Origin of the sequence: Actinomadura sp. NPDC049382, assembly GCF_040677125.1 — a bacterium.
Lineage (GTDB): Bacteria > Actinomycetota > Actinomycetes > Streptosporangiales > Streptosporangiaceae > Spirillospora > Spirillospora geliboluensis.
In genome coordinates this window covers 1-55,533 of record NZ_JBFARO010000031.1, presented here as the reverse complement: position 1 = coordinate 55,533, position 55,533 = coordinate 1, and the positions used below count along the sequence as shown (strand labels likewise).

The 55,533-nt window shown below is 71.3% G+C and carries 54 protein-coding genes and 2 tRNA genes (1 of these 56 only partly in view); 30 read left to right on the top strand and 26 right to left on the bottom strand.

Annotated features, from left to right (window positions below):
* The 4 genes in view from AB0K34_RS20490 to AB0K34_RS20475 are tightly spaced (at most 26 nt apart) and all read right to left on the bottom strand, a layout consistent with a single transcriptional unit that may run on beyond the window.
* Nucleotides 1-1,426, bottom strand: the 5' portion of a protein-coding gene (locus AB0K34_RS20490; protein WP_138636114.1) for a hydantoinase B/oxoprolinase family protein. The gene continues 470 nt to the left of window position 1, outside the view; only the first 1,426 of its 1,896 coding nucleotides appear in the window; it begins with the start codon at nucleotides 1,424-1,426; its stop codon lies beyond the left edge, outside the window.
* Nucleotides 1,426-3,486, bottom strand: a complete 2,061-nt coding sequence (locus tag AB0K34_RS20485; RefSeq protein WP_364550274.1) for a hydantoinase/oxoprolinase family protein — start codon at nucleotides 3,484-3,486, stop codon at nucleotides 1,426-1,428. The genes AB0K34_RS20490 and AB0K34_RS20485 overlap by 1 nt, the downstream gene beginning before the upstream one ends.
* A gap of 26 nt (nucleotides 3,487-3,512) precedes the next feature.
* Nucleotides 3,513-4,736, bottom strand: a complete 1,224-nt coding sequence (locus tag AB0K34_RS20480) for a CoA transferase (protein ID WP_138636116.1) — start codon at nucleotides 4,734-4,736, stop codon at nucleotides 3,513-3,515.
* Nucleotides 4,737-5,411, bottom strand: a complete 675-nt coding sequence (locus tag AB0K34_RS20475; RefSeq protein WP_301176319.1) for a GntR family transcriptional regulator — start codon at nucleotides 5,409-5,411, stop codon at nucleotides 4,737-4,739.
* A gap of 127 nt (nucleotides 5,412-5,538) precedes the next feature.
* On the opposite strand from AB0K34_RS20475, the gene AB0K34_RS20470 reads away from it, so the two are divergent.
* A complete protein-coding gene (locus AB0K34_RS20470; RefSeq protein ID WP_138636118.1) occupies nucleotides 5,539-6,435 on the top strand; it encodes a hydroxymethylglutaryl-CoA lyase in 897 nt (298 codons plus the stop codon).
* A 21-nt stretch (nucleotides 6,436-6,456) separates the two neighbouring features.
* Here the strand turns inward: AB0K34_RS20470 and AB0K34_RS20465 are convergent, their stop codons facing one another.
* A complete protein-coding gene (locus AB0K34_RS20465; RefSeq protein ID WP_138636119.1) occupies nucleotides 6,457-6,882 on the bottom strand; it encodes a VOC family protein in 426 nt (141 codons plus the stop codon).
* Between the two features lie 2 nt (nucleotides 6,883-6,884).
* Nucleotides 6,885-7,334 (bottom strand): ATP-binding protein, encoded by a 450-nt coding sequence (locus AB0K34_RS20460; RefSeq protein ID WP_138636120.1) that lies wholly within the window; start codon nucleotides 7,332-7,334, stop codon nucleotides 6,885-6,887.
* 283 nt (nucleotides 7,335-7,617) lie between these two features.
* Here AB0K34_RS20460 and AB0K34_RS20455 point away from each other — a divergent pair, with 283 nt between their 5' ends.
* Entirely contained in the window at nucleotides 7,618-8,787 is a 1,170-nt protein-coding gene (locus AB0K34_RS20455) for a class I tRNA ligase family protein (RefSeq protein WP_240807482.1), read from the top strand.
* Between the two features lie 9 nt (nucleotides 8,788-8,796).
* Here the strand turns inward: AB0K34_RS20455 and AB0K34_RS20450 are convergent, their stop codons facing one another.
* A complete protein-coding gene (locus AB0K34_RS20450) occupies nucleotides 8,797-9,630 on the bottom strand; it encodes a DeoR/GlpR family DNA-binding transcription regulator (RefSeq protein WP_338072543.1) in 834 nt (277 codons plus the stop codon).
* Between the two features lie 94 nt (nucleotides 9,631-9,724).
* Here AB0K34_RS20450 and nagA point away from each other — a divergent pair, with 94 nt between their 5' ends.
* From nagA to AB0K34_RS20430, 4 genes are all read left to right on the top strand, one after another.
* Nucleotides 9,725-10,840, top strand: coding sequence for an N-acetylglucosamine-6-phosphate deacetylase (nagA, locus tag AB0K34_RS20445; RefSeq protein ID WP_138636121.1), 1,116 nt, complete (start codon nucleotides 9,725-9,727; stop codon nucleotides 10,838-10,840).
* 74 nt (nucleotides 10,841-10,914) lie between these two features.
* Nucleotides 10,915-11,544 carry a GNAT family protein gene (locus AB0K34_RS20440; RefSeq protein ID WP_301176320.1) on the top strand — a complete coding sequence of 210 codons (630 nt, stop codon included), beginning with the start codon at nucleotides 10,915-10,917 and terminating at the stop codon, nucleotides 11,542-11,544.
* Between the two features lie 215 nt (nucleotides 11,545-11,759).
* The gene (locus AB0K34_RS20435; RefSeq protein ID WP_364550270.1) at nucleotides 11,760-12,281 is read left to right on the top strand and encodes a hypothetical protein; all 522 of its coding nucleotides are present in this window, start codon (nucleotides 11,760-11,762) and stop codon (nucleotides 12,279-12,281) included.
* A 47-nt stretch (nucleotides 12,282-12,328) separates the two neighbouring features.
* Nucleotides 12,329-12,405: transfer RNA gene (locus AB0K34_RS20430), tRNA-Ala, on the top strand.
* 710 nt (nucleotides 12,406-13,115) lie between these two features.
* Here the strand turns inward: AB0K34_RS20430 and AB0K34_RS20425 are convergent.
* Nucleotides 13,116-13,511, bottom strand: a complete 396-nt coding sequence (locus AB0K34_RS20425) for an ATP-binding protein (RefSeq protein WP_364550268.1) — start codon at nucleotides 13,509-13,511, stop codon at nucleotides 13,116-13,118.
* Between the two features lie 137 nt (nucleotides 13,512-13,648).
* On the opposite strand from AB0K34_RS20425, the gene AB0K34_RS20420 reads away from it, so the two are divergent.
* From AB0K34_RS20420 to AB0K34_RS20400, 5 genes are all read left to right on the top strand, one after another.
* Nucleotides 13,649-14,458 (top strand): helix-turn-helix transcriptional regulator, encoded by an 810-nt coding sequence (locus AB0K34_RS20420; RefSeq protein ID WP_138636125.1) that lies wholly within the window; start codon nucleotides 13,649-13,651, stop codon nucleotides 14,456-14,458.
* Nucleotides 14,449-14,640 carry a DUF397 domain-containing protein gene (locus tag AB0K34_RS20415; RefSeq protein ID WP_138636126.1) on the top strand — a complete coding sequence of 64 codons (192 nt, stop codon included), beginning with the start codon at nucleotides 14,449-14,451 and terminating at the stop codon, nucleotides 14,638-14,640. Before AB0K34_RS20420 ends, AB0K34_RS20415 begins: the two co-directional genes overlap by 10 nt.
* 208 nt (nucleotides 14,641-14,848) lie before the next feature.
* The gene (locus AB0K34_RS20410; RefSeq protein WP_138636127.1) at nucleotides 14,849-17,563 is read left to right on the top strand and encodes an ATP-dependent RecD-like DNA helicase; all 2,715 of its coding nucleotides are present in this window, start codon (nucleotides 14,849-14,851) and stop codon (nucleotides 17,561-17,563) included.
* Between the two features lie 502 nt (nucleotides 17,564-18,065).
* Complete coding sequence (locus AB0K34_RS20405; RefSeq protein ID WP_138636128.1) at nucleotides 18,066-18,845, top strand: hypothetical protein; 780 nt, start codon at nucleotides 18,066-18,068, stop codon at nucleotides 18,843-18,845.
* Nucleotides 18,842-19,207, top strand: a complete 366-nt coding sequence (locus tag AB0K34_RS20400) for a GntR family transcriptional regulator (RefSeq protein ID WP_138636129.1) — start codon at nucleotides 18,842-18,844, stop codon at nucleotides 19,205-19,207. The genes AB0K34_RS20405 and AB0K34_RS20400 overlap by 4 nt, the downstream gene beginning before the upstream one ends.
* Nucleotides 19,208-19,330: 123 nt before the next feature.
* Here AB0K34_RS20400 and AB0K34_RS20395 read toward each other — a convergent pair whose 3' ends face one another.
* Entirely contained in the window at nucleotides 19,331-19,459 is a 129-nt protein-coding gene (locus AB0K34_RS20395; protein WP_338072545.1) for a hypothetical protein, read from the bottom strand.
* A gap of 267 nt (nucleotides 19,460-19,726) precedes the next feature.
* On the opposite strand from AB0K34_RS20395, the gene AB0K34_RS20390 reads away from it, so the two are divergent.
* Complete coding sequence (locus AB0K34_RS20390) at nucleotides 19,727-20,923, top strand: MFS transporter (protein ID WP_364550265.1); 1,197 nt, start codon at nucleotides 19,727-19,729, stop codon at nucleotides 20,921-20,923.
* Here AB0K34_RS20390 and AB0K34_RS20385 read toward each other — a convergent pair.
* The 3 genes from AB0K34_RS20385 to AB0K34_RS20375 all read right to left on the bottom strand — a co-directional run bounded on the left by AB0K34_RS20385 (nucleotide 20,810) and on the right by AB0K34_RS20375 (nucleotide 22,587).
* Nucleotides 20,810-21,439 carry a helix-turn-helix transcriptional regulator gene (locus AB0K34_RS20385; RefSeq protein ID WP_364550263.1) on the bottom strand — a complete coding sequence of 210 codons (630 nt, stop codon included), beginning with the start codon at nucleotides 21,437-21,439 and terminating at the stop codon, nucleotides 20,810-20,812. The genes AB0K34_RS20390 and AB0K34_RS20385 overlap by 114 nt on opposite strands.
* A 549-nt stretch (nucleotides 21,440-21,988) precedes the next feature.
* Nucleotides 21,989-22,468 (bottom strand): hypothetical protein, encoded by a 480-nt coding sequence (locus tag AB0K34_RS20380; RefSeq protein ID WP_364550261.1) that lies wholly within the window; start codon nucleotides 22,466-22,468, stop codon nucleotides 21,989-21,991.
* Nucleotides 22,465-22,587, bottom strand: coding sequence for a hypothetical protein (locus AB0K34_RS20375; protein WP_364550259.1), 123 nt, complete (start codon nucleotides 22,585-22,587; stop codon nucleotides 22,465-22,467). Before AB0K34_RS20375 ends, AB0K34_RS20380 begins: the two co-directional genes overlap by 4 nt.
* A 270-nt stretch (nucleotides 22,588-22,857) precedes the next feature.
* On the opposite strand from AB0K34_RS20375, the gene AB0K34_RS20370 reads away from it, so the two are divergent.
* A complete protein-coding gene (locus AB0K34_RS20370) occupies nucleotides 22,858-23,355 on the top strand; it encodes a hypothetical protein (RefSeq protein WP_364550257.1) in 498 nt (165 codons plus the stop codon).
* On the opposite strand, the gene AB0K34_RS20365 is transcribed toward AB0K34_RS20370, so the two are convergent.
* Nucleotides 23,337-23,741 carry a hypothetical protein gene (locus tag AB0K34_RS20365; protein WP_364550255.1) on the bottom strand — a complete coding sequence of 135 codons (405 nt, stop codon included), beginning with the start codon at nucleotides 23,739-23,741 and terminating at the stop codon, nucleotides 23,337-23,339. The genes AB0K34_RS20370 and AB0K34_RS20365 overlap by 19 nt on opposite strands.
* 318 nt (nucleotides 23,742-24,059) lie before the next feature.
* Complete coding sequence (locus tag AB0K34_RS20360; protein ID WP_364550253.1) at nucleotides 24,060-24,404, bottom strand: hypothetical protein; 345 nt, start codon at nucleotides 24,402-24,404, stop codon at nucleotides 24,060-24,062.
* A gap of 278 nt (nucleotides 24,405-24,682) precedes the next feature.
* Between AB0K34_RS20360 and AB0K34_RS20355 the strand changes: the two genes are divergently transcribed.
* Nucleotides 24,683-25,213 carry a hypothetical protein gene (locus AB0K34_RS20355; protein ID WP_364550251.1) on the top strand — a complete coding sequence of 177 codons (531 nt, stop codon included), beginning with the start codon at nucleotides 24,683-24,685 and terminating at the stop codon, nucleotides 25,211-25,213.
* Nucleotides 25,214-25,243: 30 nt separating this feature from the next.
* Nucleotides 25,244-25,771: a DUF3592 domain-containing protein gene (locus AB0K34_RS20350; protein WP_356948775.1), complete on the top strand. Its 528-nt coding sequence runs from the start codon at nucleotides 25,244-25,246 to the stop codon at nucleotides 25,769-25,771.
* 194 nt (nucleotides 25,772-25,965) lie between these two features.
* Here the strand turns inward: AB0K34_RS20350 and AB0K34_RS20345 are convergent, their stop codons facing one another.
* Complete coding sequence (locus tag AB0K34_RS20345; protein WP_301176599.1) at nucleotides 25,966-26,361, bottom strand: RidA family protein; 396 nt, start codon at nucleotides 26,359-26,361, stop codon at nucleotides 25,966-25,968.
* A 109-nt stretch (nucleotides 26,362-26,470) separates the two neighbouring features.
* Here AB0K34_RS20345 and AB0K34_RS20340 point away from each other — a divergent pair, with 109 nt between their 5' ends.
* Nucleotides 26,471-27,457, top strand: coding sequence for a WYL domain-containing protein (locus tag AB0K34_RS20340; protein ID WP_301176582.1), 987 nt, complete (start codon nucleotides 26,471-26,473; stop codon nucleotides 27,455-27,457).
* Here AB0K34_RS20340 and AB0K34_RS20335 read toward each other — a convergent pair.
* From AB0K34_RS20335 to galU, 8 genes are all read right to left on the bottom strand, one after another.
* Nucleotides 27,441-28,052, bottom strand: a complete 612-nt coding sequence (locus tag AB0K34_RS20335; protein ID WP_301176583.1) for a dihydrofolate reductase family protein — start codon at nucleotides 28,050-28,052, stop codon at nucleotides 27,441-27,443. The two genes, AB0K34_RS20340 and AB0K34_RS20335, sit on opposite strands and share 17 nt — an antisense overlap.
* A 73-nt stretch (nucleotides 28,053-28,125) precedes the next feature.
* The gene (locus AB0K34_RS20330) at nucleotides 28,126-28,968 is read right to left on the bottom strand and encodes a DUF6597 domain-containing transcriptional factor (RefSeq protein WP_364550249.1); all 843 of its coding nucleotides are present in this window, start codon (nucleotides 28,966-28,968) and stop codon (nucleotides 28,126-28,128) included.
* A 24-nt stretch (nucleotides 28,969-28,992) separates the two neighbouring features.
* Nucleotides 28,993-29,520 (bottom strand): SMI1/KNR4 family protein, encoded by a 528-nt coding sequence (locus tag AB0K34_RS20325; RefSeq protein WP_301176585.1) that lies wholly within the window; start codon nucleotides 29,518-29,520, stop codon nucleotides 28,993-28,995.
* 180 nt (nucleotides 29,521-29,700) lie between these two features.
* On the bottom strand, nucleotides 29,701-31,509 hold the full coding sequence (locus AB0K34_RS20320) for an alkyl sulfatase dimerization domain-containing protein (protein ID WP_301176586.1): 1,809 nt from the start codon (nucleotides 31,507-31,509) through the stop codon (nucleotides 29,701-29,703).
* A gap of 70 nt (nucleotides 31,510-31,579) precedes the next feature.
* Nucleotides 31,580-32,047 (bottom strand): MogA/MoaB family molybdenum cofactor biosynthesis protein, encoded by a 468-nt coding sequence (locus AB0K34_RS20315; RefSeq protein ID WP_138640161.1) that lies wholly within the window; start codon nucleotides 32,045-32,047, stop codon nucleotides 31,580-31,582.
* Between the two features lie 8 nt (nucleotides 32,048-32,055).
* Complete coding sequence (gene moaC, locus AB0K34_RS20310) at nucleotides 32,056-32,481, bottom strand: cyclic pyranopterin monophosphate synthase MoaC (RefSeq protein ID WP_171069321.1); 426 nt, start codon at nucleotides 32,479-32,481, stop codon at nucleotides 32,056-32,058.
* Nucleotides 32,482-32,519: 38 nt separating this feature from the next.
* The gene (gene glp, locus AB0K34_RS20305; RefSeq protein ID WP_301176587.1) at nucleotides 32,520-33,722 is read right to left on the bottom strand and encodes a gephyrin-like molybdotransferase Glp; all 1,203 of its coding nucleotides are present in this window, start codon (nucleotides 33,720-33,722) and stop codon (nucleotides 32,520-32,522) included.
* 27 nt (nucleotides 33,723-33,749) lie between these two features.
* The gene (gene galU, locus AB0K34_RS20300; RefSeq protein WP_138640153.1) at nucleotides 33,750-34,685 is read right to left on the bottom strand and encodes a UTP--glucose-1-phosphate uridylyltransferase GalU; all 936 of its coding nucleotides are present in this window, start codon (nucleotides 34,683-34,685) and stop codon (nucleotides 33,750-33,752) included.
* Nucleotides 34,686-34,718: 33 nt separating this feature from the next.
* On the opposite strand from galU, the gene AB0K34_RS20295 reads away from it, so the two are divergent.
* From AB0K34_RS20295 to mscL, 7 genes are all read left to right on the top strand, one after another.
* A complete protein-coding gene (locus tag AB0K34_RS20295) occupies nucleotides 34,719-35,300 on the top strand; it encodes a 5-formyltetrahydrofolate cyclo-ligase (RefSeq protein WP_301176588.1) in 582 nt (193 codons plus the stop codon).
* Nucleotides 35,301-35,531: 231 nt separating this feature from the next.
* Nucleotides 35,532-37,016 carry a potassium/proton antiporter gene (locus AB0K34_RS20290; protein ID WP_301176589.1) on the top strand — a complete coding sequence of 495 codons (1,485 nt, stop codon included), beginning with the start codon at nucleotides 35,532-35,534 and terminating at the stop codon, nucleotides 37,014-37,016.
* 199 nt (nucleotides 37,017-37,215) lie between these two features.
* Nucleotides 37,216-37,587, top strand: a complete 372-nt coding sequence (locus tag AB0K34_RS20285) for an FmdB family zinc ribbon protein (RefSeq protein ID WP_138642062.1) — start codon at nucleotides 37,216-37,218, stop codon at nucleotides 37,585-37,587.
* 361 nt (nucleotides 37,588-37,948) lie between these two features.
* The gene (locus tag AB0K34_RS20280) at nucleotides 37,949-40,075 is read left to right on the top strand and encodes an MMPL family transporter (RefSeq protein ID WP_301176590.1); all 2,127 of its coding nucleotides are present in this window, start codon (nucleotides 37,949-37,951) and stop codon (nucleotides 40,073-40,075) included.
* A gap of 102 nt (nucleotides 40,076-40,177) precedes the next feature.
* On the top strand, nucleotides 40,178-40,999 hold the full coding sequence (locus tag AB0K34_RS20275) for an S-methyl-5'-thioadenosine phosphorylase (RefSeq protein ID WP_301176591.1): 822 nt from the start codon (nucleotides 40,178-40,180) through the stop codon (nucleotides 40,997-40,999).
* Nucleotides 40,996-41,610: an RcpC/CpaB family pilus assembly protein gene (locus AB0K34_RS20270; RefSeq protein WP_301176592.1), complete on the top strand. Its 615-nt coding sequence runs from the start codon at nucleotides 40,996-40,998 to the stop codon at nucleotides 41,608-41,610. Before AB0K34_RS20275 ends, AB0K34_RS20270 begins: the two co-directional genes overlap by 4 nt.
* A 341-nt stretch (nucleotides 41,611-41,951) precedes the next feature.
* Nucleotides 41,952-42,365 carry a large conductance mechanosensitive channel protein MscL gene (gene mscL, locus AB0K34_RS20265; RefSeq protein WP_301176593.1) on the top strand — a complete coding sequence of 138 codons (414 nt, stop codon included), beginning with the start codon at nucleotides 41,952-41,954 and terminating at the stop codon, nucleotides 42,363-42,365.
* A gap of 27 nt (nucleotides 42,366-42,392) precedes the next feature.
* On the opposite strand, the gene AB0K34_RS20260 is transcribed toward mscL, so the two are convergent.
* Both AB0K34_RS20260 and AB0K34_RS20255 read right to left on the bottom strand, forming a co-directional pair.
* The gene (locus AB0K34_RS20260; RefSeq protein ID WP_138642161.1) at nucleotides 42,393-43,427 is read right to left on the bottom strand and encodes a D-alanyl-D-alanine carboxypeptidase family protein; all 1,035 of its coding nucleotides are present in this window, start codon (nucleotides 43,425-43,427) and stop codon (nucleotides 42,393-42,395) included.
* 82 nt (nucleotides 43,428-43,509) lie between these two features.
* On the bottom strand, nucleotides 43,510-43,959 hold the full coding sequence (locus AB0K34_RS20255) for a hypothetical protein (RefSeq protein WP_301176594.1): 450 nt from the start codon (nucleotides 43,957-43,959) through the stop codon (nucleotides 43,510-43,512).
* A 133-nt stretch (nucleotides 43,960-44,092) separates the two neighbouring features.
* Here AB0K34_RS20255 and AB0K34_RS20250 point away from each other — a divergent pair.
* Nucleotides 44,093-44,165 (top strand) — tRNA-Arg (locus AB0K34_RS20250).
* Between the two features lie 15 nt (nucleotides 44,166-44,180).
* On the opposite strand, the gene AB0K34_RS20245 is transcribed toward AB0K34_RS20250, so the two are convergent.
* Nucleotides 44,181-44,507 carry a hypothetical protein gene (locus AB0K34_RS20245; RefSeq protein ID WP_301176595.1) on the bottom strand — a complete coding sequence of 109 codons (327 nt, stop codon included), beginning with the start codon at nucleotides 44,505-44,507 and terminating at the stop codon, nucleotides 44,181-44,183.
* 165 nt (nucleotides 44,508-44,672) lie between these two features.
* On the opposite strand from AB0K34_RS20245, the gene AB0K34_RS20240 reads away from it, so the two are divergent.
* The 6 genes from AB0K34_RS20240 to AB0K34_RS20215 all read left to right on the top strand — a co-directional run.
* Nucleotides 44,673-44,990 (top strand): helix-turn-helix transcriptional regulator, encoded by a 318-nt coding sequence (locus tag AB0K34_RS20240; protein ID WP_301176596.1) that lies wholly within the window; start codon nucleotides 44,673-44,675, stop codon nucleotides 44,988-44,990.
* 217 nt (nucleotides 44,991-45,207) lie between these two features.
* Entirely contained in the window at nucleotides 45,208-47,988 is a 2,781-nt protein-coding gene (locus AB0K34_RS20235) for a LuxR family transcriptional regulator (protein ID WP_301176597.1), read from the top strand.
* A 228-nt stretch (nucleotides 47,989-48,216) separates the two neighbouring features.
* Nucleotides 48,217-50,946 (top strand): AAA family ATPase, encoded by a 2,730-nt coding sequence (locus tag AB0K34_RS20230; protein ID WP_364550243.1) that lies wholly within the window; start codon nucleotides 48,217-48,219, stop codon nucleotides 50,944-50,946.
* A 155-nt stretch (nucleotides 50,947-51,101) separates the two neighbouring features.
* Nucleotides 51,102-53,861, top strand: coding sequence for a LuxR family transcriptional regulator (locus AB0K34_RS20225; protein ID WP_301178199.1), 2,760 nt, complete (start codon nucleotides 51,102-51,104; stop codon nucleotides 53,859-53,861).
* Between the two features lie 307 nt (nucleotides 53,862-54,168).
* Nucleotides 54,169-54,945, top strand: coding sequence for a sigma-70 family RNA polymerase sigma factor (locus tag AB0K34_RS20220; RefSeq protein WP_301178198.1), 777 nt, complete (start codon nucleotides 54,169-54,171; stop codon nucleotides 54,943-54,945).
* Between the two features lie 145 nt (nucleotides 54,946-55,090).
* On the top strand, nucleotides 55,091-55,533 hold a 443-nt coding region (locus AB0K34_RS20215), incomplete at its 3' end, for an amino acid permease (RefSeq protein WP_364550241.1).

The following is a 55,533-nucleotide window of genomic DNA, read 5'->3' as shown; positions in this document are numbered from 1 at the left end:
CGTGGATCGCGATCGTGCCGGGCTCCTCGAAGTGGTACGCGACGTCGACGCCGTTGCCGCCCCGGTGCAGGCCGGCGCCGCCGGAGTCGGCGATCGTCTCCCACCGCTCGATGCGCAGCGGGTAGTACGACTCCAGGTACTCGCAGGGGATGTTGACGAACGACGGCCACAGCGAGTGCCCGTCGGGGCCGTCCCCGACCGGGCGCCCCGGCACACCGCCGAACCCGATCGAGTACAGCTGGAACCACTCGCCCTCGCGCGGCCCGGACGTGTAGTGCCCCGAGTACATGAAGTGCGGCGAGGAGGAGAACCCCGCCGCGTTCAGGATCTCCGGGTTCGTCTGCCCGAGCAGCCCGCCGAACAGGTCGAACACGCGGCCGATGCCGTGGTTGCGGGCGTTCAGCGCGGCCGGGTGGCGCGGCTTCCAGAACGAGTCCTCGGGGATCGTCACGTCGATCAGCGGGTAGAAGCCGTCGTTCCACAGGATCTGCGGGTCCGCGACCGTGATCACGTAGATGCCGAAGAACATCCGGACGAGGTTCTCGTTGATGAAGTAGTTGATCGGCCCGACCGCCTGCGGCGCGGCGTGGCTGAAGTCCAGATGGATCTTCTCGCCGGTGCGGGTAAGCGAGATCTTCAGCTCGTAGGGGCCGTATCCGCAGCCGTCGTCGCAGATGTAGTCGGCGAACTCCAGCGTCTGCCCGTCCTCGAAGAGGGTCGCGAGCAGCACCTTCATCGCCTGGTAGTTGCGGTCGAGCAGGGCGTCCAGCGCGGACAGGTAGGTCTCGACGCCGAACCGGTCGCACAGCTCGGTCACCCGCCGCGCCGCCGTCGTGCAGGCCGCGACGAGGCCGTTCAGGTCGGCGCGGTTCCAGTCGGGCATCCGCACCTGATTGAGGATGATGCGCAGCGCCGCCTCGTTCAGCTCACCGCCCTCGTACAGCTTGAACGGCGGGACGACCACGCCCTCCTCGTAGATGGTGCGGGCGTCGGCGGGCATCGACGACGGCGTCTTGCCGCCGACGTCCGACATGTGGCCGAACATCGACGACCAGCCGACGAGCCGGCCCCCGTGGTAGATCGGCACGACCAGCAGCCAGTCGTTGGCGTGGCTGATCGCGGCGCCGCACGCGTACGGGTCGGACGTCATGAGGATGTCGCCCTCGCCGATCGTCCCGTCGAAGTTCTCCAGGAAGTCGGGCACCGACAGGCCGAACTGGCCGACGACCATCTTCCCGGACGGGTCCGCGATCAGCGGGAACTCATCGTGCTGCTCACGGATCCCCGGGGACAGCGCGGTGCGGAACAGCACCTCGTCCATCTCGTGCCGCGCGTTGCGCAGCGCGTTCTCGATGATGTCCAGGGTCACCGGGTCGACCTCCACCCGGCCGACCGGCTCCGTGGTGGTCTGCAGGATCTCGGCCATCAGCCCTCCTCAGTGGGACGGATCAGCAGGCTGCCGCTCGGGTGCACGGTCGCGGCGTGCCCGGACAGGACGAGGGTGGTGGAGTCCATCTCGACCACGACGGCCGGTCCGGGCACCACGTCCCCGGCGCGCAGCCGGGAACGGTCGAAGATGCGGGCGGGCACGGACGCGCCGTCCATCCACACCTCGGTCTCGCGGACCAGCGCCGCGGCCGGGTCGCCGTCGCCCTCCGGGAGGGTGCGCCAGGCGACCTCGGGGCGCGGGCCGCTCACGGTGACCCGCAGGTTGATCACTTCGCGCTCGTTGTCGAGCAGGAACGAGAACAGCCGCTTGTGCTCGGCGTCGAACGCGGCGCCGAGCTCGGCGAGCAGGTCGCCGTCCACGGTCGCGCGGTCGACCTCGACCGGGATCTCGAAGCCCTGCCCGTGGTAGCGCAGGTCGAACTGGTACGTCGCCGTCTGGCTGTCGCGCGGGACGCCCTCGGCCTCCAGCCGCCCGGCGGCGGCGTCGGCCAGTTCGGCGAGCGCGGCGCGCAGCTCGGCGTCGTCGAGGGTGGAGAAGCGGCGCACCATCGTGCGGGCGCTCTCGTCGCGGGCGCAGGTCGTCGCGTCCCCGTAGGCGCACAGCACGCCCGGCGACGGCGGCACGATCACCGGCCACGAGCCGGTCAGCCGGCCGAGCGCGTTGGCGTGCAGCGGGCCCGCGCCGCCGAACGACATCAGCGCGAACTCGCGCGGGTCGAAGCCCTGCTGGACGCTGATCAGCCGCAGCGCGCCCAGCATGTTCTCGTTGACGATGTCGATGATCCCCGCCGCGGCGGCCTCGACGCTCGGCAGGCCCATCGCCTCGGCGACGGTGCCGACCGCCTTGCGGGCGGCCTCGACGTCCAGCGAGATCTCCCCGCCGGCGAGCTCCGTCGGCAGGTAGCCGAGGACCACGTTGGCGTCGGTGACCGTCGGGTCGGTGCCGCCGGTGCCGTAGGCGGCCGGGCCGGGGTCGGCGCCCGCGGACTGCGGACCGACCCGCAGCGCCTTCGTCAGCTCGGGGACGTGCGCGATCGAGCCGCCGCCCGCGCCGACCGTGCGGACGTCCACGCTGGTCGCCCGGACGGTCAGGTCGCCGACGCTCGTCTCCCGGCCGATCCGGGGACGGCCGCCGAGCACGAGCGCGACGTCCGTGGACGTCCCGCCCATGTCGAAGGTGAGGAAGTCGGGGAACCCGGCCTGCTCGGCGAACCACACCGCGCCGGTCACCCCGCCCGCCGGGCCGGACAGCAGCAGCGACACCGGGTCCTCGGCCGCCTTGTCGGCCCGCGTGAGGCCGCCGTCGCTGCGCAGCACCGCGAGCGGCGCCGCGATCCCGCTGCCCGTCAGCGACCGGTCGAGGTTGCCGACGTAGCGGGCGACCTCCGGCTGGACGTAGCTGTTCGCCACGGTCGTGACGGTCCGCTCGTACTCCCGCATCTCCGGCAGCACGTGGCTGGACAGCGACACCGGCACGCCGGGCAGCTCCTCGGCCGCGAGCTCCGCGACCCGCCGCTCGTGCGCGTCGTTCGCGTACGAGTTGATCAGCGAGACGGTGAGCGCCTCGATCCCGGCCCCGGCCAGCCGGCGCAGCGCCGCGCGGGCGCGGTCCTCGTCCAGCGGGGTGACGACCTCGCCGTCCGCCGTGATCCGGCCGGGGATCTCCACGGTGTGCTCCAGCCGGGCCAGCGGCTCCGGCTTCGGCCAGATGATCCAGCCGGCCAGCCCGCCCGGCACGAACGACCGGCCGATCTGCAGCACCTGCCGGAACCCCTCGGTCGTGACCAGCCCGACCCGCGCTCCCCTGCCCTGCAGGATCGCGTTGGTCGCGACCGTGGTGCCGTGCAGCACGTGCGCGACCTCGGCCGGCTCGATCCCCGCGTCCCGGCACACCTTGCGGATGCCGTTGAGGACGCCCTCGGACTGGTCCGCCGGAGTGGACGCCGTTTTGGCGCGGTGGCTGACGCCGGTCTCCTCGTCCACCAGCAGCACGTCGGTGAACGTGCCTCCTACATCGACGCCTAGGCGATAACCCATGTCGGTCTCCCGATGCCGTACCTGCTCTAGATGGCTCCGCGCTCGGCCAGCGCGGCGATCTCTTCTTCTCCGAGGTCCAGGAGGCCGCCGTACACCTCCCGGTTGTGCTCGCCGAGCGCGGGACCGGCGTGCCGCACCGATCCCGGCGTCTCGCTGAGCTTGGGGAATGCGTTGTGCATCGGGAGCTCCCCGAAGTCCGGGTGGACGAGCCGCACGATGGCCTCGCGGGCCGCGAAGTGCGGGTCGTCGAACATGTCCTTGGCCGTGTAGATGCGGCCGGCGGGGACACCGCCCTCGTGCAGCGTCTCCAGCAGGGCCTCGGTGCCGAGCGTCGCCGACCAGGCGGAGATCAGCTCGTCCAGCTCGGCCATGTTGCGGCCCCGGTCGGCGTGCCCGGCGAACCGGGGGTCCTCGGCCAGCTCGGGGCGGCCCATCGTCTTCGCGAGGCGTCCGAACACGGTGTCCTGGTTGGCGGCGATCAGGATCATCTCGCCGGACGCGGTCGGGTAGACGTTGCTGGGCGACACGTTCGGCAGCACCGAGCCGGTGCGCTCGCGCTGGTAGCCGGCCACGGCCCACTCGGGCAGCAGCGACTCCATCATCGCCAGCACCGCCTCGTAGATCGCCGAGTCGACGATCTGCCCCCGGCCGGTGTTGCTCCGGTGGTGGACGGCGACGAGCGCGCCGATCGTGGCGAACACGGCGGCGAGCGAGTCGCCGAGCGAGATCCCCGCGCGGGACGGCGGGTTCTCCGGGTCGCCCGTGACGTACCGGATGCCGCCCATCGCCTCGCCGATCGACCCGTACCCGGCGCGCGGCGCGTACGGGCCGCTCTGCCCGAAACCGGACACGCGGACGAGGATCAGCCCCGGGTTCGCCTCGCGGAGCGCGTCGAAGTCCAGGCCCCAGCGCTCCAGCGTGCCGGGGCGGAAGTTCTCCACGACGATGTCGGCCCGCTCGATGATCCGCCGCGCCAGGTCCTGGCCCTCGGCGGTGCGCAGGTTGCAGGTCACCGACTTCTTGTTGCGCGCCACCACCGGCCACCACAGGGACTTGCCGTGCGGCTTCTCCCGTCCCCACTGGCGCATCGGGTCGCCCGCGCCCGGCGACTCCAGCTTGATCACCTCGGCGCCGAAGTCGCCGAGCAGCTGGCCGCAGAAGGGGCCGGCGAGCAACTGCCCCATCTCCACCACGCGCAGGTCGGCGAGCGGTCCCCGGGCGTCCTGAGCGGCGCCGTCGTGCGTTGACATCTAGCGGATCCTCGTTTCGGTGTCGTCGTCTGGGTCGTCTGCGGGGCGGCGGGAGGCGCGGAGGAGGACGGCCTTCGCGGCGAGCACGTGCGCCCGCATCACCGACTCGGCCCAGGTGCCGTCGCCCGCCCGCAGCGCGGCGGCCAGCTCCCGGTGGTGCGCCGAGCTGCGGGCCAGGTCGTCCGGCGAGTACCGGTGGAAGGTGCGCATCACCAGCGGCAGCTGGACGACGGCGTTGAGCATCGACACCAGCCGGGCGCTCGCCGCCGCGGCGCGGACGATGCCGTGGAACTCGGCGTTCAGCTCCGCGACGCGGTCGAGGTCCTGGCCGTCGCCGGGGCCCGCCGCCCGCTCCATGAGGCCGCACAGCTCGTCCATGCGGTCCACGTCCTTCGGCTCGATCCGGGTGGCGGCCCGCCGCGCGGCGGCGCCCTCCAGCAGCATCCGCAGGTCGTAGATCTCCTCCAGGTCCTCCGGCGTCCAGTCGGGGACGCGGGCGCCGCGGTGCGGCAGCACCTCGACCAGTCCCTCGACCTCCAGCCGGCGCAGCGCCTCCCGGACCGGCGTCCGGCTGGAGCCGGTCTGCTCGGCCAGCTCGGCCTCGCCGAGCCGTGCCCCGGGCGGGTGGACGCCGTCCAGGATGTCGGCGCGCAGCCGTGTGTACACACGGTCCACGGCACGGACCATCCGAACCTCCTCAGCGGTCGATTGCATGCAAGATAAGCATTCCGGTCGCTTGACACAAGGGTTCTGCCTGGCCGATTCTCGGCATGTCGTCAGATTGCATACAAGGGAAGGGCCCATGGCGGACGTCGAAGTCATCGAGGTGGGGCCCAGGGACGGGCTGCAGAACGAGGCCGCGATCCTGCCCACCGCCGACAAGGTGCGGCTCATCGAGCGGAGCATCGCCGCCGGGCTGCGGCGGATCGAGGCGGTCAGCTTCGTCAACCCCAAGCGCGTCCCGCAGATGGCCGACGCGGAGGCCGTGATGGAGCGCGTCCCCCGGCCGGACGGGGTGCGCTACGCGGGGCTCGTCCTCAACCCGCGCGGCCTCGACCGGGCGCTCGCCACCGGCGTGGACGAGGTCAACGTGGTGGTCGTGGCGACCGACGAGTTCAGCCGCCGCAACCAGGGCTGCTCGGTCGAGGAGGGGCTGGCCAACTGGGCGCGGATCGCCGCCGACGCGCGCGCCGCCGGGCTGTTCCGCAGCGTCACGATCGCGGCGTCCTTCGGCTGCCCGTTCGAGGGCGAGGTGCCGGCCGAGCGCGTCCTCGACCTGGTGCGGCGGATCGCCGAGAGCGAGCCCGACGAGATCGCGCTGGCCGACACCATCGGCGTCGGCGTCCCGACGCAGGTGCGCGCGCTGCTGACCGGCGCCGCCGAGATCGCGCCCGGCGTGCCGCTGCGCTGCCACTTCCACAACACGCGCAACACCGGCTACGCGAACGCGCTGACCGCGCTCGACCACGGGGTGAGCGCGCTGGACGCGAGCACCGGCGGGTTCGGCGGCTGCCCGTTCGCGCCCGCCGCGACCGGCAACATCGCGACCGAGGACCTGGTCTACGCGCTCGACCGGATGGGCGTCAGGACCGGCGTCCAGATGGCCCCGGTGACGGAGACGGCGGCCTGGCTGAGCGAACGGCTGGACAGCCCCGTGCAGGCGCTGCTCGGCCGCGCCGGGCCCTTCCCCGCGTCCTGACGGGCGCGGCCCGGCGGCCGGTCACCATTCGGGGCGCGTGCCGTCCCGCTGCAGGAACTCCAGCCGGTTGCCCAGGTTGTCGAAGGCGTAGAAACGGCGGTGGCCTGGGAAGGCGTCGTCCCAGGCCACCTCGGTGCCGTGCTGCGCCAGCCGTTCGGCGAGGGCGTCCAGGTCGTCGACGCGGATGCCGGGATGCGCCTTGCGGGCGGGGCGGAAGTCCTCCTCGACGCCGAGATGGATCTCCAGCGCGTCCGCGCGCACCCAGAGCCCGCCACGCGCGGCGAGCACCGGCGGTTTCGCGATCTCCCTCATGCCGAGGGCGTCCACATAGAAGGCGCGGCAGGCGTCCTCACTGCCGGGCGGGATCGCGATCTGCACATGGTGCACGGCGAAGGCGAACGGCGACGCGTGGTCCGGTCCGTAGCCCTGCGCTGAGATCTCTGTCATGATCACATCATCGCGCGGGTGAAGTAGGCCCGGATGACGGTTCTGCCGGGTTCTGTCCGGATGCGGACGAAGTCGGCGAGCTTATGGACGAGCAGCAGCCCCCGCCCGCCGATCGAGTCGGGCGGCACTGGGCGCCGGCCCGCCAGCGGGTCGGCGATATGGCCCGCGTCGCTGACCTCGATGACGAGGTGGGTGGCGTCGTGCCAGACCCACAGCACCCCGGCGCCGCCGCCGTGCTCTATCGAGTTGGCGGTCAGCTCGCTGGCGACGAGCTCGGCGTCCTGGATCCGGTCCTCGTCGAGCCCGGCCTCGGCCGCGCCCTCGACCACCAGCGCCCGCGCCGCCTTCAGCGCGGCGGCGTCGAAGGGCAGCCGCCGCGGGCGCGCGGCCCGCTCGGCGGGCGGCGCCTCCGTGTCCGGCGGATCGCCGACGCGCTCCCCGCTGCCGGTCATGGCGTCCTCCGAGCGCACTCGTTGCCCCAGGGCAAGCGTCCATGGTCCCCTTCGCGAGCGAACGGCGAGGCCCGCCCAACGGGGGTCTTCCCTGATCACCGGCACGTTAGACGGGACCTTTCAGGTTCGGCATGCCCCGCCGCGCCCCGCGCCCGGCGGCGAGGTCGCCAAGCGGAGGGACGCCGGGGGTACTGCCTTTACCGCATTTTTCGCACACTGGGAGGAAACCTCATCGAGTGCCAGGGCCCCCGGGCCTCCCGACCAGCGTGAGGAACGCGTTCCCGTGGATTCCACCGCACCCGCGAACGGCGGCGCCCCCGCGAGCGGCGGCGCGGGCGGCGCCGGCGCGCCCGACCGCACCCTCCGGCTCGGCGGCCGCCCGCTGCCCGTCGCCGGACCCGCCCGCATGTACGTCTGCGGGATCACCCCGTACGACGCGACCCACCTCGGCCACGCCCGCACCTTCGTCTGGGCGGACATCGCCGCCCGCGTCCTGCGGCACGCCGGCGGGACCGTGCGCGTCTGCCGCAACGTCACCGACGTCGACGACGTGCTCGACCAGGCCGCGCACCGCGCCGGCAGCCCCTACGACAGCTTCGCCGCCGTCCAGCAGTACTACTTCGAACGCGACCTCGACCTGCTCGGCGTCCACGCCGTCGACCACCAGCCGCGGGCCCACAACCACGTCCGGGAGGTCATCGCGCTCGCGCAGGGGCTCCTCACGTCCGGCCACGCCTACCTGCGGGACGGCGCGGTGCTCTTCCGCGGCGCCGACGTCCCCGGCCGCGTCGGGCTCGGCGAGGACGAGGCCCGCGCGCTGCTGGCCGAGTACGGCGACGACCCCGGCGACCCCGCCAAGGAGCACCCGTTCGACGTCGCCGTCTGGCGGCCGTCGCGCGCGGGCGAGCCCGCCTGGCCCAGCCCGTGGGGCCCCGGCCGCCCCGGCTGGCACGCCGAGTGCGCCGCGATGGCCATGACCATCTTCGGCCCCGCCGTCGACCTGCACGGCGGCGGCGCCGACCTGCGCTTCCCGCACCACGCCTACGAGGCCGCCATGGCCGAGGCGCTGACCGGCGTGCGGCCCTTCGCCCGCGCCTGGCTGCACGTGGGCGTCGTCCGCCGGGACGGCGAGAAGATGGCCAAGTCCACCGGGAACCTGGTGCTCGTCTCCGACCTCGTCCCCGACCACCCGGCCGTCGCCGTCCGGCTCATGCTCATCACCGCGCCCTGGCGGGAGCCCTGGGACTACACCCCGGAGGCCCTCGACGAGGCCGCGGCCGTCCTGGACCGGCTCCACACCGCCGCCGGGCGCCGCCCCTCCTCCGCCACCGCCGAGGAGGCCGTCACGCAGGCGCTTCTCGACGACCTCGACGTCCCCACCGCGCTGGCCATCGCCCAACAGGACGGCGCCGGGTCAGCACGGCTCGCCCTCCACCTGCTGGCACTCGCCTGACAGGGCTCGCTAGGCGCGGATCACCCGGACGCCGGCCTCGGTGAACGCCGCGACCTCCGCGTCCGGCACCGTCTCGTCGGTGACCAGGACGTCGATGGCGCCGACGGGACAGATCCGGGCGAACGCCCGGTGCCCGACCTTGGAGCCGTCCGCCACCACGACGACCTGCTCGGCGCGCTCGGCCATCAGCCGGTTCACGTCGGCCTCGCCCTCGTTGTGGCAGGTCGCGCCGTGCCGGGCGTCCACCCCGTTCACCCCGATGATCGCCACGTCCAGCGTCACCTGGTCGAAGATCCCGGTGGCCAGCGGGCCGGTCAGCTCGTAGGACTGCGGCCGCGGCACCCCGCCGGTCAGCACGATCTTCACATGCGGCCGGACGGCCAGCTCGTTGCCGATGTTCAGCGCGTTCGTCACGATCGTCAGCGCCGGCGTCGCGCCCTCGGCGTGCAGGTCGGCGCGTGTCGCGAGGACCCGGGCGACCTCCGAGGTCGTCGTCCCGCCGTTCAGCCCGATGATCGACCCGGGCACCGCCAGCTCGGCGGTCGCCGCCGCGATCCGCTGCTTCTCCGACGCGTGCCGCGCCGCCTTGTAGCGCAGCGGCAGGTCGTAGCTGACGCTCTGCGCCACGGCGCCGCCGCGGGTGCGGGCCAGCATCTGCTGCTGCGCGAGCTGGTCGAAGTCGCGGCGGATCGTCGCCGCCGACACCCCCATCCGCCGGGCCGCCTCCTCCACCGTCAGCCGGCCCGCGTCCGCGAGCAGTTCGAGCAGCGCGTTCCAGCGCTCGTGCCGGGACACACCGGCCCCCTTTCCGGCGTGCGGGGAACCGTCCGGGGCGAAGGTCATCCGAGGATTCTAGCCTGCGCGCCCCTGGCCTTACCTGCACGTTCCCGCGGTGGAACAATCAGCAATGATCAGCGGCGAGCAGCGAAGGAGTCCCATGTCGAAGCCGGCCCCCGGGCTGACCCTGACCAACGCCCGCATCGTCCTGCCGGACGGCGTCCGGCACGGGGACCTGCACATCGCCGACGGCAAGATCGCCACCGCCGCCGCGGGCGAGGAGATCGACCTCGCCGGGCGCCACGTCGTCCCCGGCTTCGTGGACATGCACGTCCACGGCGGCGCGGGCGTGTCGTACCAGCGTCCCGACGGGGCCGACCGCGCCGTGTCCTTCCACCTGGCCCACGGCACCACGACCACGATGGCGAGCCTGGTCACCGGCGACGCCCGCGAACTCGCCGACGCCGTCACCGGCCTCGCCGACCTCGCCGCGGACGGCCTGATCGCCGGGATCCACCTGGAGGGCCCCTACCTGTCCCACGACCGCTGCGGCGCCCACGACCCGGCGCTGCTGCGCGACCCCGACCCCGCCGAGTTCCAGCGGCTCGTCCGGCTCGGCCGCGGCCACCTGCGCATGATCACCGTCGCGCCGGAGCTGCCGGGCGGCCTCGACCTCGTCCGGGACGCCGCCGCCGCCGGCGTCATCGCCGCCGTCGGCCACACCGACGCCGACGGCGCCACCGTCCGCGCCGCCTTCGACGCCGGCGCCCGCGTCGCGACGCACCTGTTCAACGCCATGCGGCCGCTGCACCACCGCGAGGGCGGACCGATCGCCGCCGCGCTGAACGACCCCCGCGTCACCGTCGAACTGATCAACGACGGCGTCCACGTGGAGCCCGCCGTGGCGCGGCTGGCGTTCGCCGCCACCCCCCGCGTCGCGCTGATCACCGACGCCATGGCCGCCACCGGGATGGGCGACGGCGCCTACCGCCTCGGCGTCATGGACGTCGAGGTCCGCGACGGCCGCGCCGTCCTCGCCGGCGGGACCTCCATCGCCGGCAGCACGATCACCATGGCGGACGCGTTCCGCCTCGCCGTGACGAGCCTCGGCCTGCCGATCGAGGACGCCGCCCGCGCCGCGTCCCTCGTCCCCGCCCGCGCGCTGGGCCTGGACGACCGCACCGGCTCCCTCGAACCCGGCAAGGACGCCGATCTGGTCGTCCTCGACGACGACCTCCGCGTCGACTGGGTGATGAAGCGGGGACGCCGGGTGTGACGATCGTCCCGGGTGCCCGAATTCTCGGCGAGAATTGATGGCGTCCAGACGTCCGACAAGGGAATCATGGAACCGTGGAACGTCTACGGGGATGGCCGGTCACGCTGACCGAGGGTCCCGTCGGGCTGCGCCCGCTGCGGCACCGCGACGCCGCCGCCTGGCGCGAACTGCGCGTCCGCAACGCCGACTGGCTCCGCCCCTGGGAGCCCACCAACCCGGAGACGCCGCTGTTCCGCAGCGGCCTCGGGCCCTACGTCAGCATGGTGCACACCATGCGCCGCGAAGCCCGGCAGGGCCTCGCCCTGCCCTGGGTCGTCACCCACGACGACGAGTTCGCCGGCCAGCTCACCATCGGCGCGATCGTCTGGGGTTCCGCCCGCTCCGCGCAGATCGGCTACTGGGTCGACAAGCGAGTGGCCGGACGCGGCGTCATTCCCACCGCCGTCGCCCTCGCCGTCGACCACTGTTTCTTCACCGTCGGCCTGCACCGCCTCGAAGCGAATATCCGCCCGGAGAACACCGCCAGCCGCCGCGTCGTCGAAAAGCTCGGATTCCGCGAAGAGGGAATTCGGCGCCGCCACCTGCACATCGACGGCGCCTGGCGCGACCACATCTGCTACGCCCTCACCGTCGAGGACGTCCCCGGCGGCCTGCGCGCCCGCTGGCTCGCCGACCGCAAACAGGCATTTCCCCGAGGCGGCTGAGCCGCCCGTGACTTTCCGGCCGTAAGAATCCTGCGAACGAGAAGGCCGGGCAAACGGAGAGTAACGGCGAGATCGATCTCGCGACACACCGCCCCTTATGCTCGTCAACCTCTGACAGCCCCTCGTACCGTGCGGGGCGTGACCCTGCTCCCATTGCACGTTCGCGCGCCGAAAGTCGGCCCGCCTACTGAGCGTGCCCTGGGACGGTGGGGCCGGTGAGCAGCACCGTTCTGTACCTCGCCATCGTCGCCGTCTGGGCGGTCGTCCTCGTGCCCATGTGGCTGCGCCGCGACACCGAGGCGTCCGGGATCTCCCGCCTGCTCCACAAGCGCGACGACGAGGCCGAGGAGCCCGAGGAGACCGCGGCCCCCGAACCCCGCCGCCGCGTGACCCGCGCCACCGTCATCGCCCGGCGCCGCCGCCGCACGACGGGCCTGGCCGCCCTGCTCGTCACCGCCGGTGCCGTCGTCGCGTCCGGCGTCGCCCCCTGGTGGGTCACCCTGCCCCCGGCCGCCCTCCTGGCCGGCCACCTGGTCCTGCTCCGCGTGGCCGTGGGCATGGACGCCGCCCGCCGCCGCGCCGCCGCCGAGGCCGCCCGCGCCGCCGCCGCCCGCGCCCGGGCCCTCGAAGCCCGCCGCGCCGCCGAGGAGGCCGAACCGGCCGAGGTCATCGAACTCGTCACCCCCGACGAGGTCTTCGACCAGTACGCCGACGACCGCCGAGCCGTCGGCGAGTAACCGATGCGCGAGCACCCCCGGATGTTTGCTAACCTTACGGAGTCGTTGGGGCTGTAGCGCAGTCCGGTAGCGCACCTCGTTCGCATCGAGGGGGTCAGGGGTTCAAATCCCCTCAGCTCCACCAACGAATACGCAGGTCAAGGGCCTGATCGGAGCATAATCCGATCAGGCCCTTGATCGTTTGTCATCAAGACCAACCGGCACCAGATGACAAACCCCGGCGGGCTACGTCTCACCTCTCCGCCACTCGGCGACTCCCGTGGCTCCGGCGCAGCTCGGACTGCCCGTCCCCCGCTGGCATGTCGCACAACAAGTCAGCGTGCGATCCCAGCGGCGTTCTACGCCGACGGCGCAACTTCGATATCCACGCCGACGCATCGAAGGCATCGGCAGGAGAAGCGTCACGTTTTGCCTGGGCTCCCAGCCACGGGCTCAAACAAGGCTGCCCTTCCAGCTCCAGAGTGAGCCCGCTCAGCAACCCCGTCGTTGTGAAGCTCTAGTCCGTCCACACAAGGTGCTCTCCTGGTCAACCTGAATAGGGACCATGCAGGACGCCTCTCTGCCAGCATCAGACAGGTCGGGAGTTACCTCGGCATGGAACCTGCGGGCACCTCGCACGGCACCAGCCGATGCCGCTCGACGAGTCCACCGGTCGAGGGTCACGCACTCCTCGAGACTCCTGCCCGTAGGCACTCAGAAGTCGAACGATCGCCAATTCGCGCCGGTCGCAGCCTGAGCCGGGGGTCGCGGGCCGAGCGCCGTCGGCAGCGAGGTTAGGCGCCTCGGGGACGACGCCTAACCTCGCCGACGCCTCGGCCGCCATGCCGTGACGGTTCATGTCGCGTCGATGACGGCGAAGACGACCTTGCCAGCGTCCTCAGCAAGGGCGCGGATGCCCCAGCAGCGGGCGTACTGATCGACGATGAACAGCCCCCTGCCCGTCTCGCTGCCCGCGTCCGTCTCCAGCATGCGCGGCAGGTCGTTGGTCGCGTCTTGGACTTCCATCCACAGCGCGCCGTCCTCGGTGCGGTCCAGCCGCAGCGTCACGTCGCCGTCCTTCTCGGACGCGTAGCGGAGCGCGTTGGTGACCAGCTCGCTCGCCACCAGGCACGGAACGAAGTCATCCATGCCGTACTGACCGGTGAACAGACGTACGAACTCCCGGACCTCCGCGACGACCTGTAGATCCTGCTTCACTGCCATCTCGCTCGCGTATGCCGCATGGCCCATGACCTCTCCTCACTGTGTGTGTTGAACAACACACATTGAGCCACTATCCGGGCTACCGTTTGACTTGCCGCACTCAAGTGGCGTCGAGCGGTAAGCAGCACAAACAAGCAGCAAGTTGCCGAGAGGAGAAAAGGATCATGGCGCCGGTACGACGTCAGCGCCCCAGGGAGTCAGCTGCGCTCATCGCCTTCGGTCGGCAGATGCGCCGGCTACGGGAGGGCAAGGGCATCAAACAGGAGACGATCGCCCATCTCACAAAGGTCAGCCCCGCCCAGGTGAGCCGCATCGAGGCGGGGAAGAAGCGCGCCACGCGGCCCTTTGTCGAGATCATCGACGACCACCTGGAGGCAGGCGGAGCGCTGATCACTCTGTGGGAGGACCTGAACAAGGACGGTCACCCTGTGCCGGTCTGGTTCGACTGGCCGCAGATGGAGGGTGATTCGGTGATGCTGGTCTGCTGGGAGCACGGCGTGATCCCTGGACTGCTACAGACACCGGATTACATGTCGGTCCTGCTGAAGGGCAACCAGGAGGCGATGGACCTCCGCCTGCGACGTCAATCCATCCTCACCAGGGACGATGGAACTCCTCCCACGCTCTTTGTGCTGCTGCTCGACGAGCACGCCCTTTACCGGCAAGTCGGTACCGCCGAGACGATGAAGGACCAGCTGGAGCACCTGCTCACCATGGGCATGTTGCCGAACATCACGATCCAAGTAGTCTTGGCAAGCGGTGAGCACACCGGCAACTCGGGTGACTTCATGATTGCAACGATGGAGGACCGCAGCGAGGTTGCCTACGTCGAGACGGCCATCCGCGGCATCGCAACGGACAACCCGACGGACCTGGCCACTCTGGCACGAACTCTGATCGAGCTTCGTGCACGAGCACTCACGGAAGATGCGTCGCGCGAGGTCATTAGGAAGGCAATAGAAAAATGGACCTGAGCAACGTTACTTGGCGCCGGAGCAGCCGCAGCACCTCAAGCGGAGGCAACTGCGTCGAACTAGCGGACGTGACCAATGCGGTGGTGGCAGTACGAGACAGCAAGGACCCGGACGGCCCCGTCCTCCTCCTGACCCACACGGCCCTGCGCACAGCCGTCCAATCCGCCGCCAACACCCACTGACAATCCGCCCCCCACCCTGCCAGCGTGACGGCCCACGCGTCTGAACGTCCGGTATCGACGTCTGCGGCGCCTCCGCCGAGCACCGCAGGCACCACTGTCAGCGGCTTCCTACTCAAGTTGGCACACGTCTTCGAGGTGAGTCGAGCAGGCGTGATCTGCAGCAGATCAGCAGACACTCGACGGTGGCGAAGCAAAGAGGTGAAGATTTATGACTACGGTCGTGGAGCACATCCATAGCACGGATGCGGCGATCTGTCGGAACATCGACTCGCTGCCGGATCAGCGCGCTCTACTGTCACAGAACGTGCTTGCTCAGCTTCGGAACCTGGTCGAAGGCGTCGCCGTCCGTCTACACACGGGCACGGATGATGCTGAGTACAACTACGCGACAATCAATCCAGGACTCGATTTCGTCAAGGCTAAGGCCAGGCTGAACTTCCTCGGAAAGTTCCACAAGCTTATTCAGATCAGTGCGTCTCACTACACGCTGGACGGGGACGCCTCCGAGCGCTTGATGCTCAAGTATTACGAGTACCTCCTGCGTATCCGCGCCCTGCTAGGTGACAGCTGCGGGATTTCCGTGCTGGCAAACCTGGAGTCGTTCCCGGTCGATCTCGACCCGTCGCTGCGCGAGTACCATGAGAAGATCGCTGCCCGGATCGAGGCGCTGCGTTCGACGGGGTCGGGTAGTGGAACGCGGCATCGCTACTACATCCATAAGACGCGCCCGTTCTTCGTCGGCGGACGTATCTACTACGAGGTCACCTTTTACCGAGCCGTCAACCAGGTCAGCAAGTTCGACCGCATGATCGCATTCACCGACATCGACATGACCGATAAGTACTCGGCGATGCTGACGCTCCAGCGTGACTCGATCGAGGTCCTCGATCAGAGGATGCCGATCACGATCATTGGCGAGTGGGAGGTGTCGATCCGGCCGTGCGAGTTCAACAACTTCGCGCGCCTCCTGGGTATTACTACCAATGTTCGGACTAATTCCACCGAGTACGGTTACTTGATGCGGGGCCTTACTGTGGACTCGGGCAGTCTGCTCGACCTCATCGACATGCCCGACGACAAGTACACGGCGACCAAGGCCGAGGGCACCGTCGGTGTCAACAAGGCGCAAATCTTCCCGGTACTGGACGAAGCACGCCGCATCGTGCGGTCGGCCGCTCCGGGGCACAACGTCATCCGCTACCTCATGCTTCGGATGCACAACCAGGTGCTTAGGCTGCAGCACAACTGGGAGAGCTGCGGCCCTCTGTCCGGGCTGAACCTGCTCTACGGCTGCATCCCGTTCGACCAGATGCCCTTCTGTACCTCACTGCCGGGACACAACCCACGCTACTGGGACCTCGTTGAGAGCCTCGACATGACCGGTCGAAAGCACGAGTTGCTCGCCCGGCGAGTGCGAAACAACGTCGACCGTCACGGAATGCTCTACACCCCCGTCGCCGATCTTGAGGAGTTCGGAGACGTCGCCGAGTTGATCGCCACCTACAACGGCTCGCTCTACTACAAGCACACTGGACGTCAGCTGGTGCAGGACAAGGGCCAGGTTTTCCTCCGCGGGTACGAGGATGACACTGTCAGCATTGTCGAGAAGCTGCGGAAGTATGCCTCGTCAGGGGTCGATGGCTACACGGTAGCTATCGAGCGCTGGCTGGATGAGGCACCTCGCGGTATCGACGACGATGCCAAGAGGGACGCGCTCGCCCGTCTGTTCAGCCAGTCGAAGGTGGCCCTGGTCTACGGCGCGGCCGGCACGGGCAAGTCCACGATGGTCGATCACATCGCGAACTACTTCAACGACAAGGCCAAGCTCTTCCTGGCTCACACCAACCCGGCGATCGACAACCTTAAGCGCAGGGTCACTGCTCAGGGCTCGACCTTCCGGACGATTAGCAGCCAGATCTACCAGGCCGCCTCGGATCTGGAGTATGACCTTCTGGTCATCGACGAGTGCAGCACCGTCAGCAATGCTGACCTGCTCAAGGTACTGGAGAAGACGTCCTTCAAGTTGCTTGTCCTAGTCGGCGACGTCTTCCAGATCGAGTCGATCCAGTTCGGCAACTGGTTTAGCATCATCCGGTCGTTTATCCCCAGCGCTTCGGTGTTCGAACTGACGACTCCGTTCCGAACCACCAGCGAGTCGCTCCTGGGTTTCTGGGGCAAGGTACGCAATCTCGAGGACGACATCGCCGAGGCCATCGCCCGTAACGGCTACTCGACCGTGCTCGACAGGTCTCTGTTTAAGCCTCAGCGCCACGACGAGATCATCCTGTGCCTTAACTACGACGGGCTCTATGGCATCAACAACGTCAACCGTTTCCTTCAGAGCGGCAACCCGAACCCTGCGACGACCTGGCGTGTCTCCACCTACAAGGTCGGCGATCCTGTCCTGTTCCATGAGACCGAGCGGTTTCGGCCGGTGATCTACAACAACCTGAAGGGCCGGATCGTCCACATCGATGTTGCCCGAGGTCAGATTCAGTTCGATGTCGAACTGGACCGGCCGGTCACCAAAATCGACATCAGCGGTGGAGAACTGGAGTGGGTTGAGGGCTCGACGGTGCGCTTCTCCGTCTACGACTACGACATCAGCGACGAGGACGACGATTCGCTCAACACCTCCGTGCCGTTCCAAGTCGCCTACGCCGTCTCGATCCATAAGGCGCAGGGCCTCGAGTACGACTCGGTGAAGATCGTCATCACCGATGCCAACGAGGACGACATCACACACAGCATCTTCTACACGGCCGTCACTCGGGCACGGGAAAGCCTCAAGATCTTCTGGACGCCAGAGACCCAGCAGTCTGTGCTGAGGAGCCTTCGGCGGGGCACAAGCCCTAAGGACGTCGCAATTCTGTCGAAGCGCCGTGGACTCGCGCCCGTCGCTGGGTCCCGGCGTTCTCCGTGAGTGGAGGAGCACCCAGGCAGGGCACAGGTGGAAGGGGACGACCGGCGGCGTTCCCCAGTAGGAACATCTGCTCATGCCGCAGGGTGGGGGCGGATGATTCGGTACTGCCGATGTGCGGATGGCTCGCCTCCTCGAAGCACTCCCGCACCGCCATGCGTTCAAGAGACGTGGGGCGGTGAAATCGTCGAGCAGTTGCCGGGCAGCGTTGGCGTTGAGGGCAGGCCTACTGCCCTACCGAGGCCACCGACTCCCGCGTCCCGCGGATGCCGCCTGCGGCGGAGCGGGCGGCGTCAACGACCTGAAGCTGATCGCGGCGACCAGTCCGGGACACCGTGATCGCGCGGGCTGGCCCGCGGCCGACCGTTCCCGGCCAGGCGTGGTGTGCCGCACGCCGACCGGGTTCGGCCTGGCCAGGGTGACGGCGTCCGACACGAGATTGACATTGTCGCAACCTATGACTCATCCTGTTGGGACAAAGCTTGCGACATTCGGAGGTGGCGGCATGCGCCAGGCGGATCACACGGAGGCTGGGCGGTGGCTGATCCGGCACGGCCTGGCCGACGCCGAGCCGTCCCCGCTGCTCGTGGCGCGGCTGGCGGTGCGGCGGCGCGCCAAGATCGTCGACAGCCTCCTGCTGGCCGCGTTCCTGATCGGCGCGGCGCTCACGCACGCATTGGCGCTCCCCGTCCAGGTCACGTCCTCCTGGCGGCCGCTGCTGGTGCTGGCGGCGTTGGTGGCCGGGCTGCTGGTGGCGCAGTGGCTGCTCGGCTGGTGGGTTCGGCGCGTCGACCGGCGGGCCGGGGCGCAACTGTCCCGGCGGGTGGCCCATCCGGTCGAGCTCGGATGGCCGACGGTCCTGGGCCGGCCGTATGCCCTGTTCACGGCCGCCACCTTCACCGGCGCCCTGCTGCTCGCGGTGAGCGTGGTGCCAGTTTCGGACTCCGGCTTGCGGTCCGGGGCGATCGTCGTGCTGATCGGCCTCGCCGGCGCCGGCGCCGGCACCATCATGCAGCTGCGCCAAGTGCTGGCAAGCCCCGCCGTAGCGGAGGACGAGGCGTCGCTCACGGCCGATGTCATCATGCGGGTCGAGGACGCCCGCGCCCTCGTCACACCCGGCCTGGTGTGGTCAATGCCGGCCATCTTCCTGTACGGGGAATCGCTCGGCTGGTGGAACGCGGTCTCACTGGCGCTCGTGGTCGCGGGCGCCATCGCGCTCTGGCTGATCCAGCGCCGGACCACCGGTGTCGCGACGGCGGCACGACGGGCCATGATCAACCGATGATCGTCATCGACGCGGCCTCGCCGACGCCGCCGTATGAGCAACTCCGGGCCCAGCTCGCGAGGCAGATCCAGGACCGGTCGCTCGCCGTCGGCACGAGACTACCGACGATCCGCCGGCTCGCGGCCGACCTCGGCCTCGCCGTGAACACCGTCGGCCGGGCCTACCGGGAGCTGGAGGAGGCCGGGCTGATCGAGACGCGCGGACGGGCCGGCTCATTCGTCTCCGCCGCCGGAGAACCGGCCCGCGAGCAGGCCCGCCGCGCCGCCCGCGAATACGCGGCGGTCATCGCCAGCGTCGGCATCGATCCCACCGAGGCGATCCGGATCGTCGAGGCGGCACTGGGCCATGCTTCAAGCCCATAAGACCACCGGATACTCGTCCGGAACTGCTCAACGACCGACAACAAGAACACACTCTGCAGCCGCGAGTATGCGCTTGTTGCCAGTGGTCATGGATCGAAGGGGTTGGCTGGGCCGGAGTGTCCACTACAGGCGGGCCGGGTCAGGAAGGGCCGAGCAGGACCCAGCGGTTGCCCGCGATGTCGAGAACACTGTGATACGCCCATAGTTTCCGGTGCGCGGTGCGGTGACGAACTTGGACCCGGCTGCCGTCATGCGGGCGTAGGCGGCCTCGAAGTCGTCCACCCGGAGGAAGAACCCGACGCGTCCCGCAACTCGACCGCCGACATCGGCGGACTGCCGCTCACCGTTCGCACGCGTCAGCAGGATGCCGCCAGATCATGTCGTTCCTGGATCGCCACGCTCCGGACTGCGCCGACTCCCGACGACTGTCGATCGCGTGCGGCGCACACCGGTCAGACGATCAACTGTGCGCGTCACGCGATCAACTGCGGCCGCGCGGACGAGGCGAGGCTGGAAGGCATGTCAACGCCTCAGTCCTCGCCGCCGTCCGCCGACACTGCGCCGCCCGAGACCCCGGCACGGTCCGGCGGCTCGGCGAACTGGTCACCGATCGTCGCGCTCGCCGCCGGGATCGCGGTGCTCGTCGCAAGCGAGTTCCTCCCGGCAAGCGTGCTGCCCGCGATGGCCGCCGACCTCGGGCTCAGCGAGGGCACCGCCGGCCTGGCGGTCGCGGCGACCGCGGTCGCGGGCGCGGTCACCGCCCCCAGCATCGCGGTGCTGCTGCCGCGGACCGACCGACGCACGGTCCTGACCTGGCTGCTGGTCGCGGCGGCCGTCTCGAACCTGGCGGTGGCGGTCGCCCCCGGTTTCGCCGTCCTGCTCCTCGGCCGGCTCGTCCTCGGCGTCGCCATCGCCGGGTACTGGTCGTTCGCGTTCGGCGCCGGAACCCGCGCCTTGCCGGGACGCGACAGCGTGGTCTCAACGTCCATCGCGCTGGGCGTCACCCTCGCGACGATCGGCGGCGTCCCGTTGGCCTCCCTGCTCGGGGACGCGGTCGGCTGGCGGCTGGTGTTCGGCGTCGCGGCGGCCCTCGGCATCGTCGCCGCCCTGGCCGTGGCCCTGACGTTGCCGCCGGTGCCCCCGCACCCGGCCGCCGGACTGGCGATGCTGCGGGCGGCGCTCGCCAACCGCCGGCTGATGGCCGGGGTGCTGGGCGTGGTCCTGGTCGCGTTCGGCAACTTCGCCGCCTTCCCCTTCATCCGGGTCGCGATCGAGGACGTCGACGCGGGCGCCACGGTATGGCTGCTGCTGGCCTGGGGCGTGGGCGGGTTGGCGGGCAACCTCGCCGCCGGGCGGTTCGCGGGACGGCTGCGCGCGGTGGTCGCCGCGGCCCCGCTGCTGCTGGCCGGCGGCCTGCTGGTCACCGCGACCGCGCCGTCCCTGCCGATGCTGGCCGCGGGGGTCGTCCTGTGGGGCCTGGCCTTCAACATGGTCCCGGTCGCCACCCAGCTTTGGGTGACCCGCGTCGAGCCCGAGCGTGCCGAGTCGGCCCTGTCGTTGCAGGTCACCGCGTTCCAGGTGGCGATCACGCTCGGGTCGGCGTCAGGAGGCGCGATCCTGGACGCCCGCGGCGTGCAGGCGGCCTTCCTGCTCGGCACGGGGTTCGCCGCGGCGGCCGGGCTGCTTTTCGCCGCGCTGCGCGTCCCGCGCAGGTGACGGCTCCCGCCAAGCCTGCGGCGCGACACCGTGGTGGGACGAGAACGCCCGGCTGAAGGCGGCGCTGGAGCCGTACCCGACGGCGGACGCGATGTACTCCACCGGACGCGACGGGTCTGCGAGCAGCCGGCGCGCCTCCCGCATGCGTATCTCGCGGAGCACCTCCGCGGGTCCGCGGCCGAGTGCGCGGCGGAACCGCTCACCCAGGGCGGAACGCGACAAGTGGACCAGGCGGGCCATCCCCTCGACGGTCCACGGCTCGGCCGGACGGGCGGCCACGGCGGCCACCACCGCGGTGACGGCCTCGTCGGGAGGTCCGGCGTCGCCGCCCTGGTCCTCCTGCCAGGAGGTGGTCATCGCCGCCCCGATCAGGTTGCCGTAGCTGGAGGCGAACAGGGTCGGTCGGCACGCACGTTCGAGCGGGCACCGCGTGACGAGCGCCATGACACCGCCGTGCCGGGCGCCGAAGCCACGGACCACCAGCGGGCTGGGGAGCCGCCGGACCGGGACGGCCATGCGCAGGTCCGCACGACCAGGGCGGACTCCTCGTGCCGCCGGGACGCGGTGAGCCGGTGAGCGGTACGGGCGTCGACGAGGACGGCGTCTCCCTCGGCGAGCGACTGCGCCTCGAACGCCGTCTCAAGCGTGAACTCGCCCGCCAGCACCAGCGCCCACAGCGGGACCGGTGGTTCGGTGAGCACTGCGCCCGCAGGCAACTGGACATGGTCCATGCCCGACATCTCCCACGCCGGTTCCGGGGAGGAGGTGCCGACGTCGTCCGCCCGGGAGACATCCACGATGTTCGCCACGTGAGCTGAAGCACATAAAAGACGGCGCCCTATTCCCGCGCGCCCCTGATGGCGTCTCCAGGAGCAACGCACACCGGATGCGCTCCGCGATCCGCCGCGAGAATGTCGTGCGGCAACAGGCGGGACAGGGGACTTGACATGGGACGGGCGTATTCGTGTCGGCTTTCTTCCAGTTCGAGGAGGACGTGTGGCCCGTGACGATGGGTCCGCCGAGTCCGGTCGGGGCGGATGAGCTTCCCGAGCCACGCCGGCCAAGTCAGCCGTGTTGGTGACCTTGCTGACGGAGCCGTTGGCTGGCTGCCGCCCGAACCCGTCGTGTCCTTCCTTGGCCGGCAAGGAGGGCAAGGGCATCGTGTGATGCCAGGACTTCGACGGCCTTTCGCTGGAACCAGTCGGATGCCGAGGTGACTTGGGCGGGCGCCCATGGTTTGTCCTGGGCGATAGCAGCCAGCAGCGTCCATTCGGTCAGGCGGCGGGTGAGGAAGTCCCGCTCGCCGATGACGCCGGTCATGGTGTGGGCCCAGCCAGGAAACCGTTCGTCGGTCAGCAGGAGGCGTGCCCGGTCGTCGATGTGGCGAGCCACTGCGGCCTGTGCCATCACCGGGTCGGGATCCTGCAGGATCTCGCTCACCAACGCGGGCTCATCGTCGGCGCCCACGGCGGCCAGGGCCCGCAGGTGGCAGGCGTAGCGGCGGTGCTCGTCCGGCTCGGCGGGGCCCTCAGTGGGGCTGCTCACGCGGCCGCTTCTTCGGGACGGTCGGCGCGCGCGCCGTTGACCTCATCGATCGACGACGGCGACACGGAAGCCTGTCCGGACCGATCACCTTCGGAGGGATCGGGGACTGCGGTGAGCATCTGGGATGTGCCTTCCGGTCGACGCTGCAATCCCGGCTTGCTTGAGAACCTCGTACGATCCGGGAAGGTACACCCCGTCCCGGGCGATCCACAGGTCTCAAGCATTACTCCACATCAGGGAGCCCACAGCCTGCCGGTCACCACCACTTCTGAACAGCGGAAAGTCGACAGTTCGTCCCGCCGCTGGACACCTTTTTGACCGTTGAAGGGTTCGACGTGCACGCGGATTAAGCCGTCGCCGTTTTCGTCGGCTCCCGTAGGCTTCCGATCATGTACCGTCCGAGCGCACGCTTTAGACGTACCCACGCCGAGCGACAGGATCAACTGCTCTCGTGGAACCGGGATGACGTGGCATTCTTCGCCGCCGGAGCTTGCCACATCCTGGCGTACGCGTTCATGGAGACCTATCCGGATGTCGGCTTCCAACCTGTTGGTCTCTGGCCACGCGATGCGCCGGACCCCGGTCATGTCTACGTCACGGATGGCACCTGGGCCTTCGACCACGACGGATGGACCCCGCAGGCAGAACTTCTGAGCGCCACACGCGCTGCCGAACCGCAGAGCGGCTTTCAGCCGTGTCCGATCCACATGGATCTCGACACGTTCTGCGTGCGCTATCACCACCGGCCCCGGCAGTTCTTTGCCTTCGATCCGTGGGAGCGGGCTATACGGTACATCGCCCAGTTTCCCGCCCCGCACGCTCACGCCAATGCCAACAACAGGTGGGTCGCGAGCGAGTCAGCGGACAATCAACGCCCATCGGGATAGAAGTTCGGGTCGTTTTCGTCAGGGCTAACCGGTGCGTACTGGCGCAACTCGCCATCCCTCAGCATCCACAGTCTGAAGAACGACTCCTCCTGGTCCATCACGAAGACTTGCAGCGCGTTGGGGCACCGCCAGGGCATCTGCGCGATGTGATCTAGGACTGCGTTCAAGTCGGCATGATTGAGCGCGCCGGCCCACACCTCGCGCTCCGGATACTTCCATCCTCCCCATGCCGAGTCCCGCCCAGTGGTTTCACCGAGAAAGCCGACACCACGTTCCGGCGTATCCCACCCCCGCGGAGCTTCCCTCCTCAGCCACTCGCTGAGCGACTCCACATGCGTGCGGTCTTCCATATCTACCGACACCATCACGTTGGCCACCCAGCTCACATCCCGATTGTCCACCCGGTCGCCCCACCAGAGCGACCCGAACCCACTGGAACCGCTCGCAACATCGGAGGTACGTCACGGCGTGGACCAGGCAGAGGTGAGCTGACAGGCGCCCCGCGCACGTTGCTCGTTGATCGCCAGCAATGCCGAGCTAGGCAGCGCCAGCGGCATGTGCGGCGGCTCAAAGCACGGGGTCGGCACCGCCGAAGCTGACGACAACGGCCCCGCACGTCGAGCACCCGCGGAAACCGCCAGACACCGTTTACCTCGGCGAACGCGCTGCCAGCAAGGTGGGTGCCACTTCTGAAAGGCGGACGGTCACTGGAGCAGGCTGCATGCGCCGGTGATTTCTCCAGTGTCGATGAGGTCGCGGATGGTGTCAGCCATGGCGCGAAAACCTGGCCGGCTGATGATGACCAGGTCTGAGCACCAGAAGTACAGCCCTCCCAGACTCTCACCGGTCTCCTGTCGGCGGCGCATGGCCTTCTCTACAGCCGCGAGCGTCATGAAGGTCGCGTAGCGGCGGGTGCCATCGGGGAATCGGACCGTGGCATCGGCTTCTTGCGCCGTCAGCGGGTCCTGCCCCTCCCACCGAGGGATCACCAACTCGAACGAGGGATCGACGACGCGGAAGAAGCCTCCGTCCACCCGGATATCGATCACGCCCCGATGCTAACGCTGGTGCGAGCAACATCTGTTTGACGAGTACGGACAGTCCCGGACGCCTTCGGTCTTGCTATGGGTCAGAAGTTTTGAGCTGAGGCCCTCGGGCTCAAGAAAGCGGCCAACAGTGGCTTTGCTGTGCAGCGCACGTTGGCGCCTTGGCTGACTGTCGATGCGAGGTACGTGACCGTCGCCCAGAGGACATCTTGTGGTGCGTGCTGAGGGCTGGGTGACTGGAGGCTCACACCCGATGCGGACGGTGCGTCCGAGGTATCCATGTGGAGGAGCGGATGACGGGGCTTTCGGCGCAGCTTCCGGCGCTCGTGGGTGTGGTGGTGGGTGCGGCGTCGTCGTACCTGGCTACTTCGGCGACCGAAAGAGCCCGCTGGAAACGGCAGACACGGGTGCGTTGGGACGAGCAACGCGCCATCGTGTACACCGAGTACGGTCATGCGGTCATCCGTTGTGTAGCTCTCGCACGCAGAGTCGCATCCGGACGCGGCGTCGGCCACTACCCGCATCCGCTGACTCTCGATGACGGCAGGACCGAACTGTCGGCCGCAGAAGCTGAGCGCGAGGTTCGGTGGGAGTCGGTTCTGCTGCTGGGCTCGGCAGAGGCGATCCTTGCGGCAAGGTTGTGGCATCGGACCGTATGGACGCTACGACGAGCGGCATTGGGCGAACTGGACACGGATTGGTCTTCGACGCTCGCCGAAGCCGGCCATCGGCGCCGGGCCTTCTACGAGGCGGCGCGTCGAGATCTCGGTGTCGAGGGATCGCTGCCCGACGTGGGAGATGAGGGACTCTGACATGCGCGGGAGAGTGCGCATAATGCGGATATGCCTCCTTGGCGCAGCGTCCCCCCTCGGGCCAGACTCGCCGTTATCGGCGTGCTGTACGCGATGGCGCTCCTCTTCGCGCTGATGGCCTTGAGCGAGTACTCGGCGGGCGCGCACCTCCGGCAGGCGCATGCTCGGACCTGGGCGACGGTGGTCGCAAAGAGCACGAGCAGCAAGTACGGAACGGACTACGGGCTGACCTTCACCGACCAATCGGGGCGGGCTCGCACGGTGCGGACCAGCGGACTGACTTCCGGATACAAGGTCGGCGACCGCCTGGAGATCTACTACACCCTCGACAAGCCATCGGAGGTAAGCGCGGTTCGAGAGGGCAGCCCTGGAGCAGTGCAATTCCGCACGGCGATCACATCTGCGGCGGTCTCAGGCACCTGCCTTGTCTTGGCGGTCGGCCTGACGGTCGCGCGTTTCCGCCGCAACCGTTCAGGGCGTGGCCCCTTCCATGGCTACGCTCCGGTGAGTCCAGCAGGCAGTTCCGTCCGAGAACTCCGCAGATTCGGCAGATCCTGAAGCTGTAGCTGGATCGAGCACCAGAGGCGCACAGCGACTTACGTGGGCGAACGATGGCGCCCTGGGGTGGCCGGGGTGGGGGGTTGTGGGGGCGGGGGCCGGGCGGTTGCGTCGAGGGACGGGGGCGGGTCTTCTCGGTTTTGCGGCGATTGGGAGGGGTGAGGCCGACCCGGGTTTTGGGTCGGCCTCTGGGGTTAGGCGACGGCGGTTGCTTCTAGTTCGACCATCAAGGGTGGGAGTGCCAGGCGGGTCACGCCCAGCATGGTGGTGGTCGGGGCTACTCCGGCGGTGGCGAGGCGGGAGGCCAGGACGGCGTAGTGCTGGAAGAGTTGGTCGACGTCGGTTGTGTAGACGTTGAGTCGGATGAGGTTTTCCAGGGTCATGCCGGCCTCGTCCAGGACGGTCTCCAGGTTGTCGAGGCTCAGGGTCAGTTGTGCCTTCATGTCGTCGGGGTGCTGGGGGTTGCCGTCGGCGTTCATCGCGGTCTGGCCGGAGATGTAGAGGGTTCGGGTCTCACCGGAGACGGCTTCGGCCTGGTTGTAGCCCATCTGGACTGACCACGGCCAGGGGTTGACCGGCGTGCGCTCTATGGTCATTGCGGCTCCGTTCGATGGGAGTAGTCGGCTCTGGTGGCCGACGTGGTGAGAGCCTGCCAACTAATCACGACATCCTGTGTCATGTATTCGCTAGGGTTTTCGGGTGCGTGCCGACCGGTTGGTTTCGCTGGTGCTGCTGCTGCGCCGGCGCGGTCGGTTGTCCGCGGCCACGCTTGCTCGCGAGCTGGAGGTGTCCACGCGGACCGTCCTGCGGGACATCGAGGCGTTGTCGGCGGCCGGGGTTCCCGTGTACGCCGAGCGCGGGCGGCATGGGGGTTTTGAGCTGCTGCCCGGTTTTCAGACGGAGCTCACCGGGCTGAACCACGATGAGGCGCTGGCGCTGCTGATCGCCGGGTCGCGGCGGGGCGCGCAGGCGTTCGGGCTCGGGTCGGCGCTGGCGTCGGCCATGCTCAAGGTCGTTGACGCGCTTCCGGAGAGCCAGCGGGACGTTGCGGCGGGGGCGGCTCAGCGGTTGCTCATCGACCCGGAGATCGACCTGCTTTCGCGGCGGCAGGTCGCCGAGGACGTGCCCGATGTCGTGGTGGCCGAGGTTCGGCAGGCGGTGTTCGCGGGGCACAAGTTGCGCATCCGCTATGTGGCCAAGGGCGGGGCGCCGCAGTGGCGGACGGTGGATCCGGTTGGTCTGGTGACCGTTCGCGATCTGGGCTACCTGCTGGCGCGGAGGGACGGCGAGGACCGCACCTACCGGCTGTCTCGGATCCTGGCCGCTGAGGAGCTCGACGAGCCCGCTCAGCGGCCGGAGCAGGTCGATCTGGACCGGGTCTGGCAGGAGCGCAGCACGCGGTTCCGGACCGGGGGCGACCAGGTCGCCGTGCTGGTCCGGGTGAATCCGGCGCGGCGGGACGAGCTGGTCGGTACCGCGCTGGCCGTCCTCGACGAAGAAGCCGAGCCGGACGGGTGGGTACGGCTAGAAGTGACCTTCCAGGACCGGAGGCATGCCGAGTGGGCGCTGTGGCAGCTCGCCACTAGCGCGGAGGCATTGGAACCGGAGTGGTTGCGTACTTCGCTGCGCGATCGGGCTGCCGCTATCGCTGCTTGCTATGGCGTCGGCTCTAGCGGCGCACCTTGAAGCCCAGGTGCAGGACGCCGTCGCCCTGGATGACCGTGTGGGGATGCTCCAGTAGGTGCTGGCCGTTGACGGTGCCGAAGTAGCGTTTGCCCGTTCCGAATACCGCGGGCACCAAGTCCATGGCCACCTCGTCCACTAGGCCGGCTGCGAGAAGTTGGCCGCCCACGTTGCCGGCGTTCACGCTGATGGTTCGGTCTCCGGCGAGTTTTCGGGCCTTGGCGATCGCCGCCGTTATGTCGTTCACGAAGTGGTAGGACGCCTCGGGGTGCCAGCCTTCGGGCTTGGGCCGGTGCGAAACCACGACCACGTGGTCTCCGGCGGGCGGACGGCCCTCCCAGCCGTTCACCAGGTCGAACAGGGTGCGGCCCATCACGATGGTGCCGATCCCGTCCCAGATCGGCCGGATGTACTCCGCCGATGCTTTGGAGACCTTGAAGGCGGTTCCTGTTCCGGAATGGTCGAACTGCTCGTCGCCGGTGTCGGTGATCGGGGTGTCTCCGTTGAAGTACCAGTCGTGGAGCGGCCCGACGTCGTCGTTGTCGTCGGCGATGAAGCCGTCCACCGACACCGCGCAGTGCATGATCACTGGGCCCATGGGGTCTCCTCCGGTCGCTTGCGCCTCTGCCTGCGATCCTGGCGCCCTGGGGAGCGGACGGGATTGTAAAAAATCAATCGGCGGGCATCGGGCCGCTGTCCGGCGGGAACGCCGCGTCGGCGGGGAACCGGCGCCGCAGGGCCAGGTATTGCGTCGGGGTGTGGCCGGTGAAGTCCTTGAACTCCCTGATGAAGTGGGCCTGGTCGAAATAGCCCGCCATATGGGCGAGGTCCGGCCAGTCGACCGGACGCCGGGCGTCCACGGAGAGGATCAGCCGCGCGAAGCGGTAGATCCGCGCGACCCGCTTCGGGGTGACCCCGACATGGGACTTGAACTGCGCGGCCAGGTGGTTGCCACTTACCCCGGCGGCATCGGCCAGCGCGCCGACCGGTATCGCGCCATGGCCGGTCTCTAGGCGCCCGGCGGTGTGCTGGACGAGGTCGAGGCCGAGCGAGGGTGTGTCGGCGAGTCGCGTTCGCAGTTCGTCCTCCACGGCGCGCAGTGTCTCGGCGGCCGATGTGATGTCGCCGATCTGGTTTCGGATTCGGTCTACGGAGCGTTGCCAGACTGCGTCTACCGGCACCCATCGGTCGCGTAGTTCGGACGCCGGAATGTCGATGAACGGCGAAAGCCCCCACGGTTTGAAGTGCACCCCGACCAGCCGCACTCGTGCGGGGTATTCGATGAGGAAACGCCTCGTCCATATGCCCATGAACCAGCCGTCGGCGACCATCGCCGGCGGCACGGAAGGGTCGGAGTCCCGCAGGCGGGCGGGTTCGCCCAGGTTGATGAACAGGTGCGCCGACGGCATCGGCGGCACGTTCAGCCGGCGGTGGCGCGGCACTCCGGACATGCAGTAGATGTCGTCGATGAACCGGTCCAGCGGCGGTGCGGGCACCCGGCCGACGTATTTCATCGAACCAGTGTGGACGAGGACGGTTCAGGACAGGCGGTGTTTGGCCTGCGGCCACGGGGTCGGGTCCGTGTCGTCCTCGTTCATCATGATCTCCTCCTCGTACCAGCCGGTTCCCGAGAGCCAGGATTGGAGCCAGGAGGCGATGCTTTCGGCGTCCTCGTACCAGGCGATGCTCCAGTCGTCCTCTACGGCGTTCGGTTCGTAGAGGAGGACGGGGCCCTGAGGGTCGGTGCAATCGACCGCCGCGTACATGGCGCAGCCCCAGTCGAGGATGGGGACGACTCCGGCCGGCCATTCGCCGGGGACGTATTCGGCGTGATACGAGCTCACGACGGTGCGGCCTTCGCCGATCAGGGGCAGGAGTTGGTAGTCGGGGCCGAAACCGCCGTTGCCGACCTCCTGGTAGAGGCGAGCGAGGAGGGGCGGCAGGGGGAATCCCAGGGCCGTTTCCGCTTCTCGCACCTGGTCGGGGGTGGCACGGGTCAGTTCGACCGATGACTCCTGGGCCGCTCGTTCCGCGACAAGCTTCAGCAATTCGTCGTGTTCCGTCACCCGACTCATGATGGCGATCGCCTCCGACAGAGGAGCCGACCGGCGGCCTCCACTCCGTGACAAGGGCTGTCCTCCGGCGAACAGGCCCCTGTTCGCCCGGGTTCGGGCGGGTGGTGAACTGCTTGGCCGCCAGGATCAGCATGAGCACGCCCATCCGGACGGACGCGCGGCCCTCGCCGGTCAGGGGGTGACGATGGGGAAGTTCGGGTCGGGCGTGTCCAGGACGGCGACGAGCCGCCGCAGGGCGGCGCCGTCTCCGGAGGCGACCATGCCGCCGGGGTCCTCGCCGGACGCGAGCTTGAACAGCATCGGCCTGGTGAGCGTGAGCGTCAGGTCGGCGCCTCCCGTCTCGCCGGTGGGACGATGGGTGAGGACGCCGTTCGACAGGGTCATCCGGTAGCGCTCACCGCTGTCGGTGAAGTCCCAGTCGATGGTCAGGTGCTCGTCCCACGCCTTGGGGCCGTCCACCCGGATCGCCATCGAGTCGAAGACCTGCTCGACGGTCAGCCCGGCGGTCATGCCGCCGGCGATGCTCATCGGGAGCGGCCTGACGCCCTCGCGCAGTTCCATCGCCCCGGTCAGGAAGAAGTTGCGCCAGGTCCTGTTCTCCGCGCCCTCGCCGAGCCGCCGGTAGACGTCCGCGAGCGCCGCCTTGCCGTCGTCGTTGGACGGGTCGGCGAACACCACATGGTTCAGCAGCGTCGCGGCGAACCGGAGATCGCCCTGCGCGGCGTAGTCGCGGGCCATCGCCATCACCTTCGACGCCCCGCCCATGCAGTCGACATACCGCTGCGACTCCTGGACGGGCGGATGCTGCCACAGGTGCGCCGGGTTCCCGTCGAACCAGCCCATGTACCGCTGGTAGACGGCCTTGACGTTGTGGCTGACGGAGCCGTAGTAGCCGCGCGCGTGCCACGCTTCGGCCAGGGCCGGCGGCAGCTCCATCATCTCGGCGATCTCGATGCCGGTGTGGCCCTGGTTGAGCAGCCGCAGCGTCTGGTCGTGCAGGTAGGCGTACAGGTCGCGCTGCTGGGACAGGTACGTGACGACGGCCTCGCGGCCCCAGGTCGGCCAGTGGTGGGAGGCGAACGCGACGTCGGTGGCGTCGGCGAACAGGGTGATCGCCTCGTCCAGGTACCGCGCCCACATCCGCGCGTCCCGGACGAGCGCGCCGCGCAGTGTCAGCAGGTTGTGCAGGTTGTGGGTGGCGTTCTCGGCCAGGCACAGCGCCCGAAGCCCGGGGAAGTGGAAGTTCATCTCCGCCGGGGCCTCGGTGCCCGGGGTCAGCTGGAACGTGATCCTGACACCGTCGATGACCTCTTCCTGGCCCGTCCGGGTGACGTCGGTGTTCGGCGGCAGCAGGGAGACGCGTCCGGTCGAGGCGGTCTGGCCGAGTCCGGTGCCGACCATCCCGGCCGGGCCCCGGTCGAGGTTGGCGCCGGTGTGGTAGGCGCCGCGGCGGGCCATCGCCGTCCCCGCGTAGACGTTCTCCGCGACCGCGTGCTCCAGGAACCCCGCCGGCGCCAGGATCGGGATCCCGTCCGGGTTCCCGGCCGGGACGACGCCCTCCGCGCCGCCGAAGTGGTCGACGTGGGAGTGGGTGTAGACGAGCCCGGTCACCGGGCGGTCCCCGCGGTGCTCCCGGTACAGGGCGAGCGCGGCCTCCGCCGTCTCCACCGAGACGAGCGGGTCGATCACGATGACTCCGCGGCCCCCCTCGACCAGGGTCATGTTCGACAGGTCCAGCCCGCGGACCTGGTAGATCCCGTCCGTCACCGCGAAAAGACCCTGCTTGGCGCACAGCTGCGACTGCCGCCACAGCGACGGGTTCGCGGTGTCCGGGCACGGCCCGTCGAGGAACGCGAAGGCGTCGCAGTCCCACACGACGCGCCCGCCGGCGTCCCTCACCTGACCGGGAGTCAGCGGGGCGACCAGGCCCCGCTCGGCGTTCTCGAAGTCGGTCCGATCGTCGAAAGAGAGTCCGCCCATGGTTCTCATTTAGCGTGACGGCGAGTAGATCCCGGGTCACCGGCGGGCAAGTCCTTGGCCGAGTTCGGCGTCAGGGGCGAGGGTGGTCGCCGCCCTTCAGCTGGTCGACCGCGTGCGGGAGGACGCGGGCCAGCACGGCCATGCCGTCGCGGACACCGCCGGTGGAGCCGGGGAGGTTGACGATGATGGTGCGGCCCGCGACGCCCGCCAGGCCGCGGGAGAGGATCGCCGCGGGCACCTTCTCGCGGCCCTCCATGCGGACGGCCTCCGCGATGCCCGGGATCTCCCATTCGAGGACCTGGCGGGTCATCTCCGGGGTCTGGTCGGTCGGGGTGAGGCCCGTCCCGCCGGACGTGATGACGACGTCGTAGCCCTCCGCGACCGCGTCGCGCAGCACCTCGGCGACCGGCGGGCCGTCCGGGATCACCACCGGGCCGTCCACCTGGCAGCCGAGGTCCTCCAGCAGCTCGACCAGGACCGGCCCGGACTTGTCGGCGTAGACGCCCGCGGCGGCGCGGTTGGAGACCGTGACCGCCATCGCCCTGATCACCGGCGCCACACGCCCTTCTTGCCGCCGGTCTTCTCCTCGACGCGGACGTCGGTGATGACGGCGGCGGGGTCGACCGCCTTCACCATGTCGACGAGGGCGAGCGCGGCGACGCTGACGGAGGTCAGCGCCTCCATCTCGACGCCCGTACGGTCGGCGGTGCGGGTGACCGCCTCGATCGCGACGCCGTCGTCCGTGATCTCCAGGTCGACGGTGACGCCGTGCAGCGCGATGGGGTGGCACAGGGGGACGAGGTCGGGGACGCGCTTGGCCCCCATGATCCCGGCGATGCGGGCGACGGAGATGGCGTCGCCCTTGGGGATGTCACCGGCGCGCAGAAGGGCGACGCAGTCGGGCGACAGGCGGACGAAGCCCGTCGCCGTCGCGGTCCTGGCGGAGACGTCCTTCGCCGACACGTCGACCATGCGGGCCGCGCCGGTGTCGTCCAGGTGGGTGAACTCAGTCACGAGGGCAACCTCAGAACGTTGACGTTGGTACCGGCCTGCACGGCCTCTGTGTCTTCTGGAAGCTCGATCAGCGCGTTCGCCGAGGAGAGGGACGCCAGCTGGTGCGAGCCCTGCACCTCGGCGGGGGCCACGCTGTAGGAACCGCGGTCGAACGACAGCTTCCCGCGCAGGTAGTGGCGCAGCCCGGCGGGTGACTTGACGTCCTCGGCCAAGACGGCGCTCACGGTCGGCAACGGCTCCGGTGCCAGCCCCTGCATGGCGAGCAGCGCGGGACGGACGAAGACCTGGAACGACACGTACGCGCTTACGGGGTTCCCAGGGAGCGTGAAGACGGGCGTGCCTTCAAGGAGGCCGAACCCTTGCGGCTTGCCCGGACGCATCCGCACCTTGTGGAAACCCACCGTGCCGGTCAGCGCTTCCTTGACGACGTCCCTGGTGCCCATGGAAACGCCGCCGGTGGTGATGATGGCATCGGCTCGGACGAGCTGGTCGTGGAGCATTTCCAGGACGTTGCCCGGCTCGTCCTCGACCGTGGCGTGGCGGAAACCCACTCCGCCTGCCTCGACCACGGCGGCGATGAGCATGAAGCTGTTCGATTCCCAGATCTGGCCCGGGGCCAGGGTGGCGCCTGGCTCGCGCAGCTCATCGCCTGTGGAGACCACCACGACGCGGGGTTTCGGACGTACCGTCACCCGGGGCCGTCCCACGGCCGCGACCATGCCGAGCTGGGGCGCGGTCAGCCGCGTGCCCACGGGCGCGACGACCTCCCCGGCGCGGACGTCCTCGCCGGCGCGCCGGATGTAGTTGCCCGGCGGGGCCGCGCGGAAGACCCGCACGTTGGCGTTCCCGCCGTCCGTCCACTCGACCGGGATGACCGCGTCGGCGCCGGCGGGCAGCGGCGCGCCCGTCATGATCCGCGCGGTCAGGCCGGGCCGGATCGCGGACACGCCGGAGTCGCCCGCCACGATGTCGCCGACCACGGGCAGCGTGACCGGGGACCCGTCGGCGGCCGCCGCGATGTCGGCCGCGACGACGGCGTAGCCGTCCATCGCCGAGTTGTCGAACGGCGGCAGCGGCACCGGCGCGGACACGGGCTCCGCGAGCACCGTGCCCTGCGCCTCCAGCAGCGCCAGGTCCAGCGGGGGCAGCGTCTTCACGCTGCCGAGGATCTCCTGCAGATGCTCATCGACCGTTCTCATGACCACGCCTTCCAGTGTGGCGCGTCGTCACGCGTCCCCGGAGCCGCCCACGCCGCCCGCACCGTCCTGGGACTGGACGAACTCGCGCAGCCACGGGATGAACTCCGGCGCCAGGTCGGGACGTTCCGCGGCGAACTGGACGACCGTCCGCAGGTACTCCAGCTTGTTGCCGGTGTCGTAGCGGCGCCCCCGGAACTTGACGCCGTAGACGCCGCCGCCCTGGTCGGCGGGCGTGTCGGCGAGGGTGCGCAGCGCGTCGGTCAGCTGGATCTCGCCGCCGCGCCCCGGCGGGGTCTTCTCCAGCACGTCGAACACCGCGGGGTCGCAGACGTAGCGGCCGATGATGATCCAGTTGCTCGGCGCCTCCTCGGCGGCGGGCTTCTCGACGAGGTCGGAGATGCGGACGACGTCGTCCTCGTCCGTCGCCTCGATGGCCGCGCAGCCGTAGGCGGAGACCTGGTCGGGCTCCACCTCCATCAGCGCGATGACGCTGCCGCCGTACTGGTTGCGCACCTCGATCATGCGGCGCAGCAGCTTGTCGCGGGCGTCGATCATGTCGTCGCCCAGCAGCACCGCGAACGGCTCGCGGCCGACGTGCTGGCGGGCGCAGTGCACGGCGTGCCCGAGGCCGCGCGGCTCGCCCTGCCGGACGTAGTGCATGATCGCGAGGTCGCTGGACTCGCGCACCGCGTCCAGCCGCCCGTCGTCGCCCTTCGCGCGCAGCGCCTCCTCGAGCTCGTAGGCTCGGTCGAAGTGGTCCTCGATGGACCGCTTGCTGCGCCCGGTGATCATCAGCACGTCGCTGAGGCCGGCGTCGACCGCCTCCTCGACGACGTACTGGATCGCCGGTTTGTCGACGATGGGCAGCATTTCCTTGGGAGTCGCCTTGGTGGCGGGCAAGAATCGGGTACCGAGGCCGGCCGCCGGGACGACCGCCTTGAGTACAGGTGCAATGTCGGCCATGTACCGACCCTAACCATCCGTGAGGACGACAGCGTGCAGGACATCGTTTCGAAGACCGATCTCCGGACGGAATTGCTGGCCCGGCGTGCGGCGATGCGACCGGAGGAGCGCTCCGCGGCGGCGCGGCCCATCCGGGACGCGCTGCTGTCGCTGCCCGAGGTGGAGATGGCGGGGACCATCGCGGCGTACGCGTCGATCGGCGACGAGCCCGACACGCGCAGCCTGCTCTTCGCGCTGTGGAAGCGCGGAACGTACGTGCTGCTCCCCATCCTGCTCCCGGACGGCGACCTCGACTGGGCGTCCTACGAGGGGCCCGACTCGCTGGTGCCGGGGGCGCGCGGGTGCCTGGAGCCGTCCGAGCCGCCGCGCGGGCCGAACGCCATCGCCGGGGCGGACGTCGTCCTGACCCCGGCGGTCGCCGTCGACCGGACCGGGGTGCGCCTCGGCCGCGGCGGCGGCTCCTATGACCGGGCGCTCGCGCGTGTCGGCCCGGCGATCCTGACGGTCGCGCCGCTGTACGACGGCGAGCTGGTGGAGGCGCTGCCGGTCGAGCCGCACGACCAGCGCGTCCGCGCCGTCGCCACGCCGTCCGGCGGGTTCGTCCGGCTGAGCTGACCCGCGCGCCGGCCGGGGAACGCGACATCTGGAGCGGGGACGCGCTGTCGGAGCCGGTACGGGGACGTGCGGAGCGGGACGTGCGAAACATCGCGTTCAGGGTAAAACCGCAGGCCATACGGCGTTCGGCGGCGTTTCCGACATGCCGATGCTCAACCGGAAATGCGCGATCGACCGTTGAATCTGTAGGATTGCTAAACGTTCAACTTTGACGACCCCGAAGGGCGGGATGTGCATCTCGACATCTGGCTACTCCTCGGGGCCGCGCTCGTACTCTGCGCCATCATCGCGGTCAGGCTGTCCCACAAGGCGGGACTCCCGACCCTGCTGGCGTACATGGCCCTCGGCCTCTTCATCGGCGAGTCCGGTCCCCTCCACATCCGCTTCGACGACGCCGAACTCGCCGAGACGCTCGGGCTCGCCGCCCTCGTCCTGATCCTCGCGGAAGGCGGCATCACCACCGACTGGCGGCGCATGCGGCCGTCGGTGCCCGCCGCGGTCAGCGTGTCCATCATCGGCACCCTGATCAGCATCGGCATCGTGGCGGCCGCCGCCATCTGGCTGATCGGAATGGACTGGCGCCCCGCGTTCCTGCTCGGCGCCGTGCTCGCGCCGACCGACGCCGCGGCCGTGTTCTCCGTGCTGCGCCGATTGCCCCTGCCCTCGCGGCTGATGGGCCTGCTGGAGGGCGAGTCCGGCTTCAACGACGCCCCCGTCGTCATCATCGTGGTCACCCTCAGCGCCCACAGCGCCGCCCCCAACCTGGCCGAACTGTTCGGCGTGATGGTGTACGAACTGGTCGCGGGCGCCGTCATCGGCATCGCGATCGGCTGGCTCGGCGCGCAGGGGCTGCGCCGCATCGCGCTGCCCGCGTCCGGCCTCTACCCCATCGCGGTGATGTCGCTGGCCGTCGGCTCCTACGGCATGGCGTCGCTGCTGCACGCGAGCGGGTTCCTCGCCGTCTACGTGAGCGCGCTGGTGCTCGGGAACTCGCGGCTTCCGCACCGTCCCGCCACCCGCGGCTTCGCCGAGGGCGTCGGATGGCTCGCCCAGATCGGGCTGTTCGTGATGCTCGGGCTGCTGGCCGACCCCGGCGACCTCCCCGGCCAGATCCTGCCCGCGCTGATCATCGGGTTCGTGCTGCTGCTGATCGCCCGTCCGGTATCGGTCGTGCTGTCCACGGTCGGGTTCAAGCTGACCTGGGGCGAGAAGATCTTCACCTCCTGGGCCGGGCTGCGCGGCGCCGTGCCGATCGTCCTCGCCACCATCCCGATGGTCGCCGACATCCCGAACGCCGACCGGCTGTTCGCGATCGTCTTCAACATCGTCGTCCTGTTCACCCTGCTCCAGGGGCCGACGCTGCCGCTCGTCGCGCGCTGGTGCCGGCTGTCCGGCGACGAGCAGACCCGCGAGCTGGACGTGGAGGCCGCGCCGCTGGAGGAGCTGCACGCCGACCTGCTGGAGGTCCGGATCCCCGCCGACTCGATGCTGAGCGGCGTGGAGATCTTCGAGCTGCGGCTGCCGCCGGGCGCGTCCGTCACCCTCATCGTGCGGGAAGGGTCGAGCTTCGTCCCCGAACCCACCACGCCCTTGCAGTCCGGTGACACCCTCCTGGTCGTGACCACCGACTCCGTGCGCGAAGCGGCGGAGCGGCGGCTGCGCGCGGTCAGCCGCAAGGGCAAGCTGGCGGGCTGGTTCGGCGAGACCGGCACCTGATGCGCCCGCCCACGGCCCGCCCGCGGCCCGCCTTGGGACGAACCCGCAGGTCTGAGGTACGGGGCTTCGAGGGACGGATTCGTGACCGGCCTGGGAACAGGCCGGGGGCGAATCCTGTTCCACGCATGGGTACCATTAGCAGTCGTTCAGAGTGAGTGCCAGTCCGGACTCCGCCGGGCTGAGTCAGCTAGGAGGAACCGTGCCGACGTATCAGTACGTTTGCACCGAGTGCGGCGAGCCTCTGGAGGTCGTGCAGAAGTTCAGCGACGACGCGCTGACCGAATGCCCGGCGTGCACCGGCAAGCTCCGCAAGGTCTTCTCCGCGGCGGGAATCATCTTCAAGGGGTCGGGCTTCTACCGCACCGACAGCCGCGGCTCCGGCAAGTCGTCCTCGACCGCGGGCTCGTCGTCGAGCGCCTCGTCCAACGGCTCGTCGGGCGGCTCCGCCAACGGCTCCTCGGGCGACTCCGGCTCGGCGGGCTCGTCCTCGTCGTCCTCCGGCGCGTCGGCGTCGTCCGGCGGCGACTCCTCGTCGTCCAGCAAGTCCTCGTCGTCCGAAAAGGTCGCCTGACCTCCTAGGACTCCTTTACGCCCGACCCGGCGGAACCCCTGCGGATCCGCCGGGCCTTCGGCGTTCCCGGGCGCCGGCTACATCTCAAGAGGTAGCCGGCGCCCTTCTCATGCCCCGCGCGGGGTAGCGGAGTTCCCTTCTCGCGCCGGACGCGCACGGCACGCCTCCTCGCGACGATGAGGAGTAGGGAACGGCCCGCCCCGGCGCTCCGGCCGACTCCGGCCCGCTTCGGTCCGCTCTGGTCTCCGTTCCCGCCGCACCGTCCTCGGGGATTTCGAGATAGTACTTGACATCTCTCGGGGAGCGAGACATTCTGAGTCATCGCGACATATCTCGTCTTTCAGTGCCCCAGGAGAGGAACATGAGCGCACCGAGCCCGGCTCCCCCCAGACCCCCGTCCCACCGGCTCGCCGGACTGATCGCCGGACGGCGCACCAAATGGGCCGTCCTGGCCCTGTGGATCGTCCTGCTGATGGCCCTCGGCCCGCTCGCCGGCAAGCTCGGCGACGTCGAGGAGAACGACGCGGCCGCCTGGCTCCCCGCGGGCGCCGAGTCGACCCAGGTCGTCGAGCTGGAGGAGCAGTTCCGCAAGGACGAGACGATGCCCGCCGTCATCGTCTACGAGCGGTCCGGCGGGATCACCGCGGCCGACCGCGCCAAAGCCGCCGCGGACGTGGGCGCGCTGCAGAAGCTCCCGGGCGCCCAGAAGGTGGCGGGGCCGTTCCCGTCCCAGGACGGCAAAGCGCTGCAGACTCTCGTGCCCCTCACGGACGTGGACATCACCGCCGCCGTCGACGAGGCGCGCGACATCGCCAAGCGCGGGCCTCCCGGGCTGACCGCCCACGTCACCGGCCCCGCCGGCAGCGGCGCCGACATGTTCAAGGTCTTCAACAGCCTCGACGGCTTCCTGCTCATGGCCGCGGGCGCCGTCGTCATCGTCCTGCTGCTCTTCATCTACCGCAGCCCTCTTCTGTGGATCGTCCCGGTACTCAGCGCCGTCTTCGCCCTGGGGCTCGCCCAGTCGTCGGTGTACCTGCTCGCCAAGTACGGCGACCTCACCGTCAACGGGCAGAGCGCTGGCATCCTGACCGTCCTCGTCTTCGGTGTCGCGACCGACTACGCCTTGCTGCTCGTGGCCCGCTACCGGGAAGAACTGCACCGCCATGAGGACCGGCACGAAGCGATGGCCTTCGCGCTGCACCGCGCGGCGCCCGCCATCATCGCCTCCGCCGCCACCGTCGCGGTCGGCCTGCTGTGCCTGCTGCTCGCCGACATGAACTCCACCGCGGGCATGGGTCCCGTCGCCGCCGCCGGCGTGCTCACCGCCCTGGCGGCCATGACCACGCTGCTGCCCGCCCTCCTTGTCATCTTCGGCCGGTGGCTGTTCTGGCCGCTCGTGCCCCGGTACGACGAGAAGTACCTCAAGCCGGAGGCGTACGACGCCGAGCACAACGTGTGGAGCCGCATAGCCGCCTTCGTCGGCAGGCGCCCGCGCGCGCTCTGGGCCGTCACCATGCTCGGTCTGATCGTCCTCACACTGGGGCTGGGGTCGCTCAAGGCGGACGGCCTGACCGACGCCGGACAGTTCACCGGCACTCCCGACTCCGTGAAGGGCTCGAAGGTCGTCGCCCAGCACTTCCCCGCGGGATCGGGCTCCCCCGCCGTCGTCATCGGCCGGGCGCCGGCGTCCGACCAGCTGGCCCAGACCCTGCGCGGGACGTCCGGCATCGCCGAGGTGTCCTCGCCGGTGACCGTGAACGGCCTGGTCAAGTACGAGGCGGTGCTGAAGGACCCGGCCGACGGCGAGGCCGCGCGCAAGACCATCGACCGGCTGCGCACCGCGGTGCACGCCGTCCCGTCCGCGGACGCGAAGGTCGGCGGCACCACCGCGACGTCGCTCGACATCAAGCGCGCCTCCGCCCGCGACAACAAGGTGATCATCCCGATCGTGCTGGCCGTGGTGTTCCTGATCCTCATCGCGCTGCTGCGCGCCGCCGTCGCGCCGCTGCTGATGATCGGCACCGTCGTGCTGTCGTTCCTGGCCTCGCTCGGCGCCTGCGCGCTGATCTTCGAGCACGGCTTCGGCTTCGAGGGCGCCGACGCCGGGTTCCCGCTGCTGGCGTTCATCTTCCTGGTCGCGCTCGGGGTCGACTACAACATCTTCCTGATGCACCGGGTGCGGGAGGAGGCGCAGACCCTCGGCACGCGCCGCGGCATCCAGCGCGGCCTCACCGTCACCGGCGGCGTGATCACCTCGGCCGGGCTGGTGCTGGCGGCCACGTTCGCGGCCATGGTCACGCTGCCGCTGGTCAGCATGGTGGAGATGGGCTTCGTGGTCGCGTTCGGCGTCCTGCTCGACACGCTCATCGTCCGGTCCCTGCTGCTCCCGGCCCTGGCGCACGACATCGGCCGGCGGATCTGGACGCCGGGACGGCTCGCCCGCGAGGAGCCGGCCGCCGAGCCCAAGGTCCTGGACCCGGTCGGCTGACGGCACCGGGGGGAGAGGGCGCGCGTGCCCTCTCCCCCCGGGTTATCCACAATCGGCGGACGACCTGCCGGGCCCGGCGGGCGGGTGGCTAGTGTCGGCGCCATGTCCACTTCCGGTTCCCAGCCCACCGCCGAGATCGGGGTCATCGGCGGCTCGGGCTTCTACTCGTTCCTCGACGACATCGAAGAGGTGCGGGTCGACACCCCCTACGGCCCGCCGAGCGACCCCATCGCGGTCGGCGAGCTGGCCGGCCGCCGCGTCGCCTTCGTCCCCCGGCACGGCCGCGACCACCGGTTCCCGCCCCACCGGATCCCCTACCGGGCCAACATGTGGGCGCTGCGCTCCCTGGGCGTCCGGCAGGTCCTCGCGCCCTGCGCGGTCGGCTCCCTGACGCCGCGGTACGGGCCCGGCACGCTCGCCGTCCCCGACCAGCTCGCCGACCGGACGTCCGGGCGCGAGCAGACCTACTACGACGCCGGCGGCGCGGTCCACGTGTCGTTCTCCGACCCGTACTGCCCCACCGGCCGCCGCACCGCCCTCGAATCGGCCCGCGCCACCGGCTGGGACCCCGTCGACCGCGGCACGCTCGTCGTCATCGAAGGGCCCCGGTTCTCCACCCGCGCCGAATCCCAGTGGTTCGCCTCCCAGGACTGGACGCTCATCGGGATGACCGGCCACCCCGAGGCCGTCCTCGCCCGCGAGCTGGCGCTCTGCTACACCTCCCTCTGCCTCGTCACCGACCTCGACGCGGGCATCGAGGAAGGCGAGGGCGTCACCATGCAGGAGGTGCTCCGCGTCTTCGGCCAGAACATCGACCGGCTCCGCGCCCTCGTCGCCGACACGGTCAAGGCGCTGCCCACCGAGCGCGCCTGCCCGTGCCCCAGCGCCCTGGACGGCCTGGAACTCCCCCTGGACCTCCCATGAGACCCGCCCGCCTGCGGCGGCCGCTGGCGGCGCTGTTCGCCGCGGCCGCCGCGGGCCTCGCCCTCCTCGCGCTGCGGCCCGGGCCTCCCCCGTCCGTCCGCGTCCTCGCCGCCGCCCGCGACCTCCCCGCGGGAAAGACCCTGACCGCCTCCGACGTCCACCGCGTCGCCGTCCCGCCGTCCGCCGTCCCGTCCGGCGCCCTCCGCAGGGCCGCCGGCCACACCCTCGCCGGGCCCATGCGCCAAGGCGAACCCTTGACCGACGCCCGCGTCCTGGGCGACGCCCTCCTCCACGGCTACGGCCCCGGCACGGTGGCGACCCCCGTCCGCATCGCCGACCCGGACGCCGTCCGCCTCCTCCACCCCGGCGACCACATAGACGTCCTCACCGCTCCGACCCCGGAGACACCCACCTCCACCCAGCAGCCACCGGACGCCCCCGCAGGCACGGCCAAGCTCGTGGTCTCGGACGTCCCCGTCATCGCGACGCCACCGGCAGACGACGACAACCCTCAAGAGGGAGCACTGATCGTCCTGGCGACCACCAGACCCCAAGCCCTGACCCTGACAACCGCCGGCCCCCACCTCTCCCTGACCATCACCACCCACTGACCCCCGAGCGTTCACGGCGCAGACATGACCTCGGCACCCTCCGGCCGGTGACCGCAGTCCCGTCCACGCCCCCGAGCGTCCACGCCGCACGCGCAACCTCGGCACCTCCGGCCGGTGACAACAATCCCTTCCGCAAACGGCGTTAGCGGTTGAAGCTCTGCCCCTGGTTCTTTGGCAGCCGTCGGCCGTTGGCTCTGCGTCAGTTGTGGTGGTGCGTGCGGTGTTTGTGGGACGGGAGTTGCCTGAGGTCAACTTGGCTAAGCGGGGAGTGTTCATTACCATCCGCCGTTCCGGCGCCCTTGTCGATCTATGGGCGTTCCCCGACACCCCCTGGAGTGCTCATGAGCGGATTCAAGAAGTTCCTCTTCCGCGGGAACCTGGTCGACCTCGCGGTCGCCTTCGTCGTCGGCGCGGCGTTCGCGGGCCTCGTCAAGGACTTCGCGAACTCGTTCATCACCCCGCTGATCGCCCTCCTCGGCGGGAAGCCCGACTACACGCGGCTGGCTGTCACCATCAACGGCACGACGTTCCCCTACGGGGTCTTCGTCACCTCGGCGATCGCGTTCACCATCACCGCGGCGATCGTCTACTTCCTGGTCGTCCTGCCGACCGCGAAGCTGATCGAGCGGATGGACCGCGGCAAGGAGGCCACCGAGCGCGAGTGCCCGCAGTGCCTCAGCGACATCCCGGTGAAGGCCAGCCGCTGCCGCTACTGCACCTCGGAGGTCGTCCCCGCCACCGAGGTCCCCTACTAAGCCCCGGTGGCGCGGGGGCGGGGCCGGTCAGTCGTTCTCGGTTCCGAACTCCCAGTGCCAGGGCTCGAACGGGTTGCTGTAGGCCCATGCCGGGTGGATCCAGCCGTACCTTCCGGCGTGGGCCTCCATCCAGTTGAACTGGAGGGAGCCCGAGTTCTGGACGCCGCCGCACAGGTCGAGCGCCTGCCCCTTGCCGTGGTTGCTCGTCCCGGGGACGGCCGCGAAGCCGGGGCGGCGGGCGTAGACGGAGTGCTGCTCGGCCAGGCTCCGGTACGCGTCCGTCACGCACATGTCGCGGCCGAACCGGCGCTTGTACGCGGTGTTCAGTTTGTAGAAGGAGAGCGCCGCGTCGGCCCGCAGCTTGTGGCCGCCCTTCTGCGGCAGCGCGCACAGGTACTTCGCCGGGATCAGCCCGTTCGGGAACTTCTTCGCGTCCGCGGCGAGGCTCTTGTCGCAGCCGAGCTCCAGCCGCTTCTGCCGGCTCACCGCGAGCTTGTCGAGCATGTCGTTGAGCTGCTTCGTCAGCTGCGCCGACTTGGTCTTCAGCCCGTCCACCTCCTGCTGGAGGCGGGTCTGCTCGACCGCGTTGCGCGACTGCAGGTCCTGCGCGGTGGAGGCGAGCTGCTGGCGCCGGTTCTGCAGCTCGTCGGCACGGTCCACGAGCGCCTGCTGCGACCGGGCGAGCAGCGTCACGTCCGCCGTCGAGCGCAGCGCCTGGCCCGGGTCGCCGCCGCCGAAGATCGACATGGATCCGGCGGCGCCGCTCTGCTGGTAGGACGTGTTCGCCAGCCGGGCCAGCGGCTCCCGGATCCGGTTCAGCTCGGCCTCGGCCACGGCGAGGTCCTTCAGCGTGCCGCGCAGCTTCACCTGCGAGGCGGCGAGGTCCTTCTGCCGGCCCTTCATCTGATCGGTGGCCTTCTCCAGCTCGTCGCGAGCCTTGGACGCCTCGCGCCGCAGCGACTCCAGCGAGTCGGCCCGGCCCGCGGCGGCGGCGCCGTGCGGTGACAGCACCGCCATCACCAGGAAGACCGCGGTCAGCGCCGCCGACCGGGTGTACGGCACGGTGGTTTTCCTCCAGATGCCCAAATGCGGAACAGCGGCAGAACGCTACTACAGGTTCTACGATGACCTGCGCGTAACCGGTTCAGCGGTCACCGTAACCGTGGCGCTCGCACCAGCGGCGCATCCACCAGACATCATCCCAGCCCGCCGGGCACGGTCGCCGCACCCGCCTCGTCGGGGTCGGCGACGGCTCCGGCGACGCGGTCCGCCGCGGCCTCGTCACCGGTGCGGGCGCCCGCTTCGGCACCTTCGTCGCGATCTGCGGCTCCGACTCGGGCGGCACGTACTCGCCGTACGTCGGCTCGGTCTCCGGCGTGGCCGGCGTGGCGTTGCGCGCCGTGGTCCCGGCGGTCTCCGGCCGCTCCCGGACGGGCTCGTCCCGCATCCCGACCGCGATCACGGACGCCACCAGCACGGGCACCAGGAAAGCGGCGGAGATCACCGCGACCTGTCTGCCCCGGGACGCACCGCGCTCTTCCGCCTCGTCTTCGGCGCCCTTGAGCTTCGGCTGACCGCGATGCCGTCCCGTCACGGGACCGAAGCGTACAGACACGGGGCCCACGCGGCCTAGAGCCCCGGGTGCACCCATAAGAAGAAGCGTTCACCGCTCCCTTTCCCCTACCCTGTACGTGCCGTCCGCTACGCTCTAGCGCGAGCGACGACATGCCTCCGTAGCTCAGGGGATAGAGCACCGCTCTCCTAAAGCGGGTGTCGCAGGTTCGAATCCTGCCGGGGGCGCACAGGACGTGGAACTCAGTCCCATCCCGCTTGGGCGGCCAGGGCGGTGCGGTAGAAGGCGTCCATTCGGAATTGCTCCGGAGCGGTGGGGTCGGGCATCCCGTGGGCGGGTGTGGTCGCCTCGGTCTCGTCCTTCAGTGGTGGGGCAGTGCCCTCTGCCGGTGGGGTGCGCGTGACGAGTTCCAGTACTGTCGCGTTTTCGGACGAGTCCGGCACCTCGATCACCAGTGAGGGGCCGGTGGCATCGGTCAGCATGCCGGGGTTGCGGGGCGACGCCTCGTGAACGTCCTCTAGGTGCTTCGTCCCCAGCAGGACGGTGCCGCCGACCACCACGATCCTCATGTCGGGCCCTCCCTTTCTCGCTCTCACCAGGTACGACCGGGCACCTCGCGGGCCTGTGACAGTCGCCGCGGGGCCGGGGCCGCCGGCGATGCCCGGGGTCACGGGGGCGGGTCCCCTAGGGGGTCACGGATGCGAACGGGGCACGGGCCCGGGGAACCTGTCTTCATGCGCAGATATCCGGTCGTCAAGCACGTACCGTTCGGATCAGAGGAGAAGGAAGCCCGCCGCATGGCCGACCTGGACTATGGGTGGCGTCTCCGCGAGGTCATGGCTGAGCGCGGCATGTTCTCCACGACGGAACTGCGTCCGCTGCTGGCCGCTCGCGGCGTCGAACTGTCGGCGAGCCAGGTGTACCGGCTCGTGGTCGACAAGCCGGAGCGGCTGAACCTCCGCACGCTGATGGCGTTGCTGGACATCCTCGACTGCGCGATGGACGACCTGATCAAGCCGCCCTCCACGCGGGCCAAGCGCCGGCCGGAGTGACGCGGAGTACCGCCTCACTGACGGTGTGGGAGTCGTCGCAAGGCAAGCGTGTGGTTCGCGTACCCGGGCGGTGAGGGGGCGTCCCGTGGCCCCGGGCGGTGCCCCGGGTCTTCCTAGGGAGACTGCCCAGGCTGTCCCTGATGCGGCCGCGCCACGTGTCCGCACAGAGTTGTTGTGTCGGCGAAGGGTGTCCACCTGCGGGCTGAACGGAGGGGTCATGGCGGTCGAGCAGATGATTCGGGGGCGGAGCGGCGGCCTGGGGCGTACTCCCGGCACGGTCGGTGATCTCCCGCTCCGCGGCCGTGACCCCGAGCTGGGACTGCTGCTGGAACGGCTGTCCGCGCTGGCCGGCGGGGAGGGCGGGACGGTGCTGGTCGAGGGCCCGCCGGGCTCGGGGCGGACGCGGCTGCTCGCGGAGACCCGGGCGCGCGCCCTCGCGGCAGGTCTTTCCTGCCGGCACGGGGCCGGTGCGTTCAGCGGGCTCCCCGTCCCTCTCGGGCCGCTGCTGGAAGCGCTGTCCACTGGCCCGGCACCGCTGCTCGGCGCCACGGCTCCGGTTGCCGCCGACCCGGCCGACCTGCGCTCGTGGACGCTGCGGGAGGTCCGGAGCAGGCTGGCGCGGAGTGCGGCGCGGCGGCCGCTGGTGGTCTGCCTCGACGACGTGCAGTGGTGCGATCCGGCGACGCTGGAGGCCCTGGCGATGCTCATGGACGGCCTGGCGGACGCCCCGGTCCTGTGGGTGACGGCGGTCGGGCCCGCGCCCGCGGACGCGTCCGGAGCGCTGGACCTGATCCGGGAGAGCGCCGGGCATCGGGTCGTTCTCGGTCCGCTCCCCGATCGCGCGGTCGCCGCGCTGGCGGCCGATGTGCTGCGGGCCGAGCCCGGTGAGACCGTGATGCGCGCCGTCCAGGGTGCGCAGGGCACGCCGCGGCTGGTCGTCGAGCTGCTCCGCGGCCTGCGGGAGGAAGGGCGCGTGACGGTCCGGGACGGCGTGGCCTCGGTGGCCGGTGCGACGATCCCGCGCCGGGTCCGCGCCATGGTGCGGGGGCGGCTCGACCAGCTGCCGCCGGACGCGCGGGAGGGCCTGCGCGTCGCGTCGGTGCTCGACCGGCCCTTCACCGCCGGGGAGCTGGGCGACCTCACCGGGGTTCCGACGGACGAGGCGGCCGTGATGGCGGACGAGGCCGTCCGCGCCGGGTTCCTCCGTCCGGCGGGGGCGCTGCTGGCCTTCCGCCATGACCTGGTGCGACAGGCGGTCTCCGAGACCCTCTCTGCGGCGCTGCGTCGCTACCTGCGGCGCGAGGCGGTCGACGTCCGGCTGGCGAGGGGCGACAGTGCGGTGGACGTCGCCGCCGCGCTCGCCGAGGCCGCGGTGCCGGGCGACCGGCGGGCCGTGGAGCTGCTGCGCGAGGCGGCGGCCGAGTTGGCGGCTTCCGCGCCTTCCCGGGCGGCGAGGCTGAGCCGCAGGGCGCTGGAATTGGCGGCGCCGACCGGCCCGGACACCGCCGAGATCGCCGGTGAGACGGTGGAGCTGCTCGGCGCGGACGGCCAGTACGCCGAGGCCAGGGCCTTGGCCGATGCTGCGCTCGACGGCTGTCTCACCCCGGACGGCGAGGCGCGGCTGCGGTTGGCGGTGGCTCGTCTGGTGAGCCCTTCCTACGCCGTCGAGGCGGTTCGCCACTGCCGGGTCGGGCTGTCGCTGCCGGACCTGCCGGACGCGCTGCGCGCCCGACTATCGGCCGCCGAAGCGCTGTACCTCTCCCAATCGGGGGACGCCGGGCAGCCGACCGCTGCGGCCGGAGTCGATGACGCCACGGCGCTCGCCGCGGACGCCTGGGCCGCGCTGTCCCGGCTGGACCCGCCTCTTGCTCTCGATCTCCAGGCTCGCGCTGCCGCCCGCTCGGGTCAGCCGCAGTGGACGCCGGAGGTCTGCGGGCGCGCGTTCGCCCTCACCGCGTCCGGGCATACGGAGGCGGCGCTGCGGGAGGCCGACGCCGGCGCCCGCGCCGCCCGGCGGACCGGGCACGCGGCCGCAGCGGCCCTGTGGTCGATGAGCCGCGCCCGGATCCTGTTCGACGCGGGCCGGCTCGCCGCCGCGCGCAACGAGGCCGGCGCCGCCCTGGCCGGTGCGGGTGCCCTGGCCGAGGGCGACTTCGCCGACACCACGGCCCGGTACGCGCTCGGCCGCGCGTCCGTGACGCTCGGGGACCGGGAGGGCATCCGCCGCTGCGCCGCCGACGGGGCGCGGATGATGGACGCCGAGGCGTCCGCGGTCCGGCGCACCGGCGCCTGGATGGCCGCGCTGGCGGCGGACGCCCTAGGCGACACCGCCCGCGTCGCCGAACTACTCGAACCCGCGTGGGACGGCGCGGACAGGTCGCCCGGCGCCCCGCCCGACCCCGCCGACCTCGTCGTCCTCGCGCGCCTCGCGCTGGGCGCCGGGCGGCCCGGTCTCGCGGCCGCCGCCGCCGAGCGCGCCGCCGGTCTCGATCCCGCGTTCCCGCTGCTGCGGGGCGTCGCGGCGCAGGCGCGCGGAGTCGTCGACGACGACCCCGACCTGCTGCTGCACGCGGTCAAGCTGTTCAAGGACGCGGAACGGCCGCTGGTCCACGCCTCGGCGGCCGAGGACGCGGGCCGGGTCCTCGGCGCGGCCGGCGACCCCGCCGCGCAGGACCTCCTGCACACCGCGCTCGACCTGTACGAGGAGGCGGGCGCCGCGCGTGACGCCGCCCGCGTCCGGCGCCGGCTGCGCCAGCTCGGCGTGCGCCGGGCGCCCCGGACCCGGGACGGGTCGCGGGAGGGACGGTGGGGGCTGACGGCGGCGGAGGTCACCGTGGCCCGCCTGGTGGCACAGGGCGCCACCAACCGGCAGGTCGCCGAGCAGCTGTCCCTGTCGCGCCACACGGTCAACACCCACCTGCGGAACGTCTACACCAAGTGGGGCATCAACTCCCGGGTGGACCTGGCCCGCCTCGTCCTGGCCCGCGAAGCCGCATAACCCAGCGTCCCTCACCGCTCACGCCGGGCCGCCTGGCCCGTCCGCAGCAGTCCCGCCAATGGCCCTAACGCCGAACAGTCGATGCGCGCTTCGGAGTGGCGTTGCGCGTTTTTCGACATATTGCATTGGATAATGGGATGTTGCATTAGATGACAGTCCGGTCGTCCTGGCGCCACCGGTGCTGCGCGGCACGGAAGACAGGGTTGAATGCCCGAAAAGTCGGATTCTGTGGGTGGCCGGTCCGCGTTCGGGACGGAGCGGCCGCCGCCGCTGGTGGGCAGGGCCGCGGAGCGCGGGATGCTCGAACGGCTGCTCACCGACGTCCGGAGCGGCGGAAGTCCGGTGCTGGTGCTGCGCGGTGCGGCCGGCATCGGCAAGTCGGCCCTGCTGGACCACCTCACCGCGGAGGCCGCGGGATGCCGGATCGCGGCGGCCGCCGGGGTCCGGACGGAGATGGAACTGCCGTTCGCGGCCGTCCACCAGCTGTGCGTGCCGATGCTGGATCTGCTCGACGGCCTGCCCGCGCGGCAGCGGCACGCGCTCGGCACGGCGTTCGGGATGCGCGCCGGTCCGGTCCCCGACCTCTCCGTGCTCGGCGCCGCCGTCCTCGGCCTGCTGGCCCGTGCCGCCGAGCAGCGCCCGCTGGTGTGCGTGGTCGACGACGCCCAGTGGCTCGACCCAGCCTCGGCGCGGCTCCTCACCGAGGCCGCCCGAGGTCTCGCGGTGGCGAGCACGGCTCTCATCTTCGCCGTCCGTGAGCCCGCCGAGGCGAACGTCCTGCCGGATCTGCCCGCGCTGGAGGTCGGCGGGCTGCCGGACGACGACGCGCGCACGCTCATCGGCCGGGCCGTCCCGGGGCCGCTGGACGAGCGGGTCCGCGACCGGATCCTGTCCGAAGCGCGCGGCAATCCGCGTGCGCTGCTCGAACTCCCCCGCGCCGTGTCGGCGGGCGGGTTCCCGGCGGCGGCCACCGGGGCGGCGGCGCCGGACCGGCTCCGGCGAAGGCTCGACGGTCTGCCGCCCGGCGCCCAGACGGTGCTGCTGCTGGCCGCCGCCGAACCCGCCGGCGATCCGGGCCTGCTGCGGCGCGCCGCCGCGCTGCTCGGCGCCGACACGGCGGCGGTCGAAGCGGCCGGTGAGCTGGTCGAGGTCGGCGACCTGGTGCGCTTCCGGGATCCGTTCGACCGCTCCGCGGTGTACGACGCGGCCGGTCCGCGGGAGCGCCGCCGGGTCCACCGGGCGCTGGCGGAGGCGACCGGCGACGCCGACGCCGACCGGCGCGCCTGGCATCGCGCGCACGGCGCCGCGCACCCCGACGAGGGCGTCGCCGCCGACCTCGAACGCTCCGCCGGGCGCGCCCGGGAGCGCGGCGGCCTGGCCGCCGCCGCGGCCTTCCTGGAGCGGGCTGCGGCGCTCACCCCCGAGGCCGGGCGGCAGGCCGAACGCGTCCTCGCCGCCGCCGAGGCCGCGCACCTCGCCGGCGCGCTCGCGTCGGCGCGGGCGCTGCTGGCGGCGGCCGGGACCGGGCCGCTCGGCAGGCTCCAGCAGGCCCGCGCGGACGTCCTGCGGGGCCGGCTCGACTTCGCCGCGCACCGGGGCGGCGACGCCCCGCTGCTGCTCGTCCGGGCCGCCGAGCGGCTCGAACCGCTCGACTCCGGCCGCGCTCGCGCGGCCTACCTGGACGCGGTGTCCGCCGCGATGTTCGCCGGACGGCTGGCCCGTCCCGGCGGCGGCGTGCAGGAGGTGGCCCGCGCCGCCGGCGCGGCGCCCCGGCCCCCGCAAGCCCCACGCGCGTCCGACCTGCTCCTGGACGGGTTCGCGATCCTGGGCAAGGAGGGGACCTCGGCGGCGGCGCCCGTGCTCCGGCAGGCCCTGGCCGCGTTCGGCGACGGCCTGTCCGCCGACGAGGAGCTGGGCCGGCTGTGGCCGGCCTGCGTCGCCGCGTGGCATCTCTGGGACGACGCCCGGCTGGTGGAGCTGTCCGCCCGGTTCGTCGAGCTGGCGCGCGGCGCCGGTGCGCTCGGCGAACTGCCGCTCGCCCTCACCATGCGCGCCCAGGTGCTGCTGCTCACTGGCGACCTGGCCGCCGCCGAAGCCCTGATCGACGAGGTGCCGGACGCGATGGAGGCGGCGGGCGGACGGCTCGCGCCGTACGGGGCGCTGGCGCTCGCCGCGTTACGCGGCCGGGAGACCGAGACGTCCGCGCTGGTCGAGGCCACCGCCGCGGAGGCGACCGAGCGCGGGGAGGGCCTCGGGATCGCCGCGGCGGAGCTGGCGACCGCCGTGCTCGGCAACGGGCTCGGCCGCTACGGCGACGCGCTGGCGTCCGCCGAGCGGGCCGCCGGCCACGAGCGGGACCCGGGCGTGGGGAACTGGGCCGCGGTGGAGCTCGTCGAGGCGGCGGCGCGGTCCGGGAGCGGCGAGGCGGCGGCCGGGGCGCTGCGCCGCGTCACCGAGACAGCCGCGGCCGGGGGCACCGATTGGGCGCTCGGGGTCGCGGCCCGCTCGCGGGCGCTGCTGGCGGACGACGCGGACGCCGAGCGCCTGCACCTGGAGTCGATCGACCGCCTCGGCCGGACCCTCGTCCGTGCCGACCTCGCCCGCGCCCACCTGCTCTACGGTGAGCGCCTGCGCCGCGAGCGCCGCCGCGCCGAGGCCCGCGAGCATCTGCGCACCGCCCTCGACCTGTTCACCGGGAGCGGCATGGCGGCCTTCGCCCACCGGGCTGCGCGCGAGCTCCGGGCCACCGGGGAGGCCGTCCGGGAGCGCACCGCCGAGACCGCGGAGGCGCTCACCCCCCGGGAGGCGGAGATCGCCGGGCTGGCCCGCGCCGGCCTGACGAACAAGGAGATCGCCACCCGCCTGTACGTCAGTCCCCGCACCGTCGAGCACCACCTGCGCCAGGTCTTCACGAAACTCGGCATCACCTCACGCCACCAGCTCGAAGACCACCTCTGACCCCCCGTGTCGCCGCCCCGCACTCCCAGGGGCACTGGGGCCTGCCTAGGGCCCCGGCCAGGTATGTCCCTGATGCGACCGCGCCCCGTACCCGGCGAGAGTGTGGGATACCGGCGGCGATGGTCCGCCGGGCCGGACGGAGGAGGCGGCGGGGCATGGCGGTCGAGGAGACGGCGCGTGAGGCGGGAAGCGGCGTGCGCCCATCGACCGGCGTTCTCCCGCTGCGGGGCCGCGACGCCGAAGTGGCCGAACTGACCGGATGGCTGGCGCGGCTGCGCGCCGGGCAGGGCGGGGTCCTGCTCGTCGAGGGGGCTCCGGGGGCCGGCAAGAGCCGCCTCGTGCGGGAGGCTCTGGCCATCGCAGAGGACCTCCCGGTCCGGGTCCTCGCGGGGGCGGGCGAGCGCGAGCGGCGGAACGTTCCGTTCGGGGCGCTGTTGCGGGCGCTGGCCTCGGACGGGAGCCCCGCCGCCGACGCCGGCGCGCTCCGGACGCTCTCCGAGTCCGCCGAGCAGCGGTACTGGCTGTTCCGGGCGCTGCGCGACGAGGTGGAGCAGGCCGCGCGGGAGCGGCCCTTGCTCGTCGTCCTCGACGACCTCCAGTGGTGCGACGCGGGGACGCTGCTGGCCCTGCGCACCCTGCCGGCGCGGCTGTCCGCGCACCCGGTCCGCTGGCTGGTCACCGTCCGCACCGGGTCGCCCGGCACCGACGTGCGGGCCACCGTCGCCCGGCTCGCCGACCTCGGCGCCCGCACGATGCGCCTCGGCCCGCTGCCGGCGGACGCCGTCGCCCGGATCGCCGGCGACCTCCTCGGCGCCGAGCCCGGCGCGGACGTCCTCGCCCTGGTCCGGCGAGCCGAGGGCCGGCCGCTGCTGGTGACCGAGATCGTCCGCGGGCTCACCGGCGAGGGCGCCGTCACCCGGACGGACGGGACGGCGCACCTGACCGGCCGGCACTCGCCGGTCCACTCCTACGGCTCCGCGCGGCGCATGCTCGGGCACCTGTCGCCCGTCGCCCGCGACGTGCTCCGGCTCGCGTCGGTGCTCGGCCGCGACCTGGACGCCGGACGGCTCGCCGACCTCGGCGGGTACGGCGTCGCCGAGGTCGTGGCGGCGCTCCAGGAGGCCGTCGACGCCGACCTCGTCCGCCCCAGCGACCCCCTCGCCTTCCGGCACGACCTCGTCCGCGAGGCCGTCCGCGGGACGGTCCCCGCGGCGCGGCGGCGGGCGCTGCGCAAGCGGGCCGCCGAGCTGAGCCTGGCGCAGGGCATGCCCATCGGCCAGGTCGCCCTGGCCATGGCGGAGACCGCCGAGCCCGGTGACGCCGACGCCGCCGCGCTGCTGCGCAGGGCCCTGGCCGAACTGGCGGAGACCGCGCCGGAGGCCGCCGCGCCGATCGCCCGGCAGGCCGTCGCGCTCGCGCCGGCGGGCTCGCCGGAACGGGCCGCCGCCGCCGCCGAGGCCGTCCCGCTGCTCGCCCGCGTCGGCCGGGGCGGCGAGGGCCGCAGGCTCGCCGACTCGGTCCTGGACGGTCCGCTGCCCGCCGCCGTCGAGGGCCGGATCCGGCTGGCCGCGGCGCTGTCGGCGTTGCAGGGATCGTTCACCGAGGCGCTGCGGTACAGCCGGGCGGGGGTCCGCCTCGACGGGCTGCCCGGCGGCATGCGCGCCCAACTGATGGCGGTGCAGTGCGTTTCCACCGTCCTGTCCGGTGACATGGCCGCCGCCGAACGGCTGCTCGCGCCCGCCGCCGAGGCCGCCGAGCAGACCGGGGACGGCACGGCCCTGGCGCTGGTCCGCACCGCCGACTCCGTCACCCGGGCCCGCCGGCTGGACTTCGCCGCCGCCGAGCGCCTCGCCGCCGCGGCCGTCGCCGCCACGCCCGGTCCGGCCGCGCTGGTCGGGCCGGCCGTCTGGAGGGCGTCGCTGCACGGCATGACCGGGCGCGTGGACGAGGGGCTGCGCGAGGCGGCGGACGGCATCGCCGCGGCGCGCCGCCCCGGCCGCGTCCAGGGCCTGACCCTGTGGCTGGCCACGCACGCCCGCCTGCTGCTGGCGGCGGGCCGGCTGGCCGAGGCGCGGGCGCAGGCCGAGGCCGCGCTCGCGATGGCCGAGGAGTCCGGCGCGGGCGAGGCCATCTCCTTCGACGCGCTGTGCGTGGTCGGACGCGTCGGGGCGCTGACGGGTGAGTCCGCCGCCGCGAACCCCGCCGCCACCGCGTTCGCGTCCGCGCACCCGTCCGCACGCGGGGGGCGGATGGTCGGCGCGGGCGAGGCCGACGGGCTGCGCCGGCCGGGCGCCTGGCCGGCGGACGATCCCCGCTTCGTGCGGATGGCGCTGGGCGCCGGCCGTTCCGACCATGCCGCGGCCGTGGTCGCCGAGGCCGAGCGCAGGGCCGCGCTGAACCCCGGCGTCCCGTTCTTCGCGGCGGTCGCCGCGCACGCGAGCGGGCTGCTGGACGACGACGCCGCCCCGGTGCTGCGGGCCGTCGCGATCCTGCGCGGATGCCCCTACCCGCTGGCGCTCGCCTCCGCCCTGGAGGACGCCGGGCGGCTGCTCCTGAACGCCGACCGCGACGCGGCCGTCGCGCACCTCACCGAGGCCGGGGACGGCTACGCCCGGACAGGCGCCGAGAGCGAGGCGGCGCGGGTCCGGCGGAGGCTGGGCGACGCAGGGCGGCCGCAGCGGCGGCGGCCGAAGCCCCGCCGGGCGGCGCGGGGCTGGCACGCGCTCACCCCGGCCGAGCGGCGGGTCGCCGCGCTCGTCGCCGAAGGCGCGACCAACCGCGAGGCCGCCGCGCGGCTCTTCCTGTCCCCCGCCACGGTCGGCACGCACGTCATGCACGTCTTCCAAAAGCTCGGAGTTAATTCGCGCGTGCAGCTCACACGCCTTTACCTGGAGCACGAGGAGACCGCCGGCTGACGTACCGGCGGGCAAAGTCGGAACCGTTCCGAGCGGACGGTTCCGACCTTTCCGTATACCCATCTCAACTCTCAGTCACGGCCGTTCTCATAACGCATGTTCCGCTCTCCCTAAGCACCATTCTCCGATCTCATGCGTTCGTGTCATGCCACTTCATGACGCTCAAGAGAAGGTAAGGGAGGTAAGCCTGGTTCGTCCGGTGAAGCGCCTGCCCTGGGAGGACGGAATGACGTACGACCACCACAGCGAAGGCCGCCCGACGACCAGCACCGCATACGGCGACGGAACTATTGTTTCGAGGGCTGCAGTGAGCACGCATTGCGCAGAACAGGACCGGGCGAGTTCCCTCGACGGGGCCGCCGCCACCTTCATCGAAATACGTCCGCGGCTCTTCGGCATCGCCTACCGGATGCTCCTCAGCAGGGCGGAGGCCGAGGACATCGTCCAGGACGCCTGGCTGCGCTGGCAGCACACCGAGCACGCCGCCATCGCCAACCCGGCGGCGTTCCTGACGCTGATCACGACGCGGCTGGCCCTCAACGCCCTGCAGTCCGCCCGGGTCCGCCGCGAGACCTGCGTCGGCTCCTGGATCCCCGAGCCCGTCGACCACGGCGCCGATCCGGCCGCCGGGGCCGAACGGGAGGAGGCGCTCGGACGCGCGCTGCTGCTCCTGCTCGAACGGCTGACGCCGGCCCAGCGCGCCGCCTACGTCCTCCGGGTGGCCTTCCTCTACCCCTACGAGCAGATCGCCGAGATCATCCAGCTCAGCCCGGCCAACGTCCGGCAGCTGGTGAGCCGCGCCCGCAAGCACCTGAGCACCGGACGGGCCGAGCCCACCGACACCGGCGAGCACCGCCGCCTCCTGGTGACCTTCCTCGCGGCCCAGGACGGGGACATCGCGGCCCTGGAGGCGCACTTCGCCGCGGACGTCGTCAGCTCCGCCGCCGGCGGGACGGCGCGGCTGCCGCGGATCGGCGCCAACCGGTGGCGCGGCCCCGCCCGCCGCACGCAGCGCCCCGGCACCGCCCGCCCCGGTCCCGCCCGTCCCGGCCAACTGCGCCTGCCGCAGCCGGCACCCGCCTGACCGGCGCTCCAGCCGAACCCGGGCGGACCGTTCGGCCGCCCGCGCACTGCGCTCACCCGGATGACCAGTTGAACCGCGGCGCTCCGCCGCGCCTGAGGAGGTACTCATGAGTGCGAGACCGGCTCGCCGGAAGTTGGGGTTGTGGATGGCCACGGCTCTGGTGGTGGGCAACATGATCGGGTCGGGTGTGTTCCTGCTGCCCAGCTCGCTGGCGGAGTTCGGGCCGATCAGCCTGGTGGCGTGGGGGTTCACCGCGGCGGGGGCGATCCTGCTGGCGCTGGTGTTCGCACGCCTGTCGCGGGCCTACCCCCGAACCGGGGGCCCGTACGCCTACGCGCGGCGCGCGTTCGGTGATTTCGTGGGGTTCCAGACCGCGTGGGGCTACTGGATCGCGGTGTGGGCGGGCAACGCCGCGATCGCGGTGGCGTTCGTGGGCTACCTGGCGCATTTCTGGCCGTCGCTGGGCCAGGACAAGGTGGCGGCCGCGGCGGTCGGGGTCGCGACGATCTGGCTGCTGACCGCGGTCAACGCCTACGGCGTCCGCGAGGGCGGCGCCGTCCAGGTCGTCACCACCGTCGTCAAGCTGGT

Excerpts from the sequence above, each read along its gene's own strand:
- AB0K34_RS20485 (WP_364550274.1), bottom strand. The coding sequence starts at position 3,486 with ATGGGTTATCGCCTAGGCGTCGATGTAGGAGGCACGTTCACCGACGTG.
- AB0K34_RS20480 (WP_138636116.1), bottom strand. The coding sequence starts at position 4,736 with ATGTCAACGCACGACGGCGCCGCTCAGGACGCCCGGGGACCGCTCGCC.
- AB0K34_RS20470 (WP_138636118.1), top strand. The coding sequence starts at position 5,539 with ATGGCGGACGTCGAAGTCATCGAGGTGGGGCCCAGGGACGGGCTGCAG.
- AB0K34_RS20465 (WP_138636119.1), bottom strand. The coding sequence starts at position 6,882 with ATGACAGAGATCTCAGCGCAGGGCTACGGACCGGACCACGCGTCGCCG.
- AB0K34_RS20460 (WP_138636120.1), bottom strand. The coding sequence starts at position 7,334 with ATGACCGGCAGCGGGGAGCGCGTCGGCGATCCGCCGGACACGGAGGCG.
- AB0K34_RS20450 (WP_338072543.1), bottom strand. The coding sequence starts at position 9,630 with ATGACCTTCGCCCCGGACGGTTCCCCGCACGCCGGAAAGGGGGCCGGT.
- nagA (WP_138636121.1), top strand. The coding sequence starts at position 9,725 with ATGTCGAAGCCGGCCCCCGGGCTGACCCTGACCAACGCCCGCATCGTC.
- AB0K34_RS20425 (WP_364550268.1), bottom strand. The coding sequence starts at position 13,511 with ATGGGCCATGCGGCATACGCGAGCGAGATGGCAGTGAAGCAGGATCTA.
- AB0K34_RS20420 (WP_138636125.1), top strand. The coding sequence starts at position 13,649 with ATGGCGCCGGTACGACGTCAGCGCCCCAGGGAGTCAGCTGCGCTCATC.
- AB0K34_RS20415 (WP_138636126.1), top strand. The coding sequence starts at position 14,449 with ATGGACCTGAGCAACGTTACTTGGCGCCGGAGCAGCCGCAGCACCTCA.
- AB0K34_RS20410 (WP_138636127.1), top strand. The coding sequence starts at position 14,849 with ATGACTACGGTCGTGGAGCACATCCATAGCACGGATGCGGCGATCTGT.
- AB0K34_RS20405 (WP_138636128.1), top strand. The coding sequence starts at position 18,066 with ATGCGCCAGGCGGATCACACGGAGGCTGGGCGGTGGCTGATCCGGCAC.
- AB0K34_RS20400 (WP_138636129.1), top strand. The coding sequence starts at position 18,842 with ATGATCGTCATCGACGCGGCCTCGCCGACGCCGCCGTATGAGCAACTC.
- AB0K34_RS20395 (WP_338072545.1), bottom strand. The coding sequence starts at position 19,459 with ATGACGGCAGCCGGGTCCAAGTTCGTCACCGCACCGCGCACCGGAAAC.
- AB0K34_RS20390 (WP_364550265.1), top strand. The coding sequence starts at position 19,727 with ATGTCAACGCCTCAGTCCTCGCCGCCGTCCGCCGACACTGCGCCGCCC.
- AB0K34_RS20385 (WP_364550263.1), bottom strand. The coding sequence starts at position 21,439 with ATGGCCGTCCCGGTCCGGCGGCTCCCCAGCCCGCTGGTGGTCCGTGGC.
- AB0K34_RS20375 (WP_364550259.1), bottom strand. The coding sequence starts at position 22,587 with ATGCTCACCGCAGTCCCCGATCCCTCCGAAGGTGATCGGTCCGGACAG.
- AB0K34_RS20370 (WP_364550257.1), top strand. The coding sequence starts at position 22,858 with ATGTACCGTCCGAGCGCACGCTTTAGACGTACCCACGCCGAGCGACAG.
- AB0K34_RS20350 (WP_356948775.1), top strand. The coding sequence starts at position 25,244 with ATGCCTCCTTGGCGCAGCGTCCCCCCTCGGGCCAGACTCGCCGTTATC.
- AB0K34_RS20335 (WP_301176583.1), bottom strand. The coding sequence starts at position 28,052 with ATGGGCCCAGTGATCATGCACTGCGCGGTGTCGGTGGACGGCTTCATC.
- AB0K34_RS20330 (WP_364550249.1), bottom strand. The coding sequence starts at position 28,968 with ATGAAATACGTCGGCCGGGTGCCCGCACCGCCGCTGGACCGGTTCATC.
- AB0K34_RS20320 (WP_301176586.1), bottom strand. The coding sequence starts at position 31,509 with ATGGGCGGACTCTCTTTCGACGATCGGACCGACTTCGAGAACGCCGAG.
- AB0K34_RS20315 (WP_138640161.1), bottom strand. The coding sequence starts at position 32,047 with ATGGCGGTCACGGTCTCCAACCGCGCCGCCGCGGGCGTCTACGCCGAC.
- moaC (WP_171069321.1), bottom strand. The coding sequence starts at position 32,481 with ATGGTCGACGTGTCGGCGAAGGACGTCTCCGCCAGGACCGCGACGGCG.
- glp (WP_301176587.1), bottom strand. The coding sequence starts at position 33,722 with ATGAGAACGGTCGATGAGCATCTGCAGGAGATCCTCGGCAGCGTGAAG.
- galU (WP_138640153.1), bottom strand. The coding sequence starts at position 34,685 with ATGGCCGACATTGCACCTGTACTCAAGGCGGTCGTCCCGGCGGCCGGC.
- AB0K34_RS20280 (WP_301176590.1), top strand. The coding sequence starts at position 37,949 with ATGAGCGCACCGAGCCCGGCTCCCCCCAGACCCCCGTCCCACCGGCTC.
- AB0K34_RS20275 (WP_301176591.1), top strand. The coding sequence starts at position 40,178 with ATGTCCACTTCCGGTTCCCAGCCCACCGCCGAGATCGGGGTCATCGGC.
- AB0K34_RS20270 (WP_301176592.1), top strand. The coding sequence starts at position 40,996 with ATGAGACCCGCCCGCCTGCGGCGGCCGCTGGCGGCGCTGTTCGCCGCG.
- mscL (WP_301176593.1), top strand. The coding sequence starts at position 41,952 with ATGAGCGGATTCAAGAAGTTCCTCTTCCGCGGGAACCTGGTCGACCTC.
- AB0K34_RS20245 (WP_301176595.1), bottom strand. The coding sequence starts at position 44,507 with ATGAGGATCGTGGTGGTCGGCGGCACCGTCCTGCTGGGGACGAAGCAC.
- AB0K34_RS20240 (WP_301176596.1), top strand. The coding sequence starts at position 44,673 with ATGCGCAGATATCCGGTCGTCAAGCACGTACCGTTCGGATCAGAGGAG.
- AB0K34_RS20235 (WP_301176597.1), top strand. The coding sequence starts at position 45,208 with ATGGCGGTCGAGCAGATGATTCGGGGGCGGAGCGGCGGCCTGGGGCGT.
- AB0K34_RS20225 (WP_301178199.1), top strand. The coding sequence starts at position 51,102 with ATGGCGGTCGAGGAGACGGCGCGTGAGGCGGGAAGCGGCGTGCGCCCA.